General features: G+C 44.7%; 36 protein-coding genes, 3 pseudogenes and 1 riboswitch. Of the genes and pseudogenes, 20 read left to right on the top strand and 19 right to left on the bottom strand.

Annotated features, from left to right (window positions below; genetic code table 11):
• Positions 1–109: 109 nt before the first annotated feature.
• The 3 genes and pseudogenes from AB4167_RS18215 to AB4167_RS18205 form a co-directional block, all read right to left on the bottom strand.
• Positions 110–334: pseudogene (locus AB4167_RS18215) on the bottom strand (carboxypeptidase M32); the annotation flags it as partial.
• A 21-nt stretch (positions 335–355) separates the two neighbouring features.
• A pseudogene (locus AB4167_RS18210) lies at positions 356–934 on the bottom strand (IS3 family transposase); the annotation flags it as partial.
• Positions 935–1,217: 283 nt separating this feature from the next.
• Positions 1,218–2,690 (bottom strand): carboxypeptidase M32, encoded by a 1,473-nt coding sequence (locus tag AB4167_RS18205; RefSeq protein ID WP_017066275.1) that lies wholly within the window; start codon positions 2,688–2,690, stop codon positions 1,218–1,220.
• A gap of 296 nt (positions 2,691–2,986) precedes the next feature.
• Here AB4167_RS18205 and AB4167_RS18200 point away from each other — a divergent pair, with 296 nt between their 5' ends.
• Positions 2,987–3,622 (top strand): LysE family translocator, encoded by a 636-nt coding sequence (locus tag AB4167_RS18200; protein WP_017058961.1) that lies wholly within the window; start codon positions 2,987–2,989, stop codon positions 3,620–3,622.
• A 106-nt stretch (positions 3,623–3,728) separates the two neighbouring features.
• On the opposite strand, the gene AB4167_RS18195 is transcribed toward AB4167_RS18200, so the two are convergent.
• From AB4167_RS18195 to AB4167_RS18180, 4 genes are all read right to left on the bottom strand, one after another.
• Positions 3,729–5,204 (bottom strand): aerolysin family beta-barrel pore-forming toxin, encoded by a 1,476-nt coding sequence (locus AB4167_RS18195; protein ID WP_372136879.1) that lies wholly within the window; start codon positions 5,202–5,204, stop codon positions 3,729–3,731.
• A gap of 560 nt (positions 5,205–5,764) precedes the next feature.
• Entirely contained in the window at positions 5,765–6,226 is a 462-nt protein-coding gene (locus tag AB4167_RS18190; protein WP_017059728.1) for a hypothetical protein, read from the bottom strand.
• Complete coding sequence (locus AB4167_RS18185; protein WP_372136878.1) at positions 6,223–7,035, bottom strand: transcriptional regulator; 813 nt, start codon at positions 7,033–7,035, stop codon at positions 6,223–6,225. The genes AB4167_RS18190 and AB4167_RS18185 overlap by 4 nt, the downstream gene beginning before the upstream one ends.
• Positions 7,036–7,419: 384 nt before the next feature.
• Positions 7,420–8,790 (bottom strand): alanine/glycine:cation symporter family protein, encoded by a 1,371-nt coding sequence (locus AB4167_RS18180; RefSeq protein ID WP_372136877.1) that lies wholly within the window; start codon positions 8,788–8,790, stop codon positions 7,420–7,422.
• 128 nt (positions 8,791–8,918) lie between these two features.
• A riboswitch (glycine riboswitch) is annotated at positions 8,919–9,038 on the bottom strand.
• A 609-nt stretch (positions 9,039–9,647) separates the two neighbouring features.
• Here AB4167_RS18180 and AB4167_RS18175 point away from each other — a divergent pair.
• Together AB4167_RS18175 and AB4167_RS18170 are read left to right on the top strand one after the other, a co-directional pair.
• On the top strand, positions 9,648–10,382 hold the full coding sequence (locus tag AB4167_RS18175; RefSeq protein WP_017059725.1) for a chromosome segregation ATPase: 735 nt from the start codon (positions 9,648–9,650) through the stop codon (positions 10,380–10,382).
• Positions 10,383–10,704: 322 nt separating this feature from the next.
• Complete coding sequence (locus AB4167_RS18170; protein ID WP_065584878.1) at positions 10,705–10,932, top strand: hypothetical protein; 228 nt, start codon at positions 10,705–10,707, stop codon at positions 10,930–10,932.
• Positions 10,933–11,075: 143 nt separating this feature from the next.
• Here the strand turns inward: AB4167_RS18170 and AB4167_RS18165 are convergent, their stop codons facing one another.
• The 6 genes from AB4167_RS18165 to AB4167_RS18140 all read right to left on the bottom strand — a co-directional run bounded on the left by AB4167_RS18165 (position 11,076) and on the right by AB4167_RS18140 (position 18,543).
• The gene (locus AB4167_RS18165) at positions 11,076–12,617 is read right to left on the bottom strand and encodes a sodium:alanine symporter family protein (protein WP_017063800.1); all 1,542 of its coding nucleotides are present in this window, start codon (positions 12,615–12,617) and stop codon (positions 11,076–11,078) included.
• A 572-nt stretch (positions 12,618–13,189) separates the two neighbouring features.
• The gene (locus AB4167_RS18160; RefSeq protein WP_372136876.1) at positions 13,190–14,362 is read right to left on the bottom strand and encodes an ABC transporter permease; all 1,173 of its coding nucleotides are present in this window, start codon (positions 14,360–14,362) and stop codon (positions 13,190–13,192) included.
• Complete coding sequence (locus AB4167_RS18155; RefSeq protein WP_372136875.1) at positions 14,359–15,678, bottom strand: ABC transporter permease; 1,320 nt, start codon at positions 15,676–15,678, stop codon at positions 14,359–14,361. The genes AB4167_RS18160 and AB4167_RS18155 overlap by 4 nt, the downstream gene beginning before the upstream one ends.
• A 7-nt stretch (positions 15,679–15,685) precedes the next feature.
• Positions 15,686–16,660 (bottom strand): HlyD family secretion protein, encoded by a 975-nt coding sequence (locus tag AB4167_RS18150; protein WP_017070946.1) that lies wholly within the window; start codon positions 16,658–16,660, stop codon positions 15,686–15,688.
• Positions 16,661–16,663: 3 nt separating this feature from the next.
• Positions 16,664–18,100: a TolC family protein gene (locus tag AB4167_RS18145; protein ID WP_017059718.1), complete on the bottom strand. Its 1,437-nt coding sequence runs from the start codon at positions 18,098–18,100 to the stop codon at positions 16,664–16,666.
• A gap of 215 nt (positions 18,101–18,315) precedes the next feature.
• Positions 18,316–18,543 carry a hypothetical protein gene (locus AB4167_RS18140; RefSeq protein WP_009846577.1) on the bottom strand — a complete coding sequence of 76 codons (228 nt, stop codon included), beginning with the start codon at positions 18,541–18,543 and terminating at the stop codon, positions 18,316–18,318.
• A 617-nt stretch (positions 18,544–19,160) separates the two neighbouring features.
• On the opposite strand from AB4167_RS18140, the gene AB4167_RS18135 reads away from it, so the two are divergent.
• The 5 genes from AB4167_RS18135 to gnd all read left to right on the top strand — a co-directional run bounded on the left by AB4167_RS18135 (position 19,161) and on the right by gnd (position 25,699).
• Positions 19,161–20,813 (top strand): ATP-binding protein, encoded by a 1,653-nt coding sequence (locus AB4167_RS18135; RefSeq protein ID WP_372136874.1) that lies wholly within the window; start codon positions 19,161–19,163, stop codon positions 20,811–20,813.
• Between the two features lie 69 nt (positions 20,814–20,882).
• Positions 20,883–21,578, top strand: a complete 696-nt coding sequence (locus AB4167_RS18130; RefSeq protein ID WP_017069356.1) for a response regulator — start codon at positions 20,883–20,885, stop codon at positions 21,576–21,578.
• A 410-nt stretch (positions 21,579–21,988) separates the two neighbouring features.
• Positions 21,989–23,491 carry a glucose-6-phosphate dehydrogenase gene (gene zwf, locus AB4167_RS18125; RefSeq protein ID WP_017059714.1) on the top strand — a complete coding sequence of 501 codons (1,503 nt, stop codon included), beginning with the start codon at positions 21,989–21,991 and terminating at the stop codon, positions 23,489–23,491.
• Entirely contained in the window at positions 23,488–24,222 is a 735-nt protein-coding gene (gene pgl / locus AB4167_RS18120; protein ID WP_372136881.1) for a 6-phosphogluconolactonase, read from the top strand. Before zwf ends, pgl begins: the two co-directional genes overlap by 4 nt.
• Positions 24,223–24,250: 28 nt before the next feature.
• Complete coding sequence (gnd, locus tag AB4167_RS18115) at positions 24,251–25,699, top strand: decarboxylating NADP(+)-dependent phosphogluconate dehydrogenase (protein WP_017059712.1); 1,449 nt, start codon at positions 24,251–24,253, stop codon at positions 25,697–25,699.
• Positions 25,700–25,837: 138 nt separating this feature from the next.
• Here gnd and AB4167_RS18110 read toward each other — a convergent pair.
• Positions 25,838–26,044 (bottom strand): annotated as a pseudogene (locus AB4167_RS18110) (metal-dependent phosphohydrolase); the annotation flags it as partial.
• Between the two features lie 239 nt (positions 26,045–26,283).
• On the opposite strand from AB4167_RS18110, the gene AB4167_RS18105 reads away from it, so the two are divergent.
• Entirely contained in the window at positions 26,284–26,697 is a 414-nt protein-coding gene (locus AB4167_RS18105) for a VF530 family DNA-binding protein (RefSeq protein WP_010438513.1), read from the top strand.
• Positions 26,698–26,813: 116 nt separating this feature from the next.
• Here the strand turns inward: AB4167_RS18105 and AB4167_RS18100 are convergent, their stop codons facing one another.
• The 5 genes from AB4167_RS18100 to AB4167_RS18080 all read right to left on the bottom strand — a co-directional run bounded on the left by AB4167_RS18100 (position 26,814) and on the right by AB4167_RS18080 (position 31,460).
• Complete coding sequence (locus AB4167_RS18100) at positions 26,814–27,005, bottom strand: hypothetical protein (RefSeq protein WP_017059711.1); 192 nt, start codon at positions 27,003–27,005, stop codon at positions 26,814–26,816.
• Positions 27,006–27,260: 255 nt separating this feature from the next.
• A complete protein-coding gene (locus tag AB4167_RS18095; RefSeq protein ID WP_229648233.1) occupies positions 27,261–28,019 on the bottom strand; it encodes a sulfite exporter TauE/SafE family protein in 759 nt (252 codons plus the stop codon).
• Positions 28,020–28,211: 192 nt separating this feature from the next.
• Positions 28,212–29,732 carry a tripartite tricarboxylate transporter permease gene (locus AB4167_RS18090; protein WP_012603793.1) on the bottom strand — a complete coding sequence of 507 codons (1,521 nt, stop codon included), beginning with the start codon at positions 29,730–29,732 and terminating at the stop codon, positions 28,212–28,214.
• Positions 29,733–29,742: 10 nt separating this feature from the next.
• Positions 29,743–30,243 (bottom strand): tripartite tricarboxylate transporter TctB family protein, encoded by a 501-nt coding sequence (locus tag AB4167_RS18085; RefSeq protein ID WP_004733594.1) that lies wholly within the window; start codon positions 30,241–30,243, stop codon positions 29,743–29,745.
• 245 nt (positions 30,244–30,488) lie between these two features.
• Complete coding sequence (locus AB4167_RS18080) at positions 30,489–31,460, bottom strand: tripartite tricarboxylate transporter substrate binding protein (RefSeq protein ID WP_009846588.1); 972 nt, start codon at positions 31,458–31,460, stop codon at positions 30,489–30,491.
• Between the two features lie 450 nt (positions 31,461–31,910).
• Here AB4167_RS18080 and AB4167_RS18075 point away from each other — a divergent pair, with 450 nt between their 5' ends.
• From AB4167_RS18075 to AB4167_RS18025, 11 genes are all read left to right on the top strand, one after another.
• Entirely contained in the window at positions 31,911–35,084 is a 3,174-nt protein-coding gene (locus tag AB4167_RS18075; protein WP_372136873.1) for an HD domain-containing phosphohydrolase, read from the top strand.
• 392 nt (positions 35,085–35,476) lie between these two features.
• Positions 35,477–36,196: a GntR family transcriptional regulator gene (locus AB4167_RS18070; protein WP_372136880.1), complete on the top strand. Its 720-nt coding sequence runs from the start codon at positions 35,477–35,479 to the stop codon at positions 36,194–36,196.
• Between the two features lie 96 nt (positions 36,197–36,292).
• Positions 36,293–37,189: a methylisocitrate lyase gene (prpB, locus tag AB4167_RS18065; protein WP_372136872.1), complete on the top strand. Its 897-nt coding sequence runs from the start codon at positions 36,293–36,295 to the stop codon at positions 37,187–37,189.
• A gap of 146 nt (positions 37,190–37,335) precedes the next feature.
• Positions 37,336–38,562 (top strand): 2-methylcitrate synthase, encoded by a 1,227-nt coding sequence (prpC, locus tag AB4167_RS18060; protein WP_372136871.1) that lies wholly within the window; start codon positions 37,336–37,338, stop codon positions 38,560–38,562.
• A 101-nt stretch (positions 38,563–38,663) separates the two neighbouring features.
• Complete coding sequence (gene acnD / locus AB4167_RS18055) at positions 38,664–41,300, top strand: Fe/S-dependent 2-methylisocitrate dehydratase AcnD (RefSeq protein ID WP_372136870.1); 2,637 nt, start codon at positions 38,664–38,666, stop codon at positions 41,298–41,300.
• Positions 41,301–41,309: 9 nt separating this feature from the next.
• Positions 41,310–42,482, top strand: a complete 1,173-nt coding sequence (prpF, locus tag AB4167_RS18050) for a 2-methylaconitate cis-trans isomerase PrpF (RefSeq protein ID WP_372136869.1) — start codon at positions 41,310–41,312, stop codon at positions 42,480–42,482.
• Between the two features lie 118 nt (positions 42,483–42,600).
• Complete coding sequence (locus AB4167_RS18045; protein ID WP_372136868.1) at positions 42,601–44,505, top strand: propionyl-CoA synthetase; 1,905 nt, start codon at positions 42,601–42,603, stop codon at positions 44,503–44,505.
• 147 nt (positions 44,506–44,652) lie between these two features.
• Entirely contained in the window at positions 44,653–45,099 is a 447-nt protein-coding gene (locus AB4167_RS18040; protein ID WP_050648228.1) for a hypothetical protein, read from the top strand.
• A 236-nt stretch (positions 45,100–45,335) separates the two neighbouring features.
• Positions 45,336–45,737, top strand: coding sequence for a glycine zipper domain-containing protein (locus AB4167_RS18035; RefSeq protein WP_017062298.1), 402 nt, complete (start codon positions 45,336–45,338; stop codon positions 45,735–45,737).
• 203 nt (positions 45,738–45,940) lie between these two features.
• Positions 45,941–46,420, top strand: coding sequence for a GNAT family N-acetyltransferase (locus AB4167_RS18030; RefSeq protein WP_009846623.1), 480 nt, complete (start codon positions 45,941–45,943; stop codon positions 46,418–46,420).
• An 86-nt stretch (positions 46,421–46,506) separates the two neighbouring features.
• On the top strand, positions 46,507–47,919 hold the full coding sequence (locus AB4167_RS18025; RefSeq protein WP_372132267.1) for an NUDIX domain-containing protein: 1,413 nt from the start codon (positions 46,507–46,509) through the stop codon (positions 47,917–47,919).
• Positions 47,920–47,993 lie beyond the last annotated feature (74 nt).

Genomic DNA, 47,993 nt, shown 5'->3' with positions numbered 1-47,993 from the left:
TTGCCATTCTAGGTTGGTGCGTCGTTTTGCCATTTCAACTCTCCTTTGGGTTGGAGAGATGATCTTATTCTTCGTGCTGAAAGATTAGAATGCGGTGTTCATGACACGCTTACCTTCTTAGGTGGTCTTTGAAGTATTGCGCATTCAAGGTTTCACCGGTTGCGCCTTTCACCAAATCATCAGTAGTAAGCAGGCTGCCTTTGCTCCAAATGTTCGATTCTAACCAATTGAAGATAGGGGATAGGTCACCGCTTTCAATCACTGAGTTCACATCCACTGTTTTCTTCATTGAAGCCATGAACTGAGCCGCGTACATCGCACCTAATGATCTGCTCCAGTTAGACTGGACACCGCATTAAGCGACATATTGTTTTTCAAAGTTAACTGGGCTTAGATACCCAAGAGCACTGTGCCTTCTTGTTCGATTATAATCAACTTCGATATATTCAAAAAGTGCTTGGCGCATCTCTTCTCGCGTCATTATCGGCTCGTATTGGACGGCTTCTACTTTCATTGAATGGAAAAAGCTTTCAACACAGGCGTTATCCCAGCAATTTCCCTTCCTACTCATACTTTGTTTTAAATTATGGGCTGAGATTAAGTATCTGTAGTCTTTTGAACAATATTGACTACCTCTATCACTATGGATAATCACCCCTTCGGGCATGCCTCTACGGAACAATGCCATTGATAGCGCATCACAGACCAGAGTCGCGGTCATTCTGGTGCTCATTGACCAACCAACGACTTGCCGTGAGTACAAGTCGATAACAACCGCTAAATACATCCAACCTTCGCTTGTCGCTAGATAGGTAATATCTCCAGCCCATTTTTGGTTCGGTGCTGTTGCATTAAAATCTTGCTCAAGCAAGTTCGGGGCAACAGGAAGCCTATGCTTGCTGTCTGTCGTACATTTGAACTTACGGGCGGCCTGATCTGCACCAGTGATACTGGACACTCGACTAAGCGAGTTGCCCTACTTCTGTTAATTCATGACTTACTAAATTAGATAAAACGCAACTCGGAAATGTCCAGAACCTTCACAGATGGCACTTCGTAACTCAGAAGTGCCCCTTTTCTAGTTAGAACCAAAGCTACCCTTCAGCCATAATTGTGACTTTTGACTTACAATACTTGTACTATGCTTTTTTCAGCTTGGTTCTACTTACACAGCAAGCTCTGCAAGTAGAAACCTTCAATGTAGTTGGGCGTTTTATCTACAGATAACGACTTCTCAAATGGTCTTTGAAGTATTGCGCATTCAAGGTTTCGCCCGTTGCACCTTTCACCAAGTCATCAGTGGTCAGCAGGCTGCCTTTGCTCCAAATGTTTGATTCTAACCAAGTGAAGATAGGGGATAGGTCACCGCTTTCAATCACAGAGTTTATATCTACCGTTTTCTTCATTGAAGCCATGAACTGCGCCGCGTACATCGCACCTAATGTGTACGATGGGAAGTAACCAAATGCGCCGTCTGTCCAGTGGATGTCTTGCATACAGCCGTTAGTGAAGTTGCCTTGAGTGCTTAAACCAAGGTAAGACTGCATCTTGGTATTCCATAACTCTGGCACGTCAGTGTGTTTGATCTTGCCGTTGATCAAGTCACGCTCAATCTCGTAACGCAGGATAACGTGTGCAGGGTAGGTCAGTTCATCGGCATCAACACGGATGAAGTCTTTCTTCACGCGCGTGTAGATCTTCTGGAAGTTTTCTTTCTCAAATTCTGAGCCTGAGAATTGCTGACCAGCCAAGTTCGCTAAGTGTCCAATGAACGGGTCGCTGCGGCCGACTTGCATCTCGAAGAATAAAGATTGAGATTCATGAATGCCCATAGAACGAGCTTCCCCCGCTGGTTGTCCTGCTAGGTGTTTTGGTAAGCCTTGTTCGTAACGTGCGTGGCCTGTTTCATGCACAATACCCATTAAGCTTTGAACGAATTCCGCTTCGTCATAGCGTGTTGTGATACGCACGTCTGAAGGGACGCCGCCACAGAATGGGTGAACACTTTCATCCAATCGGCCGTGTTCAAAATCGAACTGAAGCAGCTTCATGACTTCTAAACCCAGTGCTTTCTGTTTCTCGGTCGAATAGATACCTGATGGTGCGTTAAATTGCTCGCTCGATTGTTTTTCGATCACTTCATCAATTAAACCTGGAAGCCAAGTTTTAACGTCTGCAAATAGGGTATCAAGTGAAGTAGAGCTGGTGCCCGGTTCATAAATATCCAGCATCGCATCATAAGGCGTTAGATTGGCTGCGTCTGCGCGAATCTGCGCTTCTTCACGAGAAAGCTCAACCACTTCACGCCAGTTCTTTTCGAATCCAACCCAGTCGTTGTTACCGCGTTGGCTACGCCACGCATGTTCACATTTTGAACCCGATAGAGATTTCGCTTCAACCAGTTTTTCTGGAAGCAGGTTTGCTTGTTGCCACTGGCGTTTTATTTCACGAAGTGACGATTGTTGCTCAGTGTTCAGCGCTTCATTTTCAGCGTCTGCAATCCAATCGCCAAGCTGTGGTTGAGTCATTAAGCCGTGAATATGAACAGAAAGCTCGGCCATCGCTTCACTACGAGCTTGGTTACCACCTGCTGGCATCATTGAAGCTTGGTCCCAACCACAAATAGAAGCTAGGTGTTGAAAGCGTGAACATTTTTGAGAGTGTTCGACTAGTTTTTTGAATGCGCTCATTTGACTACTCTTAATTTGGTTTCTTTAAATGATCCTTAGGGCTGCGTCAGCGTTAAGGTTCATCTCGTGTACTTTGATTATGGCTTTGCTTTTTAATGACGCCGACCTTCGCAGTCGAAGATATAGCGAGAAAAGCATGAGGCGGTACGATGCCTTGAATTTACTATTTCTTAACAAATCAAACTGTTCTATTGTGCACAAAATCAGTGAGTTGTATAGCTGGTGGTAATTGTTGCTTGCGAATTGTTCAGATACACGGTATTGATGATAGATCGCTGAACAAAAATGACAATGATATGGATATTTTGAACTTTGAGGCATTTCTAATTGCCATCACTATTTTAACGCTAACGCCGGGCTTAGATACGGCTTTGGTGATTCGCAATACTAGCCGCTCTGGCTTAGCTGACGGTTGTATGACGAGCTTTGGTATTTGTAGCGGCTTGTATGTACACGCGTTTTTCTCTGCTGTGGGTATATCTGCAATCCTCGCCCAATCCGCTGAACTCTTTCAAGCCGTTAAGATGGTAGGTGCGGTTTACCTCATCTGGCTTGGCTTAAGCAGTTTGCGAGCGTTGATGAAAAACGGTGGCGGTTTGAAGGTCGGAGAACAAGCTCAGCAGGCTTACAGTGCAAAGCGTTCTTTGCGTGAAGGCTTTCTGTCTAACGTTCTTAACCCAAAAACAGCAGTTTTCTATCTGGCCTTTTTACCTCAATTTGTAAACCCTGAAGGTTCGCCTTTATTGCAATCTATGTTGATGGCTTCGGTACACTTTATGATTGCGATGGTATGGCAATGTGGTTTGGCTGGCGCGCTTAACTCGGCTAAAAATTTGCTCAAAAACGCGAGTTTTATGAAGTGGATGGAAGGCGTGACGGGCATGGTGCTGGTTGGGCTGGGTGTTAAGCTTCTGATGGAAGAGCCTGTGTAGTTCACCGTTTTCAGTTGAACATGAATATATGAAAGCCCACGATGTGTCGTGGGCTTTGTGCTTTATTACTGGTAGATCTTTGTACCGATCTTATTCTACAGCGCAGTTATTCAACGACGCTAATGTTCATCTCAGCACCTTCGAAACCTAAGTCACTCAACTCATCGGCGTTAAAGTTGGTGGTAACTTCGATGTCGCCAATGCGCTCAGTAGATTCGTTGACGGAATCAGTACTTCTTTTGCTGCGTAGATTGTTAGTAATTGGTGTTGCTTGTCCAATTTCGATAGTACCTGCAAATTGAGATTCAGCGTAGAAATCTCCAGACACGTAAGAGTGGAAGGGGCGTAAGCTTCCGCCAGTCGCGTATTGCATGCTTGATAAGCCAGCTTCTTTAATCGCCCAGCCCCAATCCCACCATTTAGTTTCACCTGGGATGTAACGGTGATCCCATTGGTAGCGAATGTCGGCAGATTCACTGCTGCCACGGCCCATGGTGAAGGTATGAGCCTTGTACGGGCGGTTATCTGGATGAGAGTGCCACGCGTTGCCACCCCAACGAAGGAAGCCGTTGAATTCAACATCGTAGCTAATATCGGCGTTGAATCGGTACGGGTAAGAGATGCTTGAACGATACAGCTCAACTCGAATCGGTAGCTCCGAATTCGCAGGAACCATAGGACGAGCTTGAAGTGTTACTTGTTCGCTAGTGGAGTTGCCATTTGTTTCAGCGAAGCTTTGATTAGCCTCGAACTTAACGGTGAGCTTAGTTTCGCCAACCAAAGGCCACTTGAAGGTGCTCTCTGTTTGAACGCTCTGTGAGAATCCGTAGCTGTTCGTTTTCGACCAGTTTGTTGATTCGTCTACTTTTAAGTCTACCACCACTTGTTGCGCGATGTTGCTGTTGTTTCTTGCCGTCGCGTAAACCGTTTTCACTAGTTCACGATCCGACTCGACAACATCACCATGCCAAAAGTTGTCGTCGTTAACGGTGTAGGCAAAATTGTCGACGGTGATTTTGGTTTTTTCATCACAGCGATAGCCGCTACAAGAGCCATTGTTATTTCCTTGTATTACCCAACTGTTGCCAGAGCGCTTTATCGTCATGTCTTCGCCCACGTACTGACTGTTATTACCGCCAACCCAAGCGTAACCTAGGTTGTGGGCTAAGTAGCTTAATGGGCGTACAAAGTCGTTACGGTTGTTCACTAATTCATACTGAACATCGATTTCGCTGCCTTCCTGAACCGATTTGGCGGAATAGTTGGGGATTTCAGATTGGTCGTTGTTTGGGTAACAGAACGTTGACCCACTGCTTGATTGCTTAATTTCGCCATGATAACCCGGCCCCATGATTACCCAGTTTCCTTTTAACCCGGTGATCTGCCAAGTGCCCATGCGAGCGACCAAAGTACTCTTCTGCTCTTCTGCTTCATAACGGTCTATAGGACGATAACCAGAGCGACAGACATCTTCACCAAGTTGGTCAAACACTATTTGGTCTGGGTAAATCTTCGCATTTACACCGGTTGATAGAACAGACAACACTGCGGTTGCTAAGAGACTTCTGTTTACTGTGATCATTAACAATTCCCTCATTTGTAATTTTTCTATTTTGATAATGTTTTGTGTGCCGTGCAGTTAACAAGACAAGTTCACTTTTTCATGTTGATAAATAGATAGATACTGAAAAGGGTTGAATTAAATTACCCAGTTAATTCAATGGCTTGTATTGTCATTAGTGTTTTTACGGTGAAAGAGTATGCAACTGAACGTAAATTGTTTGATGGGGCTCAAACCGTTTTTAGAAAAATGAAGGCCCATTATTCGGGCTTAGACGTCAAAATTATTTGACGTTATTTTTGGCGTTTGTAAAAATGGTTAATTAGAAGAACAGGTATAACCATTCACAATACTCGTAGTTTTAAGGTGGGCAGGTAGTGAGTGACAAAGAGTAAAAATCTAACTTGAATATTTTGCTTTGCTATCGGTTTTAAAATGCAAACACTTAAAGTAAGGAAGACTGTAATAATTGTATTACTGATAAAATAATGAAAATAACCATCCGTTTTTTATGTGTAATATCGGAAAAGCTTGCTACTTGATAATAGGGCACTTTTGGCTAGTGGTTAAACTATCTCTAATTATCGTTTGGCCAGAAGTTGCGTTCGGCCTGTATTACACGTTTTAATGATGGCAAATAAATCATTCGAACTTAAGATATCAATCTTTACCGTTAATGGGTCATTGTTGATTAACAGGTAAGGCGCCAATCGGCTGTCATTCATTGTTTTATTTATTTTTTGCACAGAGACTAAGTCAATGGTGCCAGAAATAGAAAAGAAAAGTGATTGAGAAGGACGGGCTGTTCCTCTGAATCGCAGAACAAGTGGGTCGGGCATGTTGTCGTCTTGAACGGACATCAGGTGCAGCACCTTGTTGTTACTTATTTTCGTTAATCCGTCGGTACGTAATACATTGTCATTCACTATCAGGTCCACCACGCTATGTTGGTAGCGATGCTCTTCTTTTGGTTGGGGCGAAGGGATACTCCATATGCCAACCAATAAAACGAATGCAGAAATGAGCGCAACGATTGGCATCATAATTGACCTCTTTCTAGGAATAGGGCCAGTTCGGTACTGGCTTGATCTAGTTGGGTTGGCGTGTAAAAGATGTTGACGGACTGGCGTGTGGCTTTGTTCAGAATAGAGAGCTCAGAATATTCCGCTTCTTCGCTAATGTACGCCACGCAATCACATTGATACTGATAGAGAATGCTTTCTAGCTCTGGCGTCATCGCCATTTCAGGGGCTTGGAAAACTTGTATTTGACCTATCCATTGCTCGCTGAGTCGGTTAACGGGGTTGATATCGCTGAGGTTTCTCTCATTAACCTTAGCAAAAGCCAATAACGCTGATGCCAACAGTAAGCAGCCAGCGGTGAAGTAGCACAACTTGTTTCGGTTTTCAGCAGTGGGAAAGTAAGCCGACGAACTTTGTTTAGGGTTAGGCTTAGGTTCGACTGCAACAGCTGCACCGATAGCAATACCGTTATTGCCGACGGGTATCAGGTTGCTCGCATCAGCAAGGGGAGTTGTGGCTGCATTATTGATGGGGGAGTCGATTACCACGCACTCATCGATAAGGCGATAGCCCACCTTAGGAACGGTGACGATTGGGGTTTCTTTGATGCCTAATCTAACGAACCCTTGGCGCAGTAAACTTATACTTTTCGCTAGTGACGTATCCCCTATGAACTCGTTTCCCCAAGCGAAGCTAATAATATCTTGTTTGTTAACAATATCGGGTGAGTTTTTATGTAATAACTCCAGGACCCGAGTTTCACGGTATCCTACTTTAATAGAACGTTCATCGTTATAAATACGGTTTTTAATCGGGTCGAATCTGATCATATAGCCAACGTTTTATTTTTATTATAATTCTCTCTACAATGTAGATGACTATAAACTGACTAATATATGAATTAAAGTCACATGTTTTATTCTTCTGGTTTTTTGTGTCGTTGAAACGAAAAGAAATTTAATATGTTTGTTACAAAACGCCTGACACCTACGCACAATCTGTTAAATATAAGTAATATCTAATTAAGTGTTGGTTTTATTAGTGTTCTTTTTAGTAGTCTTCTATCTTCTTTATTAAATCGCATAGTGGTCGATTTAATATTCTTGTTATTTATAAGGGCATATGTGCTGCATAATAATTTAAGACGTTTCGCTATGTGATGAAAATAAAAAAGCCCGCAGTTGAATGCGGGCTTGGTATTCAATCACTTCAGTTTACGCTTTAACTGCTTCACAATCATTTGAAGACGTCAACGGTTTGAAGAATAGCTTGGTTTCTTCGATAACAACGTGGCGCAGCAAGATAAGCCCGATTAGGTTCGGAATTGCCATTAGGCCGTTCACGATATCAGCCATTATCCAGATCATGTCGAGCTTTAAGAATGCACCAGAAGCCACCAACGCAATGAAGATGATCTTGTAAGGCAATACAGCTTTGGTACCTAGCAAGAACACAACACAGCGCTCACCGTAGTAGTTCCAACCTAAAATTGTTGTAAACGCAAAGAAGATTAAGCCAACAGAAACCAACATAGGGCCAAGGGTATCTGCATTCAGACCAACAGCGAATGCGTGAGTGGTCATCGCAGCGCCTGAAAGATCAGTCTGCCAAGCACCCGTTAAGATAAGCGCCAAACCTGTCATCGTACAGATGATGATGGTGTCGAAGAAGGTACCTGTCATAGAGACAAGTCCTTGTTTCACACATGAGTCTGTTTTAGCCGCTGCTGCAGCCATTGGTGCGCTACCTAGGCCAGATTCGTTCGAGAACACACCACGAGCGATACCTGATTGGATAGCAAGCATGATGCTCGCGCCAAAGAAACCACCGGTTGCTGCTGTGTTGGTAAACGCAGAAGTCACAACAAGGGTAATGGCATTCAGTAGTTGGTCGGCATTTGAAATCAGAACGCTTAAACACGCGACGACGTACATAACCGCCATAGTAGGAACAACTTTCCCTGCCACTTTAGCGATAGATTGGATACCACCAAGGGTAACCACTGCCACTAATATCGTAAGAACGACAGCAGACATCTCACGCGAAGCGCCAAATGAGATTTGAGTTGCGTCCAAGATAGCGTTGACTTGTGGGAAGGTACCGATACCGAAGCAAGCAACGCCGAGCGCGAAGACAGCGAACATTACCGCTAAGATTCGTGAGCCGACACCGTATTGCAGGTAGTACATTGGGCCGCCAACCATTTCGCCATTGCTATCGGTTCTGCGGTATTTAACGGCGAGTAGACATTCTGCGTACTTGGTCGCCATACCAAATACAGCGGCAAGCCACATCCAGAATAGGGCACCAGGGCCACCAATCTTGATTGCGGTCGCTACACCAACGATGTTACCTGTACCAATGGTTGCTGAAAGTGCAGTACACAAAGCCGCGAAACTCGATACGTCACCCGTACCAGATTTGTCTTTGCTGAACACCATTTTCAGTGCAGTTGGGAGGTGTCTAAACTGGAGTAAGCCTAAGCGAAAAGTAAAGTAGATCCCCGTTCCCACTAGCAGAAGAAGCAGCGGTGGTCCCCAAACGAATTGGTTGATGGTTTGAAGTGTAGCTTGTAGATGGTTCATAGTTTCCCCTTAATAAATTAAAAATTTAAGGAGAAGAGGGAAGGCAGTGCAGATCACAGGGATCGATAGCACTACTTAATACATACGGATTTCTAGATAGAATTCTTTTGTTAATTAAGGCTGTTGCTTTCCACTCCTCTGTCCTTTTGCCTGAGAGTTTCACTTAGCGAATCACTTATAGATAAGTAACGGGCACTAAGCTTGCTCCTTCGGCGACCGATCTAACGGTTCTCTCCAGAGGTTCCTCCAACGACAGTCCTCACTTTTCTGGATTTCTCCAGCATAAAGCACCTGAAAGATTTACTTCTTCGGCGGGTCAATCTAACTAAATGTTATTGTTTAGTTAAAAACCACTCTCCTGCAGTCTTCATTGGAACAATTACCTAAATAATTAGGTAATCTGTAGGCGTATCCTAGATCATATAAAATGTGATGTCAGCTACAAAATATCTGTTTGCACAAATGTTGTTCAACTAAATGATCAAACAACGAGTCTCTGACGTAACTTGCTTATTTAAATGGTATAAAATAGAGAAACAAGGAGGAGTTATGACTCGACTAATAGCGATTGTTTTTTTATTGGCTTTGGCATTTGTACTATTTCGTTACCGGACAAACGAAAAACTGCAAAAATGGGTAGTGATAGTTATCGTTAGCAGTTTCCTTTTGTATACTGCCAGCTTGATGATTTCGGAGTTAACTCGTTAAGCCTGCCTGTAAACAGGTGGGATGAATGTGTTAGTAAAGCTTAAGTGCTTCTGGCTTGAGCGATAGGTTTAACTGAGCCTTCACAATCAGTATTGGCATTCGTGTCAGTGACCGCGTAACGTTAAATAAATTTTTGGGAGTACCCGCTAGTGAACCAGCAATCTGGACAAAGCGAACAAGATGAAGTGGTTGTTATAGAAGAACGCGATAAGCGCAGTCAGCTCTATATCGGCATTGCTGCGGTTATAGGTTTAGCACTGGGTGGCTTAATTGGTTCTACAGTTACGGCTTCTAAGTGGGAGTCCACTTATCAGGTACTCGAAACTCGTTATCAAGAACTGCATGACAGCAGAGCACAGTTGATGACATCCGTTGAAACTAAAGTGGCAAAAGTTGATACCGAAATCGATGCGAAAGTAGAAGCCGCTCTAGTGAAACAAACGGAAGAGCATCAAAAAGAGCTCCAGGAATTAGCGAAGCAGTCTTCGGTTTTAGAGAAGGCGAACTACTCGTTAGAGCAACAGCTAAATGAACAGAAGCAAACGTTAGAGCAAACTCAGCAAGACAACCAGAAACTTAATCGTCAGGCTGACATGCAATCGACTTTGTTTGAGCGTGCGCGTGAAGTTTTCCGAAAAGAATTACAGATTTCTCAAGAACTTGAAAAACTTGAGAAAGAAAGAGATCAACTCGAGCAGAATCTTGGTTCTCTTAAGAAAGCGTGTGATGTTTACTTAGATGGCACATCATGGGATGCGAAATCTGACGCGTGTGAGAAGCAAGATAACGCTAACTCTCGACTGAGTGATATAAGACAAATGATTGAAGTCCACACCATGGACCTCAAACAGATCAAAACTCTCACTGAAGAGATGGGTCTATAAGCCGAAGGCTTTACCAACCTAACGTTAGTTTTTCACTAAATATTGAAACGCCCACATCACACACGTGATGTGGGCGTTTTGCGTTTGTCGAGAGCATAGATCCGGTGCTTTCTCATTATTGATTATTTGCGTGTTTTCATTGTTTGCTTAGATATTTGTGAATAGTTACGTATATCCACAATGATATGTTACTTGTTGTCTATTAAATGACTTTGCATACATATTTTCAGCTCAGAGTCGCTGCATAATAGTGTTGTTCAGGATGAACACGCAGTCGATTGCTAGCTCGCATTTGGCTGCTTTGACGACAAGGGATGGAGTGATGCCAGAGTATCTTTGTGAGAACTGCACCATAGCTTATTGTTTCGATGATTGTCGCTCGCCATTAGCGCAAAAAGAGATGATCAAAGTAGAAGAGTTGGTTCGTCGTGTCGATGTTGAACACGATGATGAACAGAGTGAAAAGGGTGAAAAGAGTGAGCAGGGCATTGAAGGTAGTTATTCGCCTAATCGTTCAGACATAAAAAATCCCCACAAGCCAAGCTGGTAGGGATTTTGGATAAGTTGCAGTCCTGTTCTCGCTTTCTCAAGCAAAGGGTCTTACAAAAATTTTTAGAACAGTTTCGTTTTTAGAGCTGTGTCGTTTCTTAGAATGCAGTTAGCTACTAGAGCAAAACCTCATTCCACTAAACGTTATTTCTCATACGTTTTGATTTCGCCTGATTTCACACGAGCAACAAACGATTGCAGTTCTTTCTTCACAACTGGCATCAAGAAGTACAGACCAAGAATGTTGAAGATAGACATCGCAAAGATAGCCGCATCAGAGAAGTCGATTACCGCACCAAATTGAATCGTGGCACCAATAACAACAAACACACAGAACATCACTTTGAAAATCAGCTCCGTTGTTTTGCCTTCACCAAATAGGTAAGTCCAAGCTTTAAGACCGTAGTACGACCAAGAGATCATGGTAGAAAACGCAAACATGATTACTGCGAGAGCGAGTGTGTATTTGAACACTTCTGCCGTTTCAGTAAACGATGCAGCAGTCAGCGTTACACCCGTTAAACCAGAGCCATCGAATGGACCTACGTTTAAACCAGCGATAGTGATAACCAATGCGGTCATTGTACAAATGATTACCGTATCAACGAACGGTTCTAATAGTGATACTAGACCTTCGGTGATTGGTTCTTTTGTTTTAACCGCTGAGTGAGCGATAGCTGCTGAACCTACACCTGCTTCGTTCGAGAATGTTGCACGTTTCAAGCCTTGAATTAGCGCACCAATAAATCCACCAACAACACCTTCACCAGTAAATGCACCTGTAAAGATTGCGCTGAACGCAGGGCCAACTTGATCAAGGTTAGAACCGATAACAATCAGAGCCATACCGATATACAGAGCAGCCATCCAAGGAACAACTTTTTCTGTTACCGATGCGATAGAAGGCATACCACCAACAATCACAGAGAAAACTAAAGAGGCAAGTACAAGGCCAGTGATCACACCGTATTCACTTGGTACATCAAATGCGTAAGTTAACATGGCGTGTGCTTGGTTAGCTTGGAACATGTTACCGCCGCCTAATGCGCCTAAAATACACATTAATGCGAAACCAATAGCGAGCACTTTACCTAGTCCGCCTAAACCTCTTTCACCCAGACCTTGGCTTAGGTAGTACATTGGACCACCCGAAACAACACCTGAAGGTAGGATAGTTCGGTATTTCACACCTAAGGTACACTCACAGAACTTAGAAGCCATACCCAGAAGGCCACACAAGATCATCCAGAATGTCGCGCCAGGGCCACCAATCGCAAGTGCAGCACCCACACCGGCAATGTTACCAAGCCCGACGGTTCCAGAAAGGGCAGTAGCTAAAGCTTGAAAATGGGAAACTTCGCCGTCTTCTATTGAGTTAGGGTCTGTGTACTTGCCTCTAATGATATCTACAGCCATGCCGACTCGCTTAAATTGAACGAAGCCAAAGTAAACAGTAAAGATCAACGCAGCGAGTAATAACCAGCCAACAATAATAGGGAAGTTGGCTTCGCCAACCGGTACACTTTTAAATATGAGTCCAACGAACCATCCTGTGTAGTCGTTGAAAAACCCATCAACACTTTGACTTAAGTTGCTGATAGCTTGGTTAAATGATCCTTCTTCTGCAAATGCACTGGAACTAAACAATAATATAAACCCAAAAAATAATTCACGTATGTTTTTCATGGTTTTCCCTGTCTTTTTAATAAATTATGTTTGTTGCTGTTGTGTTTGTTTTCTATTTGATTTGTATATCTCAGTGGTTTATCTACTTCATTCGACGGCAACATAAACGGCTGTAGCTAGGTCGAAAAACGAAATAAATATAAGTACTGATCTTGCTTTGTATGGATATCTTTTTGGTATGTGCACCAATAAGACTATGGTATTCGGGCTACCAAGTCCTACTGATAATCCTATACATAAAAATAATGCCAACAAAGAAATTTTTACAATAAATTTACAATTGTTCGGGTTTTGTCATCATTTGGGAATAAGTCGGTGCTTTGTAGGCTGAGAAAAGTATATGCAGTAGTTGTTTTAGGGACGGGTGAAGGAGAATTCAGAGTGATGGGCTGTAGGGGCATAGGGGGGACATAGAGGGAACGTAGGAGAGTTCGAGTATTCGATATGTTTTGGCGGTGTTTAAACATTCGAAGGCTGAAGGTGTCTTTGGATCTGAGGATATTAAAAAAGCCCTTTATCAGAGCTTTTATGTTCTAGCGGAAAGCATGAGTACTTTCCGCTAGAACATAAAACTAAACGGCCCGATGACTATTGCTATTGCCAACTGTGCCTTTACTGGATTTGTGGTAGAGCTTAAGTGCCAATAATGAACCCCACAGCAAAACTTGTCCCCAGAGTAATGTCCATTGAGACGCCACTTCTTGCCAAGATGCACCCATCTGATTAAGTGCTAAGAAGCCTTGGATAGCCGGTGTGCTTGGGAATAGCTGTGATAACAGAACTAACCATTCAGGCATCATTTCAACCGGCCAGATAAAACCTGAAGAGAAGATCAGTGGCATTGAACTGATTAACACTACAACCGTGACTAGTTCTCTTCGTGGTACTAACTCACCAATAAAAATCCCGATCAAACAGCTGGCCAGTAAGAAGGGCAGAAGTAAGGTTAAGATCTGTGTTGTTGAGGCGAGCTGGTTTATCCCATACATCGAAAAGCTAGCGCCGAAGTAATACATCGACAACAGGTAATAAATGCCGACTAAGGTACAACAGCGGGCAAGCATCAGTTTCTCTGGAGAGGTTTTACTCCAGTAGCCAAACGTTGATTGAGCATTTTGGGTCGCGCCAACTAAACCAGAAGCCATGGCTAAAGTTTGTTGCAGGATCAAAACAAAGACGGCTGGAACCACGTAATCGATGTATCCCATGCGACTATTAAACGTTGGTTTCAGGTTCAAGCTGAATGCACTGTAGCCTTTGGCTGCCGATTCTAAAGGCACACCTTCGACTAACAAATGGCTGACCTTAACTTGCGCAGCTAACGTGCCACCAGCCTTGGCAAGCCCTTCAACAATGGTTCCGTAGACCAAAAAGTAAGAAGCATCACCAGCGTAAGAAAGTGTCGGGCTCTTACCGAGCAGCAAGTCTTTATAGAAATCTTCTGGAATGACAAGGAAGCCGCCAATCTCTTGGTTAAGCACGGCTTGTTTAGCATCGGCGATGGTGGAGTCTCGACGGACCAATTCGATTTGAGAGGTTGCATCGACCATTCGTTCTAATTGGTAGCTGCTTTGACTCTTATCCAAGTTCACAACCGAGGCTTTCAGTTGTTGAGGAACTTGGTTCGCGTAAGGCAATGGATACAAGAATGAATAGAAGACCACACCACCAAATACCGTAAGAAGCACGACAGGGTTACGCAGTACCTCTAAGAGTTCTTGTTTGAGCAGTTGAGTAAAGCTCATCGTTTTACTCCTTGTTGTGCTGATGCTTCTGGCTGTGTTGACGGCGTTGTTTTTGCAGATAAAGCTGCTTTTGCTGACATAGCTGCTTTTGTAGATGGATCTGATTGCGCAGTTAGAGTTGATTGCGCCAAGTGTTTCTTAATTAACAACATCACCACCAAAGCAGGAACCGCGTACCACAACATAGAAGAGAGGCTGATCAAAGACTGTGCTGCGCTCACACCATAACTAGACTGCGCCGTTTGTACTTCGATGTAATGACTCACGGGCAATAAGCTTCTCCAAATTTGAGCAGCTGTGTTCATGTCTGTTACTGGAAAGGTAATACCCATGAACGCAAAGCTTGGTGCCGTAAATGCGCCAGCGAAACTCATCGCCCTTGCTGGATCAAGTGTTAAGAAGAAAAACAAACAACCCATAATGATACAACTGATCACGGTTAGCAGTTGGGCAATAGTCAATGCCACAAAGCTGCCGTTAAATGGCCAGTCTAAGAGCACATAGAACCAAAAACTAAACGCGATACCAAACATCAAAAACAAGACAAGGTAGGGCGTTAATGTTGATGCGAGTGACTTCATAGGGGCGTTGGATAACCAAGCGTGAAGCCCACGAGCTCTAACGTTCGCCGTCAAAACCAATATCGTGCCCACCACAATCATGATCTGCCACAGTGCAGGAATAACCGCAGACACCAAGAACTGTGCATAACTGGTGTTCTTGTTGAACAGCGGCGTGATCTGGCTTTGTACCGTTACTGCTTGGCCTAATGCGGATTGCACCGTGGTATCACCGTGTGACAGCTGTTTCACGACTTCAAGTTGCGCGTTAAAAGTCCCTTGAGCCTGCAGCAAGGCAGAGTTCACCAGCTTACCGATTAAGATAAATTGGCTGTTATAGAATACAGACACTTGCGGATTCAAGCCGAGCAGAAGGTCTCGGTCGAAGTGCCTTGGTATCACAACATAACCATAGATATCACGTTCGATCATCGCTTTCGCCGCATCACTCGCAGAGCTGTATTTCTGAGTGACTTGCAGCGTTGGTGACGCATCAACAAGGCGTGTGAACTGTTGCGAGATTTGACTGTGCTCAAGGTCGACAACTGCGACCGGTAAGTCACGAGCGATCCCTTGTGAAAAAATCAGCCAGATACTGGCAGCAAGCAGCAAAGGAATCCAAGTTAGGCAAGACAACAACCATTTGTCTTTGCGGACAATCGCCCACTGCCGAAGCAAGGTATTCTTCGCTCTATGATGCTCAGTTGATTGCGAGCCTCTAGATTGCGATCCAGTATATTGAGAGTTAGCAGACATAAGTCACCTAAAGCTCAACCACTAGGCTCATGCCCATACGCAGTGTTTCGCTCGTATCGACAGGGTGTGCTTCTACTTCAAAAGTACGTAAATCGAAGCCTTGTGCTGCGTCTGTTGAGCGCCAAGTTGCGAAATCACCCATTACGGCGATGTGAGTTACTTGGAAAGTTAATGATTTATCCAGAGCCGGTAGGTACGCCTCAAACTGGCTGCCTTTCTCGAAATGCTTAAGCATGTCTTCACGAACATTGAGCACAGCCCAAGCATCCTTGGTGTCGATAACAGTCACAACAGGGAAGCCTTGTGGTGCAAGTTCTCCACTGCTCAATAGAACCTGAGAGACTTCGCCATTAAACCAGCTGTGGATCTGTGTGTCTTTTGCGTAAGCTTCAACTTCCGCTACCGCACCCGCTGCCATTAACGCTTTTTGAGCGGCGGCCACTTTGGTTTCGTCACGCGCACCTTCTTGCGCTAATTGATACATTTGGAATGCAGCGCTTTCGGTGTACTTCGCCGCTTGCCACTGTGTTTTGGCTTCATCACGCTTCTGCTCGGCAACCACACCATCGTTGTAAAGGTTGTTTACACGTTGGTAGGTTTTGTCCATCAGATCGGCAGCTGCTTTGGCTTTCAACCATTGGTCTTTAGCCGCTTGGATCTGTTGAGTACGCGCGCCATTCTCTGCTTCTTGTGCTAATGCACCAGCGGCTTTCTGACCAGCTTTTGCTTGCTCTAGCTTCGCATCAATCTCAGGGCTTAGTAGAGAGAAGATCAATTCGCCTTTTTCAACCGAATCGCCTTTGCGCACGAATATTTCATCAATTCTGCCAGGTACTTTCGATGAGATGCTGTATTGCTGCACATCGATTTGACCTTGAAGCTTAACCGGCTGAGGTTGATAAGCTTGATAGAAACTGTATCCGACCCAGCCAATAACGCCGATACCAACTAAAGATAGAAGAAGGGGCTTAATAGGTTTCATGAATTATCCTTTTGACTGGCTAACGGTGTCTGTTTTTGAGTCGAAATCAGACGGAACAGAGGAGGTTAAGTAACTGGAGTAAGCATTCATTTCGCTGGTTAGCGCTAACAGCTTGTTGAGAGAGATTAGGTATTTGAAGCGAGCAGCAGATTGCTGGGTTTTAATGCTCGCAAGATAAAGCTCGGCATCAACCACTTCTAATGAGTTAGATAACCCTTGTGTGAAGGCTTTTTTACGAAGTAATAGGTTTTCCTGAGCTAAAGACAAGCTCGAGTTTAGGCCTTGAACCTCTTCAATGGCTTGGTTTGCTTCAAGGTAAGTCTTTTGTACCAACACGGTTAAGTCTTGCTTAGCTTGTGACTTAAGGAATTGAACCTGTGATACGGCACTGTGAGCCGCAGCGACTTTGTCGGAACGGCCAGAGGTATCAAGCAGTGGCACATTCACACCAATGCCAACCAACCAATCGGGTTTCATTTCACTGGCTAGAGAGTCATCTTCATACAGGCTGTAATCACCATAAAGGTAAACCTCTGGGTAGTATTTACCTTTCTCGGCTTTAATTAAGCTGCTTGCTTGTTTCTCTTTTGCATCAAGAATCTTAAGGCCGGGGTAGGTCATGAGTGTCTGGTCAATGAACACGTCCATATGAGGCAGGTTCTTATTGATAAACAGTTGTTCAGAGGGTTCTACACTTTCATTTTGACCAAGGATTTGGGTCAACGCCAATTGCGCAATTTTAAGATCGTTCTGAGCTTTCGTGCGCTCTACAATCGCTTTATCTAAAGAAGCATCGGCTTGTAGGCGTTCTACTCGGGCGATTTGTCCTTGCTGTTCAAGCTTGATGGCGAAATCACGATGCTGAGTTAAGCCTGCTTCAACGGCTTGACGCGTTCTCACCACGTCTTCCGCTAAGATCACCGAGAAGTAATACTTACTTAAGTCTTCGTAGCGAGCTTGTTTCTCCATCAACAGTTGGCTTTGCGCTTCTTCGCTTTTACCTTCAGCCGCATTTTGCGCAGCGGTTATTCGACCACCAGTGAAGATAGGCCACACAGCACGAATGGAAGAGCTAAAGATGTCTTGTTCGGTAATGGTAGAGGTGATGCCACCTAACTGAGCTAAGAAGGGAGCAAATGCTGGATTTACGCCGCTTAAGCTGTCACCGAACTGTTCACCATTAATCGTCACATCACTATCAAGGTGCGTGTAGTTAGCCCCTAAGGTAATAGAAGGTAGATTAAGGCTACTTGTTGAGTTCTGAAGGTGTTGATAACGTTCAACGTTGGCTTGTTGAGCCGCAAGTGAGTTGTTGTTTTCTTGCAATATTTGCCACGCTTCAGAAAAAGTGAGCGGAGCTGCATAGCCTGGCGAAGCCATAGTGCCGAGAAGCATACTGGCGATCGCAAGGTATCGGAATTTTGGTTTGGTCATCTGCATTAAATACCAATTAGAGTATTAACTCTAATGTTAACAGGGCGATAGTCATTTGTCTTGAATAGATTGTCTCATATGAATAGAAATTTTCATAACTCGTTAAACAAGTGTAAATAAGATTGAGTGACGTGAATATCAAAGATAAATGAAACTTAAAAAGCACGCATAAGCGTGCTCTTTAAGTTCAGTATAGAAGTGTTTTTACAAAATGAAGTGGCTTATTTAAAGCTAGGACAATGGTGATCGGCGCGCCATACCAATTGTCTTGAACCTTGCATTGTTTGTAATAAATCTCTCCCTGACATTTGCGGGAATGCTAACAATACCTTGAGATCGAGTGGGGAGGTGCCATCTTTCTCATAGGCTCTTACGTGAGTAAAAGTCGATTGTAAGTGTTTGAACAGCATAGTCTTAGTAAGACAAATTCCAAAGTTATCGCGTTTCATTGCCTTGTTTCCTTTTCAACAATGTTTATACGTTATGTTTGTTATCCTGTTTCTATTGGACGTTGCCACTGATCGATACTTCCTGCTCATCAATGTTTTATTATTGGGTGATGCTTTTATCAGTCACCTCTTCGTTGTCTGGCTAGCCGAGTTTGAAATAGCGATGGATGAATAGGGGAGAATACTTAATCCGTTTGTTCATCATTCGTAACGGCGAGCGTGCAACTTTTAGTTATAGATACGTCCAGCGAGCGAAGGGTTGTTGCTATTTTGTTAATCGAAGTTTCGATTCAAAGCGCGGTCTGAAAATCATGACCTATGGCTTAGCAACAATAAACTTCATCATATGCAACCATTATAATTGTATTTATTTTAAACAACCTAAAAAACACCTAAAAGCTTAGTGATCTAGCTCAATATTTATTCGTTTATTTTGGTTTTTAATCTAATCAGTCCTAAAAATGAACGATTAATCGAGATGAACAACGTAAAGGATTATCAATTAACAATCTGCTCAATTATTTAGTTGAGTAGCAGTCACAAATTCACGTCCCTAGAAAGGTCATGCGATTAACTTGGTGTTAACATTGATCGTCTAACACTAGGGACGGTGGAATATGAAATGGAGCAGTATCAGTTTCCGTAAAAGGTTACTGATTATCATGACGGTCACTGGCCTCGTTGAACTTTTGATTCTTGCAGCGGCTGGTTTTTACTACATCAAACAATCTCAAGAACAAGAGATGGGTTTGAAAGCGTTAGGTGTTGCTGAATTTCTATCTGAATCGCCACTTGTCACCAGCATTATTCAAGAAAATGGAACGTTGGACCCTGATGGCGTTCCCTACGTTTTGTCTGAAAAAACCCAAGTTAAATTTCGTAACCTTACTCAGCTCATTGGCGCGGCGTTTATCGTTGTTGGAGATGATAAAGGTATCCGCCTGATTCACCCTTACGATGACAGGCTCGGCAAACCCATGCGTGGTGGCGATAACCAAAAAGCATTGGTATTGGGCGAGTCTTATGTGTCGACAGCCAAAGGATCGCTGGGTTTTTCAGTTCGTGGTAAATCCGCGGTAAAAGACACCCAAGGTACCGTTATTGGTGTGGTGTCAGTTGGTTACTTATTGGATTCGTTGCAAGATCGAATCGAACCTTACTTAGCCTTTTTGATTGTGATGGCGTTGCTGGTGGTTGCGGTCAACGCTTTGATTTCGAGTTATGTATCTCGCCGTTTTCAACGCGCTATTTTGGGCTTTGAGCCTGAAGAGATAGGCCGGTTGTATGTTGAGCTAGATGTAACCATGAGTACCGTGAAAGAGGGCATTCTGAGCATCGATAAGCACGGCATTTTACGTTCAATTAATAAGAGTGCCTGCGATATTTTATCGATAGACAGGGATAAAGCACTCAATCAACAGCGCCTTTCTGATGTATTGCCAGGCAGTGATTTAGAACAACTGCTATCAACCGGCGACACCGACCACGATGTTGAGTTGTATTTAAACAATAAGCGAATCATTGCTAACCGAAGCCCGATTATAGTGGCAGGTGAGGTGGTCGGGGCGGTATCGAGTTTCCGATTACGAGATGAAATCAACGATTTAACAGACCAGCTCTCACAAACCAAAGAGTATGCTGATCTATTGCGTTCACAAACCCACGAGCATCAAAACAAGCTCAACACCATCAGTGGCTTGATTCAGATGGGCGAGCTGGACTCTGTTCAACAATTGATTGGTCAAGAAACCGCTCATTACCAGAGCTTAATTGAGTTCTTAAGAGAGACGGTGAAAGACCCTCTTATTGCAGGCATGCTTTTAGGCAAAACAGAGCGAGCTCGAGAGATTGGGTTAGAGCTTAAAGTGGAAGAGGGATCAAGGCTTGAAGCTCTGCCTAGCTGGTTAAACGCGGATGACGTTGTCACAATTCTTGGCAACCTGATTGATAACGCCTTTGACGCCACCATGACGGCGATTAAGCAAGAGGGTCAAATTGCGCCAGCGCGTCGGGTTATTGAAGTTTCAATCAGTGATTTTGGTAATGAAATTATCGTAGAAGTAGAAGACAAAGGGTGCGGTTTGCCGAAAGAGTTGGCGACCAAAGCACTTACCGAAAAAGGCGTATCGAGCAAAGCGAAGCAAAATCGTGGTGTGGGTTTGTATCTGATAAAGCAGCTGGCAGACCGATATCAAGGGCAGCTTGAAATGGTCGACAACCAAGATTTTGGCACGCGAATGACGGTTTATTTGCCAAAAGAAGAACAATAATAATTAAGCACGAAGCGATCTTGTGAAGATCATTGTGACGGAAAAAGCATGGTTAAAGGAAGAACATAAATGAACGCAATCACGAGAGTCATGGTCATTGAAGATGATATTGCGATTGCAGAGCTACACCATCGTTATTTAGAACAGATGGGTGGCTTTGACGTGGTCGGCATTGCCACTACACAGTCTGAAGCGCTCATGCAACTGGACATCTTAAAACCGAATTTGGTGTTATTGGATGTGTATCTGCCGGACGGGTGTGGGCTCGATATTCTTAATCACGTAAGAGGGAGCAATCAAGGCTGCGACGTTATCTTGATTACTGCTGCTCGGGATGTCGATACGCTGCAGCAAGCAATGCGTGGTGGGGTGGTCGATTATCTATTGAAACCAGTAATGTTCCCTCGTTTGGAAGCGGCGCTGAAAAAGTATCAATCTCAACAGCAAGAGTTTGAAAGTGTGTCGGATTTGAATCAAGGTTTGGTTGATAAGATGCTGCAAGCCAATGCCAAAGCGGACTCTGGAAAAGTATCCACCTTACCCAAAGGCATTGATGGCGTAACGTTGGATAAGATCAGAGCCATTTTTCAACAAGCTGATGCCGTTAATATTACCGCCGATGAAGCCGGAGAACGAATTGGTGCTAGCCGAACCACCGCTAGACGCTATTTAGAATTTTTGATTACCACTGGTGAGTTAGTCGCAGACTTAAATTACGGTACCGTGGGGCGTCCGGAGCGCTGCTACAACAAAGCGCAAAGATAAACACGACACCATCAAAATAAATATAAAGCCAGTTGAATAAGCTGGTTTTACCTTTTTCTCCCTTTCCTATTGCTCACTCCACCGACCAGATACCGTTCTTTCTTGACTACACTGTTTGAGAATGCCGATTTGCTTCTCCCTCGGGTCAAATGAACGGAACTATCGATTAGAATTTGTTCGAAATGAGTCAATATTTAATCGATTGCTTTCACAGTGGTTGATGTAAATCAAATAGTCATAGACAATACTGTCCCGAATAGAGGTGATAGCTTTCACCCTCGTTTACCAAACGCATTCTCAAATTTAATAGGCGCTTACTATTGATGTAATAGTTAAGACCTATTATCTATTTTCGTATGTCGCTGATACCTTTGGCGAATACTAAAAACCTTGTTTTTATAGGAAAGATGATGGTAATACCTGAAAACAGCAGCATCGTTATTTTTGGTGCGTCGGGAGATCTAACTTACCGCAAGTTAATTCCTGCTCTATACCACCTGTATGCTAGCAATCAACTACCAGAATCCTTTGCGATTCTTGGAGTGAGCCGTACTGAGTACAGCGATGAGTCTTACCGTGAGAAGCTGAAGAAGTCTCTTCAGGAAATGGAAAAAACTGAACCAGAGACGCTGAATGCATTTATTGAACATCTGCATTACCAAGCGATCAATACTTCAGATGTAGACGACTATGCTCGTTTAGCACAACGTCTAGACAAGCTTGAGCAAGACTACCAATTCGAAAACCATAACACATTGTTCTACTTGGCAACCCCGCCAAGCCTATACGGTGTGATTCCAGCAAACCTTGCTGCGCATGGCCTTAACGATGAATCGAACGGCTGGCGTCGTCTGATCATCGAAAAACCATTTGGTTACGACTTAGCATCAGCTCAAGCGTTGGATGAAGAGATCCATCATCACTTCCAAGAACACCAGATCTACCGTATCGACCATTACCTTGGTAAAGAGACGGTTCAAAACCTTCTAGTGCTTCGTTTCTCAAACGCGATGTTTGAACCACTGTGGAACCGTAACTTCATTGAATACGTTGAAATCACAGGTGCTGAGTTCCTTGGCGTTGAAGAGCGTGGCGGATACTACGACGGTTCTGGCGCAGTTCGCGACATGTTCCAAAACCACCTGCTGCAAGTGCTAGCGATGGTAGGTATGGAGCCGCCTGCACAAATTAACGCTGATTCTATTCGTGATGAAGTGGTTAAAGTGCTTCAGTGTCTGAAACCATTAGAAGAAGATGATCTGCGTAAAGACTTAGTATTAGGTCAGTACACAGCATCAGATGTTCGTGGTCAGCACCTACTAGGTTACCGTGAAGAGCATGGTGTAGCGGATGATTCTCGTACCGAGACTTACATCGGCTTGAAAGCTCACATCAATAACTGGCGTTGGAATGGTGTTCCTTTCTACGTACGTACAGGTAAACGCTTACCAACACGTGTGACTGAAATCGTGATTCACTTTAAGAACACGCCACACCCAGTATTTGGTCAAGATGCACCAGAGAACAAGCTGATTATCCGCATCCAACCGGATGAAGGTATTCAGATGAGCTTTGGTTTGAAAGAGCCAGGCGCAGGCTTCAAAGCAAAAGAAGTGAAAATGAACTTCTCTTACTCTGACTTGCCTGAAACTCAGATGCTGACGGCTTATGAGCGTCTTCTTCTTGATGCACTGAACGGTGATGCGACTCTGTTTGCACGTACCGATGCGGTAGAAGCATGTTGGAAGTACGTTCAACCAATCTTAGACTTCAAGCAAGATCCTCAAGCACTGTTTGGCTATGCTTGTGGTACTTGGGGCCCACAGGAAGCAGATGAACTTCTGCAACGTGATGGCCGCGCATGGCGTTTCCCATGCAAAAACTTAACAGACACGGATTACTGCGAACTATGATCAATCACAAGATCTTTGCAACGCCTGAACTGGTTGTTGAAAACCTAGCAAATGAAATGAAAGCATACAGCGAGCAGGGCAAACCTGTTCACATTTCACTGTCTGGTGGCAGCACGCCAAAAATGCTTTTCAAACTTTTAGCACAGGCGCCATACGCGGAAGGTATTCAATGGAATAACCTTCACTTCTGGTGGGGCGACGAACGTTGCGTTGTACCAGACGACGCTGAAAGCAATTTCGGTGAAGCAAACGCGCTCTTATTTTCAAAACTAAAAGAGTTTACTCAAGTAAACCTTCCTTCTGAAAACATCCACCGCATCCGTGGTGAAGATGAACCAAAAGCAGAAGCAGAGCGTTTCGCAAAAGAGATGGCAGACGTAATCCCAACAGAAAACGGCACGCCTGTATTCGATTGGATTCTGCTTGGTGTTGGCGCAGACGGCCACACAGCTTCACTATTCCCAGGTGCAACCAACTACCAAGATGAGAACCTATCTGTATTAGCTTCTCACCCTGAGTCTGGTCAAATCCGTGTTTCTAAAACAGCGAAAGTTTTAGAAGCAGCAAAACGAATCAGCTACCTAGTACTGGGTGCAGGTAAAGTTGAGATCGTTAAAGAAATTCATACAACTCCTGCTTCAGAACTGCCTTACCCGGCAGCGAAAATCCAGTCTAAAACTGGCGAAACAGAGTGGTTCCTAGATTCAAATGCAGCAAGTGCTATCGCATAAGTGCGAATAGCCGCAAGGAGATAAAATAATGAAAGGTGATATCGGTGTAATTGGCCTAGCAGTAATGGGTCAGAACCTTATCCTAAACATGAACGACCACGGCTTCAAAGTTGTGGCTCATAACCGTACTGCTGCTAAAGTAGACGAGTTCCTAGAAGGCCCAGCTAAAGGTACTAACATTGTTGGTGCTTACTCTCTAGAAGAGCTAGTTGAGAAGCTAGAAGCGCCACGTAAAGTGATGCTTATGGTTCGTGCTGGTGACGTTGTAGACACGTTCATCGAAAACCTAATCCCACTTCTAGACGAAGGCGACATCATCATTGATGGTGGTAACACTAACTACCCAGACACTAACCGTCGTGTAGCGCATTGTCGTGAGAAAGGCATCCACTTCATCGGTACTGGTGTATCTGGTGGTGAAGAAGGTGCTCGTTTCGGTCCTTCAATCATGCCAGGTGGTGCGGCTGAAGCTTGGGAAGCGGTTAAGCCAATCTTCCAAGGTATCTCGGCAAAAACTGACGCTGGTGAGCCTTGCTGTGACTGGGTTGGTAACGACGGTGCTGGTCACTTCGTTAAGATGGTACACAACGGCATCGAATACGGTGACATGCAGCTTATCACTGAAGCATACCAGTTCATGAAAGATGGCCTAGGTATGTCTGCTGACGAGATGCAAGCAGTATTCGCTGACTGGAACAAGACTGAGCTAGACAGCTACCTAGTTGAAATCACTGCTGACATCCTTGGCTACAAAGATGAAGACGGTGAAGCGCTAGTTGAGAAGATCCTAGACACTGCAGGCCAAAAAGGTACGGGTAAGTGGACGGGTATCAACGCACTAGACCTAGGTATCCCACTGACTCTAATCTCTGAGTCTGTATTCTCTCGTTGCCTGTCTGCTCTTAAAGACCAACGTGTTGAAGCTGAAGCTTTGTTTGAGAAGACAATCACTCCAGTTGAAGGCGACAAGCAAGAGTGGGTTGATGCACTACGTCAAGCTCTACTGGCTTCTAAGATCATCTCTTACGCTCAAGGTTTCATGCTAATGCGTGAAGCGTCGAACGAAAACGGCTGGGACCTAAACTACGGTAACGTAGCGCTAATGTGGCGTGGTGGTTGTATCATCCGTTCTGCATTCCTAGGCAACATACGTGATGCGTACGAAGCAAACCCAGACATCGCGTTCCTAGGTTCTGACGAGTACTTCAAAAACATCCTACAAGGCAGCCTAGTGGCATGGCGTAAAGTAGCAGCGAAATCTCTAGAGTCTGGTATCCCAATGCCATGTACGATTTCTGCGCTATCTTTCCTAGACGGTTACACAACTGCACGTCTACCAGCGAACCTGCTTCAAGCTCAACGTGACTACTTCGGTGCTCACACTTACGAGCGTACTGACCGTCCACGTGGTGAATTCTTCCACACAAACTGGACTGGTACAGGCGGCGATACTGCTTCTACAACTTACGACGTATAATCGTTAGTTAGAATCAGTTAAGAACCTTGTTGTTCTTATTAGCTGTAAACTAGAAAACAAAAGGATGCCAACTGGCATCCTTTTTTGTTGGTTTGCGTATTTTTAGATGGTCACTTCAAACACACAACTAATTATCGCTTAGGCGGTCATGATATGTGGTTGTACATCGTCGTTGTATTGATCTCGAATGGCCATAAAGCTGTCTAGGTTTTGTTTAGGCGCTTCAACCCACTCTGGGTCAAACATTGAACCAGTGTTTGCTTCTATATAGGCCATCACCTCATTCAGTGACCAAGCGTGTTTATAGGCTCTTTTACTCATTAACGCATCGAATACGTCTGCCAGTTAATAGCGTATGCGCTATTGCTTAACTAAAGTGCTGTTAATGATGATCTGGACGTTAAATAACCATTTTAAAATTAAATGAAAAGATAAATAGGATAACGCACATGCTTTATGCCATCATAAAGACATAAACAAGGGCAATGGAAATAATGCCCAAATGATTGAGCTAGAAGCGGTCAGTGATGACGGTGTTCTAGAGTAAATTCAAGGCCTTTAGTTGCCTTGAAAAAGGTAATGTTATGACTGAAGAAGAAAGAATCGAACTGCAACAAAATAACCCGCTACACGGCTTAAAGCTTGAAACCATGATCACTGAATTAGTGGATCATTATGGTTGGGAAATTTTAGATGCGGCAATGCGTATGAACTGCTTTAACACTAAGCCTACAGTGGCAAGCGCAGTTAAATACCTGAAGAAAACCGAATGGGCTCGTGAGAAGGTTGAAAACTTCTACCTTTACCGTTTCAAGCGCATGCCTAAAGCATCGGACATCGAATACCAGATGCCTCCGCGTTCACGTACATTCCGCCATGGGCTAGAGCCTCGTGAGCCAATGGAACTAACGGTTGAGTCTATCCACGCTTCTCAAGCTAAAGCTGCGTCTGCATTTAAAGAGCGCCGCGGCGGTAACGGTCGTAACTTCCGTCGTTAATAAGAAGGCGTCGTTAGATAAGGCGTCGACGATTAGTACGCCTAATTAGATAAGCGAAAAACACAAAAGGAGCCTATGAGCTCCTTTTTTAATGCGTTCGATTAAACCGTAATTGGCTAAGCTTCGCGGTTCTTTCTTTGATTCTTCCAAAGATCGGTGACATAAACGATCGCACTGACCAGTAAGAATAGCGCTGACACAGAAAACAGAGCGGGCATTTTTAAGATCCACGCGAATGTGGCAGCAAGAAAAGCGACAAAGCAAATGAGTCGACTTGATGACATGACATGACCGAGTTTAGTGTTCATAACGCCTCCTAATGAAGTCTCACTTTCGACAGGAGAATTATCCTACCTTTGGCAAAATAAAGGCTAAAAAACAGTCTAAATTGTTATCAAATTTACTAATTAAAGGACTCGTCTCACACATATCGACACGGTTATTTTATAAGTAATAAAATAGCGAGATAGGTAATGCGAGAGTCAGTTTTCCCGCTGTGTTTTCCAGTTAGAATTAGATTCAGTTTCGGGTTTAATTAGTGTCAAACTGACTTAGCATAAAACCTAGTTTTTATAGAAAAAGTAAGCGGTGATTAAGAAACTCGCGATGATCACTGTATTACGAACATATTGTTGTGGGATGCGGCGAGAGACTTTTGCTGAATAATAACCACCAACCAATGTACCCAATAATACAGCCATGCCAGACGGCCAATTAATCGAACCATTTACGATAAAAAACACGATCGCTGCGAGGGAAGCACACGCGGACACGAGCAGTTTGATGCCATTCATCACGTTGATGTTGGTGTAACCAGCCAGCGCCAAATAGCTCAATGTCACAATGCCCAAACCTGCATTAAAATACCCACCGTAGATACAGACAATCAAAAGTAATAAAGCGGAAAAGAATGCGCCTGCGCTAGTGGCGTGCTTATGTTTTGCTGTAGCTTGTTTAAGCCATTTATTGAGCGTGCCGCCAAACGTGAAAAGCAGAGCAGCATACAGCAACAGCCAAGGGACAGATTGAGTGAACAGAGCTTCTGGTGTGTGCAGCAGTAAAAATGCCCCGATACCACCGCCAATCACACATAAAGCTATAGTCAGTTTTAGCTGCTTAGTACCAGATTGAATTTCGTGGCGCAGAGCGTAGGCTCCGCTAATGTATCCAGCACACGAAGCAAAGGTATTGGTCGCGTTGGCTGCTATTGGTGGAACGCCAGCAAATAACAAAGCAGGGAAAGTGATGAAGCTGCCGCCACCCGCAATGGAGTTAAGCACACCGCCAACCACCCCTGATAAGAATAGAATCAACCAATCCATAGTTTTAGAATCCAATACGTTAACTAACTGGTTACCTTACTTGAATTTGTTATGAATATCAGCGCCATGTGTGTTGTAAAGATAGGTTTGTGAGTTTGCTACCATCTTTAACCGCTGGTTTTAATTGAGGCTTTAAATGAAAAAAGGAGCCAATGGCTCCTTTCGTTGAGGTTTAGTTGATTCGATAAAGCTTTACACTTCTACTGGCTTCGCTCTAAAACTCTTAAATAGTTTCACTAGAATCGGGCTAGACAGCACCAATACCGCCAGAATAGTGAAGGTCATCGTAATAGGGCGTTCCCATAAGAAGTTCAACTCACCATCGCTGATCATCAATGCTCGTCTTAAGTTCTCTTCCATCAAGCCGCCCAATATGAAGCCTAACAGTAATGGTGCCAATGGGAAGTTGGCTAGCCTTAATGCTATCGCAGCCATCGCTACCAGTAGCATCACAAATACGTCCATCGTGTTGAATGACACCAAGTACACGCCAGTGATTGAGAAGAAGATAATCATTGGCAGTAGAACCGTTCTAGGTACCGCTAGCAGTTTAGAAATATATGGGATCAACGGTAGGTTTAAGATAACCAGCACGATGTTGCCAAAGTACATCGAGATAATCACCGACCAAAATACGTCTGGGTGTTCAACGAACAAGCGAGGACCAGGCTGAATACCGTAGGCAATCAATGCACCAAGCATAATCGCAGTTGTACCAGAGCCCGGAATACCCAGCGTTAGTAGCGGAACGAATGAACCACTTGAAGCGGCGTTGTTTGCTGATTCAGGAGCAACAAGACCACGGATACTGCCTTTACCGAACTCTTTCTGCTTGTCTTTTGGCGCGAGGCTACGCTCCATACCGTAACTTAGGAATGCCGCAATAGTGGCACCTGCGCCCGGTAGAACACCGGTAAAGAAACCGAGAATAGAAGATCGAATTGAAACTGGTGCCACTTCTTTGAACTCTTCTTTGGTGACCTTCATGCTACCAATATCCGACATCTTTTGGCTTTCTTCCGCGCTGGTGTCTTGCTCTGGTTTTAGAATACCCATTAAAGTCTCACCTAAAGCGAAGGTTGCCATAGCAAGAAGTAGGAAACTAAAGCCATCCATCAGGTCTGTTAGACCAAACGTGAAACGCTCAACACCAACGCCTTTGTCGATGCCAACAGTAGACAGCATCAAACCAAGAATGGTCATCATCCATGCCTTGATTACCTGACCTGGGCCCGCAAACGCCGCTACTGCCGATAAACCTAACAACATCAACGCAAAGTAGTCTGAAGACTGGAAGCTCAGTGACACGCTTGCTAGAGCCGGTGCGGCAATCAAAAGCATGATTGCCGAAAGCGTGCCGCCAGTGAAAGAAGAGTAAGCTGCGAGTGCAAGTGCTTTACCAGCTTGGCCTTTTTGTGCCATCGGGTAGCCATCGAATGCGGTTACTACTGTTGAAGAACAACCCGGAGCGTTGATTAATATTGATGACGTCGAGCCACCAAATACAGCGCCGTAGTACACACCAGCCATCAAGATTAGGCCAGAAGAAGGGTCTAGGCCGTATGTAATCGGGATCATCAACGCGATTGCTGAAATTGGACCGAGTCCCGGTAGCATCCCAATAAAGGTACCAACAAAACAGCCAACAATTACCATCATGATGTTCATTGGCATCACGGCGGTCGAAAGTCCTTGTAAAATTCCGTCTAACATAATGTTATCCCTACCAAAGAGTGAAGATTAAACCAGGCTCTAGGTAGATATCTAAGCCTTGAGTTAATAAAAGAAAGAACGCGATAACGAAAGGAAACGACGCGCCAAATAAGACAGCTTTGCGGCGCTCACCCAGTAGGTAAAAGCCTGCAAGTAAGAAGAAGCTGGTTGCTAAAACAAAGCCAAGATAAGTCAGCCCAACACCGTACAGAGCCATTAACACCAAGAAGCCAATAAGCAGTTTCCAGTTCAGCGGCGTAGTGTCGCATGTGACTTTTTTATCCGGCTGTCCGGTTATAAGCAGGATCAACGAAAGGCCAATGCCGATAAACGTTAGCAGGATAGGTAAGGTTCTTGCTGTGAAGGGTTCGTACTCGTCACCGGGGAACAAAGGAATCAGCGTGGTTTGGTAGCCATAGCATAAACACGCAAGCATAAAGAGCATGGCTCCGATGCGATCCTTCGAAAGCAAAGATTCCTTACTCAGAAATTTGGTTGGTAAGTCCGACATATCCAACTCCATTTGGGGTGGTATAAAAAGTAAAAAAGCCGTACATGAGCGAGTCAATGAAATGTCTGGGATCACTAACCAAAGGTAAGCGAATTACGGTACTGGTTTATCAGCCACTTGCGTTTACAACGAATCGGCAAGCGTTAGTAATACGTCTACGAATAAACAAAGGAGTTTGAAGTTAACTCATGCACGGCGAAACAAGGAAAGAGTAAGAGGGCACATAGGCCCTCTATGGTTGTTGGTTATTTCAAGAAACCAAGCTCACGCATTAGGTCGCCCATCTGTTTTTCTTGATCTTCTAAGAAGGCGTAAAAATCTTTGTCAGCTTTGTAGTTGTCGATCCAACCGTTACGGTCACGAACCACTTGCCACTCATCGGTTTTGTACATTTTGCCAAGCGCTACATTCCACTCGTCGATCTTCGCTTGGCTTGTGCCTGGTGCCGCAAAGAAACCACGCCAGTTAGCGAATACGGTTTCGTTGCCGTACTCAGTCAGTGTTGGGATGTTAGGTGCAGCGTCAAGACGCTTTGGCGCCGTCACAGCAAGCACTTTTACTTGGCCAGATTTAGACATCTCTAGCACTTCACCAAGGCCAGTAGAAAGCAGCTGTGTTTCGCCAGAAAGCAGTGCTGCCATCGCTTTACCGCCAGCATCGTAGGCAATGTAACGCACTTTTTTAGCATCAAAACCTTCGCCTTTGAACGCTGCCGCAACCACAAGGTGGTCCATGCTGCCACGAGCTGAGCCGCCAGCAATTTTTACTTTACGTGGGTTGCTTTCGAACTCTTTAACGACGTCTTCCCAAGTGTTGTACTTAGAATCCGCAGATGCGACGATTGCACCGTAATCGGCAATGGTTGCTGCTACAGGAGTTAGGTCACGGAAAGATTGTGGGAAGATCCCCGTTAGTGAACGAACAACGATAGGCGTTGAGTTCACCATTAGCGTGTCTTCTTGGCGTTGAGCCGTTTCGATTAGGTGAGCAATAGCTTTACCGCCACCACCACCAGAAAGGTTTTGGAAAGAGACATTTTCTACGATGTCTGATTTCACCAATACATCACCCGTACCACGAGCTGTCATATCCCAACCGCCACCAGCGCCGCCAGGGATTAGGAAGTGGATTTTCTCTACGTCAGCAGCAAAAGTGTTGAAAGAAAAGGTTGCTGCGATGATAGAAGCCGCAAGAGTAGGTTTCAGTGCCTTGAACATGGTTCACGTTCCTTATGTAGGGGATCTCTTCAATGGAGAGAAACTTATGTTTTATTTCCAGCTACTAAACAGATGAGTAGGATATTGCTTAGTAGATGACGTTAAGGTTAACGGTGTGTTAACGAAATGTCTGTAATGCGGTGATATTGAGAATAAAGAACATTGGATTAATATTGTTCATAAAGTTCGCGGGGAGGTGGCTGTAGGATTCTTCTAGCAATAATAACTAGGTTTTTCTTGAGTTTATGTGAACAATTCTTTTGACTGTTGGTCGCTTTATACTGCTGTGTATCATTAAAGAGGGTACTTATTGCGACACAAAGAGTGATATGGAGAGGCGCTCTTTAATATATAGAGTAATATGTTGCTAGGTGTGCAGTGCTACTGTAATAATATGATTATAGCTGGCACGTTACATTTCTGAGCTAGTGGTTATTCAAGGATCGAATAATGACAGACAAAAAAATTTCGTTACGATTTACTGTTGGAGGAATGTTTTTACTCGCGACATTTCTTACCGCTGTTGTTGCGGTTTCACTGCAATATTACTTCAGTAAAAAAATGGCGACTGAGAATACCCTATCAAAGTTGACGATGGTGTCCCAAGAGCTGAGTAACTATATCGGCGCGGTTGATTCTGACGCAGCCAATACGGCGCGTTTACTTTCTTCAGTGAAACGTTCTATAAGTAACAAAATATCGAAAGAAGAGTCGCGTAGTATTCTTTCAGAAGCAATTAAAGATAACCCTCTCTTTTATAGTATTTACATTGGCTCATCTAATGAAAACTTCTTCCAAATTATTAATCTAGAATCTGCCCCTGTCGTTAGAGAAAAAATCGGTGCACAACAAAAAGACCGTTGGGTTGTGGTTGAGATTCATAATATAGGGGAGGAGCGCGTCCGTACGACGAAATATTTTGACCAAGAGTTTACGCTAAGAAACTCAACTACGGAGCAGAGCAACTACCTTCCAACAACCAGGCCTTGGTATGTTTCTGCCAATGTTCAGTCGGTCGAAAAAACTCAGCCATATCTTTTCCAGCATTTACAAATTACCGGGCAAACTTATTCTTTAGCGTTTGATTCGAAAATCGAATCTGAAGTTCAACATGTGATTGGTATTGATATTGTGTTGTCTTCTTTAGCTAGCAAACTATCAGGTACGGCGCTTGGCTTAGCAGAAGACAGTAAGGTTGAGTCTTTCTTATATTCGAAATCGGGTAATATTATTGCGTCTAACCTCAAGGTTAACAATCAGGAATCAGAGTTTGATGTATCAACATTGATGCTATCGTCTGAGCAGCAAGCCTTGATTAACGATACCCCTCCGCTGTTAGTGTCTAATCAAAATGATTGGGGGCCGATGGACTTTTCAGTGGCGGGAAAACCAAACGGCTATGCGATAGACCTTCTTAAAATGATTGGTGAGATGACAGGGATCAGGTTTGAATTTGTTAATGGTTTCTCTTGGGGCGAGCTTGTCAGTAAGTTTCAAGAAGGAAGTATTGATGGCCTGCAATCGGTTCAACATTATAAAAATAATGGCATAGATGGCCTATACACGACTCCAATTTATGAATTGCCATTTTCTATCGTGACAAGGGTCGGCGCGAAGGTTGTCACTAATTATGCCGAGCTTGAGGGTAAAAAAGTTGCCATTTTATCTGGGTGGTCAATTATTCCTAAGTTGAGAGAGGATTTTCCGAACATTGATTTAGTTGAATTTGAAAACCTAGAGTCTGCATTTAATTCAATTGAAAGCGAAGAGAACTTTGCTTTCTTAGAAGCAGAACCCGTACTCTCGTTTGCATTAGATAGGTTTTTCCAGCCAGGCCTTGTTGTCAATGGGACTCTAGAAGATCTAAAACAGAACTACTCAAACCAATTCCATTTGGTGCTGCAGAGCAAGCATAAACAATTGCTCCCAATCATTGATCAAGCTATCAGTAAGTTAAGTGGTGAACAACTTGATGCCTTAGCGAAAAAGTGGCTGCATGATACCGGCTTTAATACGAATACGACGGTTCCTTATACTGAACTTTATGATTTGACTAAGGAAGCAACGGTTGAAGGCAGTATGGTAAGGGTAGAGTTGAATGGCGAGATCAAGCATCTCTATTTAAAGAAAATAGACACGGGCGAACACTACTCTGAGTATTTTGCGGTATTGATTCCCGAATCTGAAGTCTTCAGTACAGTCAATAAACGTCTAGCAACCTCTGTTGGTGTAACGGTGTTACTGATGAGTTTGACGTTGCCTATTGCTTGGGTTTTTGGTGCGCCGATAGTGCATCCAATTCGCCAATTAGAGGAAGAGACTCATAAGGTTAAGCTGCGTGATTATGACAACGTGACAATTCTTGATACTCGAATCAAAGAAGTGTGGGAATTATCTGTTGCTGTAAAAGAGATGGCTATGGAGATTAAACGACATGAACAGATGCAAGAGGCGTTTGTTGAGTCGTTTATCAAGCTCATCGCTCAAGCGATCGATGATAAGTCCGCTTATACGGCAGGGCATTGTAATCGTGTACCAGAACTCGGCTTGATGCTGGCTGACGCGGCGGAACAATCGCAGTCTGAGCACTTCAAAGACTTTGAGTTTAAAAATGATGACGAACGCCGTGAGTTTAGAATTGCGGCTTGGCTTCATGATTGTGGCAAGATCACGACACCGGAACACATCGTCGATAAAGGTACGAAGTTAGAAGCGAACTACAACCGAATCCACGAGGTGAGAACTCGATTTGAAGTACTTTGGCGTGATGCGGAAATCACCGCTTTGAGAAAACAACTTGATGGTACGCTATCAACGCAACTGATAGCCGATGAACTTACGGCAACGAAGCAGCAGCTACAAGATGACTTTGCCTTTATCGCTACGTCGAACGTTGGTGGTGAGTTCATGAGTGATGACAAAGTCACTCGTATTCGCTCGATTGCTGAGACGACCTGGACGCGTCACTTTGATGATCAACTTGGTCTATCACCGATAGAGGCAATGAATCGAGAGCCGAGTTCAAGTTTACCAGCCACAGAACCACTTTTGAGTGATAAGCCAGAGCACATAGTGAAAAGAGATAGGCCGTTAGAATTTGACCCGAAACATCAAATTAAAATGGATGTGCCTGAGCACTTATACAACCTAGGCGAAGTCTACAATCTGAGTATTGCACGCGGTACATTGACTGCTGAAGATAGATTTAAGATAAACGAGCACATGCTTGGCACGATTAAGATGCTTGAGAACCTGCCATTCCCGAAAGAGCTAAGTCGTGTTCCTCGCTACGCTTCAACTCACCATGAAACACTTAAAGGTACAGGGTATCCAAGGAAGCTGACTGGTGATGACCTCTCAATCCCAGAACGTATTCTGGTGATCTCTGATATTTTTGAGGCATTAACCGCTGCAGATAGGCCTTATAAGAAGGCTAAGCCAATCAGTGTTGCTGTCGACATCATGTATAAAATGGCATTGGACGAGCATCTCGATATCGAACTGTTTAGATTGTTCTTAACCAGCGGTACTCACCTGCGTTATGCAGAAGAGTATCTGAAGCCGGAACAAATTGATTTCGTTGATATCAGCAAATACCTAGATGTTACTCGTCAGATTGCTTGAGTAAAGGTGGCTTGTTAGAACGGGGTCTATGAATGAAAGGCGCACATGAGTGCGCCTTTTTTATATCTGTTTATCGGTGAGCTGGTGGATAGATACGAAGGGGGCTGCTTTTGACAAGTTTCGGCTATAAGTTGTCGACATATCGATTTCAAATGATTTTAGGGTAGATAGGGGGTTAGTGACTCTTACTCTGATTAAATCGATAAATAACAGATGGTTGAGTTGTTTGTAGTGTCCTTTTGGATTAGTTTTAATCGTCTATGAAAAATACTACCTTAGTCTAGATTGTCGACAATTGGCTTGATTGTCGACAATTCAATCGTGTATTTTATGTTCATGTTATGAAATTGTTGACAATTAAGGTTCAGCAATCAGAAGTGAGCAGCGTGAATATGAATACTGCGATAAAAGATCTCAGCTTAAATGCAAACACGAAAACACGTGTTAGCGATAAAGAGAACACTAAATCAGAAAATCTCACTGAGTATCTCGTTGAGGCGATTGTTAACGGTGAATTAGCACCGGGCAGTAAGATCTCGGAGCCTGAACTGGCTAAACGCTTTGAGGTAAGCCGAGGCCCATTACGTGAAGCGATAATGCGTGTTGAAGGGCTTGGCTTGATTGAACGCATTCCTCATGTAGGGGCTCGAGTTATTACTTTTTCGGCAGACAAACTACTCGAGTTGTACGCGGTGCGAGAGGCTTTGGAAGGCATGGCGGCTCGACTCGCAGCGAGACATATCACACAAGAAGAGCTTGTCGGGCTTGAAGGGTTATTGTCGACACATTCAAAGCATATCGATGAAGTAGAAGGTTCTTCTTACTTTCATCAACATGGGGATTTTGATTTCCATTACCGCATTATCAAAGCGAGTCGCAACAGCAAACTCATTTCGTTGTTGTGTGACGAGCTTTATCACTTATTACGCATGTATCGCTATCAATCGCCTAGAGCACAGTCTCGACCAAAAGAGGCGCTTGATGAACATAAATATATCCTACAAGCAATTCGTAACCGTGATGAAGAGCTAGCAGAAATGCTAATGCGAAGACACATCTCGGGTAGCCGATTGCTTATAGAGCAACAAATTCAATCCAAAGATCTTGATTAACTGGCGACTGGTATTTGCCAGCGGTTCTTCGCTGGCGAGAGCTAAACATCAGTAGTCATAAAGATTAGAAATTAACAATTAACAAGGAGCGTCATTATGAAGTTATCAGCAGGAGCTAAGTTCCGACAAGCTGTGCAAGACAACGACCCATTGCAGATCGTCGGCACGGTCAATCCGTACTGCGCGATGATGGCAAAGAACTTGGGGCATCAGGCGATCTATTTGTCTGGCGGAGGCATCGCCAATGCGTCTTATGGGTTGCCTGATTTAGGCATCACCACATTGAACGATGTGTTGGTAGATGTTGAACGTATTACCAACGCGTGTGATCTGCCATTGCTGGTGGATATCGATACGGGATTTGGTGGCGCATTCAATATTGCACGTACGATTCGCGCTATGGAGAAGGCAGGCGCAGCAGCAATCCATATGGAAGACCAAGTGGCCCAGAAACGCTGTGGTCATCGACCAAATAAAGCGATTGTAAGTCAGCAAGAGATGGTCGATAGAGTCAAAGCGGCAACCGATGCTAGAACCGATGACAGCTTTGTGATTATGGCGCGTACGGATGCATTGGCGGTTGAAGGCATTGATAGCGCAATTGAGCGAGCGATAGCTTGTGTTGAAGCGGGCGCAGACATGATCTTCCCTGAGGCGATGAATCAACTCGATCAATACGTGAAGTTCTCGGCAGCGCTGAAATCTGCAACGGGTAAGCACGTGCCTATTCTCGCGAACATCACTGAGTTCGGCCAAACACCACTCTACAACTGTAACGAGTTGGCCCAATCAAGTGTCGACATGGTGCTTTACCCATTGAGTGCGTTCCGTGCGATGAACAAAGCGGCGGAGAATGTTTACAAGCACTTGTTAGTTGAAGGCAATCAAGAAGCTCTGTTGGATTCAATGCAAACCCGAAAAGAGCTTTACGAACACCTGAATTACCACCACTACGAGAATAAGCTTGATCAGTTGTTTTCAAGCGAAGGGTAAACCAGTTTCAATTAATCAAAAATCAACTTAATCCAATAACGTGAAATGGTTAGTCGCCATATCCAGTACCGATGATAAAGATCATCGGACACATAAACAGGCAGCACCAAAGAGTGCAGGCGGCTAACACAGAAAAGGAGTTCACCATGTCTGTATCTTTGAGTGATAAAGCAGCTGTCGATAAGGCTTCAACAGAAAACCAACAACAAAGCGCAAAAACAGCAAGTGCACCAGTAAGCGCACCAGTAAGCGCACCTGCAATCGGTGGTGCTGGTCTACGTGGCCAAAGTGCGGGAACCACTGCGCTATGTACCGTAGGCCAGTCAGGAACGGGTTTAACCTACCGTGGCTATGACATAACCGACCTTGCTGTTCATGCTAAGTTCGAAGAAGTGGCGCATCTGCTACTAAGAGGTCACTTACCCACTGAAAAAGAGCTCGATGACTACAAAGCCTTGTTAGTTGGTCTGCGCGGCTTGCCTCAACCTTTGAAAGCGGCCTTAGAACTGATCCCTGCAGACGCTCATCCAATGGATGTGATGAGAACGGGTTGTTCAATGCTAGGTAATCTAGAGCAAGAGACTGATTTTTCTGAGCAACTGCCCGCGACTGAACGAATGCTCGCGCTTTTCCCTGCCATTATTTGTTATTGGTACCGCTTTAGCCATGATGGCGTGCGAATTGATACTGAAGATCAAAGTGAAGCCTGTCTGGGTGGCTACTTCTTGAAAATGCTAACGGATAAAACACCTAGTGAACTTCATAAGAAGGTGATGCACTGCTCGCTAACCCTGTATGCGGAACATGAGTTTAATGCTTCGACTTTTGCCGCTCGTGTTTGTGCATCAACGTTGTCTGATATCCATTCGTGCGTCACCGCAGCGATTGGTACGTTGAGAGGTCCTTTACATGGCGGTGCGAATGAAGCGGCGATGGAAATGATCCAAGATTGGCAAACGGCTGATGAAGCAGAAACTAACATCATGCAGATGCTTGCTAACAAAGACAAAATCATGGGCTTCGGTCATGCCATTTATCGTGAGAGCGATCCACGAAACGCCTTAATCAAGCATTGGTCAAAAGAGCTAGCTCAAGAGGTGGGTGATAAACAGCTTTATGCCGTTTCAGAGCGTGTTGAAGCGGTTATGAAGCGCGAGAAAGGACTGTTCTGTAATGCTGACTTCTTCCATGCGTCGGCTTATCACTTCATGGACATCCCAACCAAACTGTTTACGCCAATCTTCGTGATGAGCCGCCTTACGGGTTGGACAGCACACGTGTTCGAACAAAGAGAAAACAATCGCATCATTCGTCCAAGTGCAGACTACACCGGGCCAGAGCATCAAGACTGGCTACCTATTCATCTACGTTAGCCCTCTATAACGAGCCGACTTATATCTTGAGGTGACTTCCGTCTTCATACGACAAGGCCTCAAGAAACAACGAATAGAATTTAACAGATAATGGTGGATGTATGTCTGATGTAAAACTTGAACAAGCTCAGTACCTTGATAAAAATCAGTACCGGAAACTTTTACCCGGAACCCATTTAGAGTATTTCGATGCTTGCGAAGCGGTAGAAGCGATATCTCCAGGCAGTTATAAAACCTTGCCTTATACGTCGAGAGTATTGGCAGAGCAGTTAGTAAGATGCTGTGATCCTGAAACCCTTGAAGACAGCTTAAAACAGATCATTGAACGTAAGAGCGACTTAGATTTTCCTTGGTATCCTGCGCGCGTTGTATGTCATGACATTCTTGGTCAAACAGCCCTAGTAGATTTGGCTGGATTAAGAGACGCGATTGCCGACCAAGGCGGAGACCCTGCCAAGGTAAACCCAGTGGTCGAAACCCAACTGATTGTTGATCACTCTCTGGCAGTGGAACACGCAGGCTTTGATAGCGAAGCCTTTGATAAAAACCGCGCGATTGAAGAGCGCAGAAACGAAGACCGTTTTCATTTTATTGAATGGTGTAAAACCGCGTTTAAAAACGTGAGTGTGATCCCTGCTGGTAACGGGATCATGCACCAGATTAACTTGGAGAAAATGTCTCCGGTTATTCAATCTAAAGAAGGCATCGCTTTCCCTGATACCTGTGTTGGTACCGATAGCCATACACCGCACGTTGATGCTCTGGGCGTTATTGCGATTGGTGTGGGCGGCTTGGAAGCTGAGACAGTGATGCTAGGTCGTCCGTCGATGATGCGATTGCCTGATATTGTCGGCGTTAAACTGACGGGTCAGAGACAAGAAGGGATAACTGCAACGGATATTGTGCTTGCGATTACTGAGTTCCTTCGCAATGAGAGAGTGGTCTCAAGCTATTTGGAATTCTTCGGTGAGGGGGCTCGTGCACTGACCATTGGTGACCGCGCAACAATATCTAACATGACGCCAGAATATGGTGCGACAGCGGGTATGTTCTATATCGATGAGCAGACTATTCAATACCTGAAACTCACTGGTCGAGAGCCTGAGCAGGTTGAACTAGTCGAACGCTACGCCAAGCAAACCGGGCTATGGGCTGACGATCTCGATTCTGCTCAATATGAGCGTGTATTAGAGTTTGATTTATCGAAGGTCGAGCGCAATCTTGCAGGGCCATCCAATCCCCATCGTCGTTTGCCAACTAGAGAGCTGGCTGAACAAGGCATCAGTCAAGCATCTTGGAAAGAGCAGCATGCTAAGGAGTACAGCGATGATCAGATGCCCGATGGTGCCGTAATCATTGCGGCAATTACTTCTTGTACCAACACCAGCAACCCAAGAAACGTGGTCGCCGCAGCATTAGTGGCTAAGAAAGCCAATCAGCTTGGATTAGTTCGTAAGCCGTGGGTGAAAACGTCATTTGCTCCAGGTTCTAAAGTTGCCAAGCTCTATCTTGAGTCGGCAGGTTTGCTACCTGAGCTGGAACAATTAGGCTTCGGTATCGTCGGTTATGCGTGTACTACCTGTAACGGAATGAGTGGGGCGTTGGATCCTACAATCCAACAAGAGATCATCGACCGCGACCTGTACTCAACTGCTGTGTTGTCAGGGAATCGAAACTTTGATGGTCGAATCCATCCCTATGCCAAACAAGCGTTTTTAGCCTCACCGCCGTTGGTGGTTGCTTACGCGTTGGCTGGCACGATTCGCTTTGATATCGAGAAAGACAGCTTAGGCACCGACAACAATGGTAAGCCAATCTACTTAAGTGATTTATGGCCGAGTGATGCAGAGATCGATGCCGTTGTCGGTGAGCACGTAAAGCCTCAGCAATTCCAACAAATCTACGTGAAAATGTTCCAGCCAGACGAGGAACAGGTGACGACTGAACCGCTTTATGACTGGCGACCTCAAAGTACCTATATTCGCAGACCACCTTATTGGGAAGGTGCTCTTGCGGGAGAGCGAAGCCTTTCAGGGATGAGACCTTTAGCGATTCTGGGTGACAACATCACTACGGATCACTTATCCCCTTCAAATGCGATTCTCGCTTCGAGCGCAGCGGGGGAATACCTCACCAAAATGGAAGTGCCGGAAGAGGACTTTAACTCTTACGCGACCCATCGAGGCGATCACTTAACCGCGCAACGAGCAACATTCGCCAACCCTAAGCTGTTTAACGAAATGGTGAAGGACGCTGGAGAAGTCGTGCAAGGTTCATTAGCAAGAGTTGAACCTGAAGGTCAAGTTACGCGAATGTGGGAAGCGATAGAAACCTACATGAACCGTAAACAGCCTTTGATTGTCGTGGCGGGTGCCGATTATGGACAAGGTTCATCACGTGACTGGGCAGCCAAAGGTGTGCGTCTAGCGGGTGTTGAAGTGATTGTTGCTGAAGGGTTTGAACGAATCCACAGAACCAACTTGGTTGGCATGGGCGTGCTGCCTTTGCAATTCAAAGCGGGGACCAATCGCAACACCTTAGAACTGGACGGCACCGAACTTTACGACGTGTACGGTGACATTGAAGCAGGTTCTGATTTGGCTCTAGTCATCACTCGTAAAAACGGTGAAAAGCTTGATGTGCCAGTAACCTGCCGACTAGACACCGCTGACGAAGTGAATGTGTACAGCGCTGGTGGCGTATTGCAACGTTTCGCTAAAGACTTTCTCGCCCAGTAGGAGCTTGTGATGAACACTAAACAGATAAAAGTGCGTGCGACCTATATGCGAGGCGGGACGAGCAAAGGCGTTTTCTTCAACCTAAGTGATTTACCTGAATCAGCTCAAGTTGCTGGAGAGTCGAGAGATAAGTTGTTGCTGAGAGTAATTGGCAGTCCAGATCCTTATGGTAAACAAACCGATGGCATGGGTGGCGCAACATCCAGTACCAGTAAAACTGTTATTGTTTCGAAAAGCAGTAAAGCCGATCACGATGTTGATTACCTATTCGGCCAAGTAGCAATAGACAAGCCGTTCGTTGATTGGAGCGGTAACTGCGGTAATCTGTCTGCTGCCGTAGGCCCATTTGCTATTCATAGTGGCCTAGTCGACTCGAATCGTATTCCAGAAAACGGTGTGGTCGAGGTGCGAGTATGGCAAGTGAACATAGAGAAAACCATTATTGTTCATGTGCCAATCGCTGGTGGCGAAGTTCAAGAGTTAGGTGATTTTGAACTCGACGGTGTGACTTTCCCCGCCGCTGAGATCCAAGTTGATTTCCTAGACCCCGCCGATGCGAGCGGCTCTATGTTCCCAACAGGGAATATTGTCGATTTTTTAGATGTTCCAGATCTGGGTTGCATCAAAGCAACATACATTAATGCAGGGATACCCACCATTTTTGTTGATGCTGAATCGGTTGGTTACCAAGGCACTGAACTTCAATCAGATATCAATAGTGATACCAAAGCCTTGGCTCTGTTTGAATCCATACGAGCACATGGTGCAGTAGCGATGGGTCTTATTGATTCTTTAGAACAAGCTGAATCACGTCAACATACACCTAAAGTCGCGTTTGTTGCTAAGCCTCAAGCGTACCAAGCCTCCAGTGGCAAATCGGTTGCTGTCGAAGGTACTGACCTTCTGGTGCGTGCTTTGTCTATGGGACAACTGCATCACGCCATGATGGGTACGGCAGCGGTCGCCATTGCTTCAGCGGCGAGTGTTCCGGGTACGTTAGTGAACTTGGCAGTCGGTGAGGGTTCCCGAGATTTTGTGACCTTTGGTCACCCATCAGGAACCTTAAAAGTGGGTGCTAAAGCTATTCAGACGGAAAGCGGTTGGAAAATAGAACGGGCGATTATGAGTCGTAGTGCCCGAGTGATCATGGAAGGTGCCATCCGTGTGCCTTTTCCTAAGTAAAGCGATTGTCGTGAACGGTCAAATGTTCACGAACACAACGCTGAGAAAAGAGTGCACCCAAGTGACACAGCCAAAAGCAAGGCGCTTGGACTAATGGATAAATCATGGAGGAGGCACTATGTCTGCTACGAATCGAATGACTAGAAAAACAGATTATATCACCGAGTATCAATGGGCGAGGGAAGACCCCAATTCGTTCTGGGAAACGCAAGCACAAGCGATAGATTGGTTTGAACCACCAAAAACGATATTACAAACTGATGAGAATGGTATTGAGCGTTGGTTTCCTGATGGGGTGATGAACACCTGCTGGTTGGCGCTTGATTACCATTGTGAAAATGGCCGTGGTGGCAATACCGCGCTGATTTACGACTCTCCAGTTACAGGAACTCAATCCTCGTACACTTACAATCAATTGCGTGACCAAGTGGCTAAAGTCGCAGGCATGTTAGCCACGCAAGGCGTTACTAAAGGCGATCGTGTGGTGATCTACATGCCAATGATTCCTGAAGCGGCAATGGCAATGCTGGCTTGTGCTCGACTAGGCGCGGTTCACTCGGTGGTGTTTGGTGGCTTTGCCCCTCATGAATTAGCAGTTCGGATCGAAGATGCTGAACCAAAAGTGTTGATTACTGCCTCCTGCGGTGTCGAGATAAACAAGGTTCTGCCATACAAGCCAATGGTCGACAGGGCGATCATGGACAGCCGCTGGAAGCCTGAGAAAGTGGTGGTATTCCAAAGAGAGCAGTCTCTAGCCGAGTTGAACAACGAACGCGATGTACTTTGGCAACAAGCGGTTAGCGATGCATTGCCTCATGTGTGTGTGCCTGTTCTAGCGACTGACCCACTATACATATTGTATACATCAGGGACGACGGGTAAGCCAAAAGGCGTGGTGCGCGATAATGGTGGTCATGCGGTTGCAATGAAATACTCGATGAGCACTATTTACGATATGCCGCAAGATGGTGTGTTTTGGGCAGCTTCTGATGTCGGCTGGGTAGTGGGGCATTCTTATATTGTTTATGCACCATTGATTCATGGTTGTACGACTATTTTGTTTGAAGGCAAGCCAGTACGAACGCCAGATCCCGGCGCATTCTGGCGTGTGTGTGAAGAGTATAACGTCGATGTGTTATTTTCTGCGCCAACAGCGTTTAGAGCCATTAAGAAAGAAGATCCTGAAGGCGAGTTGCTCACCAAGTATGACTTATCATCGCTCAAGTCGATTTTCATGGCTGGCGAGCGCTTAGACCCGCCAACATTGGATTGGGTCGAGTCTCATACCAATAAACCGGTTATCGACCACTGGTGGCAAACCGAAACGGGTTGGGCTATTTCTGCCAATCCAACAGGGCTTGAATCTTTGCCTGTAAAAGCGGGTTCTTCAACCAAGCCAGTACCCGGTTACCAAGTGGAGATCCTCAATGAATTGGGTGAAATCGCACAAACGAATCAACAAGGGCTTGTGGCACTTAAACGACCATTGCCGCCTGGTTGTTTACCCACGGTATGGCGCAATCATGATCGGTTTGAATCCGGCTATTTGAGTCAGTTCCCGGGCTATTATGTTTCTGGGGACGGTGGCTATCTTGATGAAGATGGGTATCTATTTATCATGGGCCGTATCGACGATGTGATAAACGTAGCGGGACACCGTCTGTCGACGGGAGAAATGGAAGAAATCGTGGGTGGTCACCCAGCCATTGCAGAATGCGCGGTAGTCGGGATTCACGATGACTTGAAAGGACAACTTCCTTTAGGTCTAGTTGTGTTAAAAGATGGCGTAAAAGTCGATGGCATTGAGTTGCAAAGGGAATTGGTTGGCAAGGTTCGTAATGAGATCGGCGCGGTAGCTTGTTTTAAGCAAGCCTTGGTTGTTGAGAGGTTACCTAAGACACGCTCAGGTAAGATCTTACGTAGAACGATCCGGCAGATCGCAGAAGGTGAACAATATGTGGTGCCTTCAACTATTGACGACCCTACCAGCTTAACTGAAATTGCTGAAAAGCTCGGCAAATAGACGTCGCAGTTTAGGTAATCTCACCTTCGGCTTGTTGATTTATACATAATCCGGCGTGATGGTTTACCTAAACTCTACTTTATTCATCCGCTTATCCATTGCGTTTACTATGACCTCATTATGAATCCCACATATTGAGGTCTTTTTATGCGAGCTTACTTTTTGTTGATTGCTTTATTGGTCAGTGGTGCTGCTAGTGCCAGTATTTCAAAGGATGAAGCGAGTAGAGCATTGTTAGAACCTTTGAGTCATCCCAAGGTATTTAAATGTGTATCAAAGACTGGCGTCGATCTCTATCAAGCGGTTTTTGATATTGGTGTGGGATATGAAGCCGACCCTATTAACTCGAAGATGATCGTTAATTCAAGGAAAGGCCGCTACGAATATCAAATCTTAGGCGCAGTAAGGTCTGAAAGAGCTGGTGAAATTGTCGTGTTAACTCGCCATGTGGGAGACGGTGTTAAAGTTGCGGCTATGATTGATGACGAAAATGGCAAGATACTGGGGATCGGCGATAAAAATCATTATCGAGATTGTGGTGTTAGGCCACCACCTAGCGTAGCAAACATGCAAAACTTTTGGTCTAAAGGCTAAGAGATATGTGAAAGGCAAGAATTATAGAGAAAGCGCGATTGAGGCGACCTTATTGGTCGCCTTTTTTGTTGGTGAGGATAAAGCGAGCTCAAAGCTATATATCATTAATCAGTTATGCGATGGCTGAATAATACATAGCTGAACATGATGTATCGTCTAAACGTGGCTTTATTTATCTCATTAACGGCTCTGCTTAAGATGGTTCTACTCAAAACGAAGAACTAAGCGAGACTCCTATGAAATTCACTAAACCTTTTCTTTTAGCGACACTGATTGTGACTCTTTCTGGTTGCGCATCACCAGCAATGGATAACGAAAATGAGAATGCCGCACGTAATCGTGGTGCGGTAGGTGGTGCTTTATTAGGAGCAACAGCCGGCGCTCTAACTGGAGATGCGAGTTTAGCCGTTAAGGGCGCTGCATTAGGTGGTGTGACCGGTGGTGTTGCGGGTTCAATGAAAGATACGGACGATGCAAGAAACGCACAACGAACCCAAGTTACTGCTGATGGTCTAGCGCAAGACAATCGCACTGATGCAGAAAAGCGAGTTGCGGAAGTAGAGGCGGAAATTAAGCTTATTGAACTGGAACAACAGCTTGCTGATCTCAAAGAAGAGAAAGAAGATAACGGTGCATAAAGCTGAAGCTACAGCAAAAGCCATAGCTTCGATATTCGTTTAATTCAAAATCATTCAAACAGAATGGCCACGTAATGTGGCCGTTTTTGTATCTAAAATACACACTTCAAACAATGAATTAATTCAATAACTTGTATAGATACTCACGCCAAGTAAACTAGACTCAGTTTAGATATTAATTTGGTTTGAGAAGCGCAATAGTCATGAATGTCACCTTAAGGGCCGCAAAGCACGCGGATTTAGAACAACTTAACGAGTTAATGTTCGATCTCCACCATCACCACCACCTTGCTAGCCCAGAGCACTTTAAAACGGCAGAAGAGATTGAGCAGGAAAAAAGCATTGCACGATACTTGGATGACCCTGAATGTTTGGTTTATGTGGCATTAAAAGGAGAGCTCATTGTTGGCTTTATCTCTGGGCATTTTTGTGAGCTTATCTCAACGGTCAGCAAACCAGTGCCGATGGGAAGTGTCGATGAACTGTTTGTCTTGCCTGATTATCGAAAAGAATCGATTGCTGAAAAGTTGTTTAACAAAGTTGAAAGTACTTTTGATGATTATGGGGTTGAACAAGTCTTTGTAGAAGTTTGGGACTTTAACTCGCCTGCCAAGGACTTCTATCAAAAAATGGGGTTCACACCTCACATTCAATGGATGAGGAAGGCTTTGCACAAAACGTAGACAGCGATTTTGTGTGGCTTTGATTACAATAGTTCAACTGCAACAGCAGTCTTCAATATTCTTCTATTAATTTTTAGGTAAACTCGTTGGTTATTCGATATTTATTAGTTTTCATACTGTCTCTTTTGAGTACTACTTCCGCTTGGGCAAACGACACTTTGCCCGATCATATCGCGGGCGCCTTGTGTGTAGTACGTGCTGATAACCAAATCGTGTTGGTTGATGAGTTGATCACCGGTCAATTGTCTCTACCGGGAGGCACTGTTGTTTCAGGTGAGCCGCCAGCCGTCGCGGCGCAACGTGAAACGTGGGAAGAGGCTGGTTTGTCGGTAACGGTCGGTGATGTGCTAGGTTATACCGACAGTGCCGTCGTGTTTGATTGTATTTCTGACTCTGAAGTGATCAGTTACAAGGCTCGAAATGAGTTAGGTGGCTTTGAGCTGCCGATTTGGTTTGCTCCTCATTATGGCGTGGAAGTCAGCCGAGCGATGTTACTTCCTCCTACTGAATTGCAAGATCACCAATACCGCTACCCAGAACAGTGGTCTGAGATTAACGAGCTGTTTTTATCTGCGACAGATCAACCGGTGACGTATGTGACTGAGCTGGTGGGCGCGGCACCCAAAGTCCATCAAGTTGAATTAAATTGGATTGTGTCACTTCAAAACACGTTCGATAAGATGCCAAGCGTATTTGCGAATACTGTGCTTTTGACTGACTTGTTGGCCAAGCCATGGGTCTTCATTGTGATATTGCCGTTAATTGCTTGGTACTTTGGCCGTAACTTCGCGTTGAAGTTTTGCTTCACTTTGATCTCGGTGACACTACTTACTTTAATCGCGCACCAAGGTTTTGGTTTTCCACGTCCACACGCTTACATGCCAACATTGAAACTGGTGATGAGCAGTGGGTATAGTTTTCCAAGTCTGTTGGCTGCCTTGTGGGTCAGTTTAACCTTGTTAGTCTTTTGGAAACTAAAGCGCCTCTTGGAGCAAAAAGCCATTCTGGTAGTGCTCGCTGGCCTGCTGTGGATCATGCTATTTAAGTCTTATTCAGGTAGTGCGTTTTTTAGTGATGTATTAATGGGTGGCGTATTAGGCGCTTTAACGACGTGGCATATCGTGAGATTAGACGCGAAACCGGATGTTGATATTAGCGCCTTATTGAGTTCTAAAGGTGTTTGGTGGGCATTGTGCTTACTGTCGATTGTTCTGACGGTGATATGGCCACTGCCAACATTCTCATTCTGGGTGGCGATTTTGATGACGATTGCATGCCTAGTGACGTTAACAGACTCGAAACCTTTGGTTGGTCAGTTCTCATTCAAGATCGTTCTTGGAGTGATGGCGATGTTGTTAGCGGGAAATCTGCTGATTAGCTGGGCTGGAAGCTTTGTCTCTTTCAGCGGTATTGCTTCATTTATTGTTGAAACGTTACGTTTCCCAATCTTGATTCTGTTTGGTGTGGTGGCATTTCGTCTGCCATGGAAAAGAGAGTAGGCGAACCGACTAATATAAAATCAAAAAAGGCTGTGCAGTGCACAGCCTTTGTCATTGTGCGCCGAGCATGGCGT

Origin of the sequence: Vibrio sp. 10N.286.49.E11 (assembly GCF_041469505.1) — a bacterium.
Classification (GTDB): domain Bacteria; phylum Pseudomonadota; class Gammaproteobacteria; order Enterobacterales; family Vibrionaceae; genus Vibrio; species Vibrio crassostreae_C.
This window is presented reverse-complemented; position numbering and strand designations above follow the sequence as displayed.

What these genes read in the sequence shown, in the direction of transcription:
- zwf (WP_017059714.1), top strand. Translation starts at nt 21,989, where the DNA reads ATGGTAATACCTGAAAACAGCAGCATCGTTATTTTTGGTGCGTCGGGA.
- AB4167_RS18170 (WP_065584878.1), top strand. Translation starts at nt 10,705, where the DNA reads ATGCCAGAGTATCTTTGTGAGAACTGCACCATAGCTTATTGTTTCGAT.
- gnd (WP_017059712.1), top strand. Translation starts at nt 24,251, where the DNA reads ATGAAAGGTGATATCGGTGTAATTGGCCTAGCAGTAATGGGTCAGAAC.
- AB4167_RS18030 (WP_009846623.1), top strand. Translation starts at nt 45,941, where the DNA reads ATGAATGTCACCTTAAGGGCCGCAAAGCACGCGGATTTAGAACAACTT.
- AB4167_RS18095 (WP_229648233.1), bottom strand. Translation starts at nt 28,019, where the DNA reads ATGGATTGGTTGATTCTATTCTTATCAGGGGTGGTTGGCGGTGTGCTT.
- AB4167_RS18070 (WP_372136880.1), top strand. Translation starts at nt 35,477, where the DNA reads ATGAATACTGCGATAAAAGATCTCAGCTTAAATGCAAACACGAAAACA.
- AB4167_RS18040 (WP_050648228.1), top strand. Translation starts at nt 44,653, where the DNA reads ATGCGAGCTTACTTTTTGTTGATTGCTTTATTGGTCAGTGGTGCTGCT.
- AB4167_RS18160 (WP_372136876.1), bottom strand. Translation starts at nt 14,362, where the DNA reads ATGAGCTTTACTCAACTGCTCAAACAAGAACTCTTAGAGGTACTGCGT.
- AB4167_RS18085 (WP_004733594.1), bottom strand. Translation starts at nt 30,243, where the DNA reads ATGTCGGACTTACCAACCAAATTTCTGAGTAAGGAATCTTTGCTTTCG.
- AB4167_RS18200 (WP_017058961.1), top strand. Translation starts at nt 2,987, where the DNA reads ATGGATATTTTGAACTTTGAGGCATTTCTAATTGCCATCACTATTTTA.
- AB4167_RS18205 (WP_017066275.1), bottom strand. Translation starts at nt 2,690, where the DNA reads ATGAGCGCATTCAAAAAACTAGTCGAACACTCTCAAAAATGTTCACGC.
- AB4167_RS18195 (WP_372136879.1), bottom strand. Translation starts at nt 5,204, where the DNA reads ATGATCACAGTAAACAGAAGTCTCTTAGCAACCGCAGTGTTGTCTGTT.
- prpF (WP_372136869.1), top strand. Translation starts at nt 41,310, where the DNA reads ATGAACACTAAACAGATAAAAGTGCGTGCGACCTATATGCGAGGCGGG.
- AB4167_RS18045 (WP_372136868.1), top strand. Translation starts at nt 42,601, where the DNA reads ATGTCTGCTACGAATCGAATGACTAGAAAAACAGATTATATCACCGAG.
- AB4167_RS18075 (WP_372136873.1), top strand. Translation starts at nt 31,911, where the DNA reads ATGACAGACAAAAAAATTTCGTTACGATTTACTGTTGGAGGAATGTTT.
- AB4167_RS18185 (WP_372136878.1), bottom strand. Translation starts at nt 7,035, where the DNA reads ATGATCAGATTCGACCCGATTAAAAACCGTATTTATAACGATGAACGT.
- AB4167_RS18135 (WP_372136874.1), top strand. Translation starts at nt 19,161, where the DNA reads ATGAAATGGAGCAGTATCAGTTTCCGTAAAAGGTTACTGATTATCATG.
- prpB (WP_372136872.1), top strand. Translation starts at nt 36,293, where the DNA reads ATGAAGTTATCAGCAGGAGCTAAGTTCCGACAAGCTGTGCAAGACAAC.
- pgl (WP_372136881.1), top strand. Translation starts at nt 23,488, where the DNA reads ATGATCAATCACAAGATCTTTGCAACGCCTGAACTGGTTGTTGAAAAC.
- AB4167_RS18190 (WP_017059728.1), bottom strand. Translation starts at nt 6,226, where the DNA reads ATGATGCCAATCGTTGCGCTCATTTCTGCATTCGTTTTATTGGTTGGC.
- AB4167_RS18140 (WP_009846577.1), bottom strand. Translation starts at nt 18,543, where the DNA reads ATGAAACGCGATAACTTTGGAATTTGTCTTACTAAGACTATGCTGTTC.
- AB4167_RS18165 (WP_017063800.1), bottom strand. Translation starts at nt 12,617, where the DNA reads ATGAAAAACATACGTGAATTATTTTTTGGGTTTATATTATTGTTTAGT.
- AB4167_RS18155 (WP_372136875.1), bottom strand. Translation starts at nt 15,678, where the DNA reads ATGTCTGCTAACTCTCAATATACTGGATCGCAATCTAGAGGCTCGCAA.
- AB4167_RS18100 (WP_017059711.1), bottom strand. Translation starts at nt 27,005, where the DNA reads ATGAACACTAAACTCGGTCATGTCATGTCATCAAGTCGACTCATTTGC.
- acnD (WP_372136870.1), top strand. Translation starts at nt 38,664, where the DNA reads ATGTCTGATGTAAAACTTGAACAAGCTCAGTACCTTGATAAAAATCAG.
- AB4167_RS18145 (WP_017059718.1), bottom strand. Translation starts at nt 18,100, where the DNA reads ATGCAGATGACCAAACCAAAATTCCGATACCTTGCGATCGCCAGTATG.
- prpC (WP_372136871.1), top strand. Translation starts at nt 37,336, where the DNA reads ATGTCTGTATCTTTGAGTGATAAAGCAGCTGTCGATAAGGCTTCAACA.
- AB4167_RS18180 (WP_372136877.1), bottom strand. Translation starts at nt 8,790, where the DNA reads ATGAACCATCTACAAGCTACACTTCAAACCATCAACCAATTCGTTTGG.
- AB4167_RS18150 (WP_017070946.1), bottom strand. Translation starts at nt 16,660, where the DNA reads ATGAAACCTATTAAGCCCCTTCTTCTATCTTTAGTTGGTATCGGCGTT.
- AB4167_RS18090 (WP_012603793.1), bottom strand. Translation starts at nt 29,732, where the DNA reads ATGTTAGACGGAATTTTACAAGGACTTTCGACCGCCGTGATGCCAATG.
- AB4167_RS18080 (WP_009846588.1), bottom strand. Translation starts at nt 31,460, where the DNA reads ATGTTCAAGGCACTGAAACCTACTCTTGCGGCTTCTATCATCGCAGCA.
- AB4167_RS18105 (WP_010438513.1), top strand. Translation starts at nt 26,284, where the DNA reads ATGACTGAAGAAGAAAGAATCGAACTGCAACAAAATAACCCGCTACAC.
- AB4167_RS18035 (WP_017062298.1), top strand. Translation starts at nt 45,336, where the DNA reads ATGAAATTCACTAAACCTTTTCTTTTAGCGACACTGATTGTGACTCTT.
- AB4167_RS18130 (WP_017069356.1), top strand. Translation starts at nt 20,883, where the DNA reads ATGAACGCAATCACGAGAGTCATGGTCATTGAAGATGATATTGCGATT.